The 41,318-nt window shown below is 66.1% G+C and carries 33 protein-coding genes (1 of these 33 cut by a window edge); 15 read left to right on the plus strand and 18 right to left on the minus strand.

Annotated features, from left to right (window positions below; all coding sequences use genetic code 11):
- The 4 genes from ON32_RS10385 to ON32_RS10400 all read left to right on the plus strand — a co-directional run.
- A protein-coding gene (locus tag ON32_RS10385) for a ribbon-helix-helix protein, CopG family (RefSeq protein ID WP_040790595.1) crosses the window boundary here: on the plus strand, positions 1-292 show its 3' portion. It extends 14 nt beyond the left edge of the window; 292 of the gene's 306 nt are visible here — the last part of the coding sequence; its start codon lies off the left edge, out of view; the stop codon is at positions 290-292.
- Between the two features lie 173 nt (positions 293-465).
- Positions 466-1,773, plus strand: a complete 1,308-nt coding sequence (locus ON32_RS10390) for an ABC transporter substrate-binding protein (protein WP_040790596.1) — start codon at positions 466-468, stop codon at positions 1,771-1,773.
- The gene (locus tag ON32_RS10395) at positions 1,770-2,723 is read left to right on the plus strand and encodes a carbohydrate ABC transporter permease (protein WP_040790597.1); all 954 of its coding nucleotides are present in this window, start codon (positions 1,770-1,772) and stop codon (positions 2,721-2,723) included. Before ON32_RS10390 ends, ON32_RS10395 begins: the two co-directional genes overlap by 4 nt.
- Positions 2,723-3,571, plus strand: coding sequence for a carbohydrate ABC transporter permease (locus ON32_RS10400; RefSeq protein ID WP_040790598.1), 849 nt, complete (start codon positions 2,723-2,725; stop codon positions 3,569-3,571). The genes ON32_RS10395 and ON32_RS10400 overlap by 1 nt, the downstream gene beginning before the upstream one ends.
- A gap of 57 nt (positions 3,572-3,628) precedes the next feature.
- On the opposite strand, the gene ON32_RS10405 is transcribed toward ON32_RS10400, so the two are convergent.
- Positions 3,629-5,008, minus strand: coding sequence for a cytochrome P450 (locus tag ON32_RS10405; protein WP_040790599.1), 1,380 nt, complete (start codon positions 5,006-5,008; stop codon positions 3,629-3,631).
- Between the two features lie 100 nt (positions 5,009-5,108).
- Between ON32_RS10405 and ON32_RS10410 the strand changes: the two genes are divergently transcribed.
- From ON32_RS10410 to ON32_RS10420, 3 genes are all read left to right on the plus strand, one after another.
- Positions 5,109-5,720, plus strand: coding sequence for a TetR/AcrR family transcriptional regulator (locus tag ON32_RS10410; RefSeq protein WP_040790600.1), 612 nt, complete (start codon positions 5,109-5,111; stop codon positions 5,718-5,720).
- Positions 5,721-5,876: 156 nt separating this feature from the next.
- A complete protein-coding gene (locus ON32_RS10415) occupies positions 5,877-6,203 on the plus strand; it encodes a histone-like nucleoid-structuring protein Lsr2 (protein WP_040790601.1) in 327 nt (108 codons plus the stop codon).
- Between the two features lie 88 nt (positions 6,204-6,291).
- Complete coding sequence (locus ON32_RS10420) at positions 6,292-6,708, plus strand: nuclear transport factor 2 family protein (RefSeq protein ID WP_040790602.1); 417 nt, start codon at positions 6,292-6,294, stop codon at positions 6,706-6,708.
- 103 nt (positions 6,709-6,811) lie between these two features.
- Here the strand turns inward: ON32_RS10420 and ON32_RS10425 are convergent, their stop codons facing one another.
- From ON32_RS10425 to ON32_RS10435, 3 genes are all read right to left on the minus strand, one after another.
- The gene (locus ON32_RS10425) at positions 6,812-7,288 is read right to left on the minus strand and encodes a hypothetical protein (RefSeq protein ID WP_157224151.1); all 477 of its coding nucleotides are present in this window, start codon (positions 7,286-7,288) and stop codon (positions 6,812-6,814) included.
- Between the two features lie 110 nt (positions 7,289-7,398).
- Positions 7,399-8,025, minus strand: a complete 627-nt coding sequence (locus ON32_RS10430) for a DUF305 domain-containing protein (protein WP_040790678.1) — start codon at positions 8,023-8,025, stop codon at positions 7,399-7,401.
- 281 nt (positions 8,026-8,306) lie between these two features.
- Positions 8,307-9,875 carry an MFS transporter gene (locus ON32_RS10435; protein ID WP_083874284.1) on the minus strand — a complete coding sequence of 523 codons (1,569 nt, stop codon included), beginning with the start codon at positions 9,873-9,875 and terminating at the stop codon, positions 8,307-8,309.
- Between the two features lie 340 nt (positions 9,876-10,215).
- Between ON32_RS10435 and ON32_RS28800 the strand changes: the two genes are divergently transcribed.
- A complete protein-coding gene (locus tag ON32_RS28800; RefSeq protein WP_157224152.1) occupies positions 10,216-10,452 on the plus strand; it encodes a hypothetical protein in 237 nt (78 codons plus the stop codon).
- Positions 10,453-10,501: 49 nt separating this feature from the next.
- On the opposite strand, the gene ON32_RS10440 is transcribed toward ON32_RS28800, so the two are convergent.
- Both ON32_RS10440 and gnd read right to left on the minus strand, forming a co-directional pair.
- Positions 10,502-12,253 carry an N-acyl-D-amino-acid deacylase family protein gene (locus ON32_RS10440; RefSeq protein ID WP_040790603.1) on the minus strand — a complete coding sequence of 584 codons (1,752 nt, stop codon included), beginning with the start codon at positions 12,251-12,253 and terminating at the stop codon, positions 10,502-10,504.
- A 153-nt stretch (positions 12,254-12,406) separates the two neighbouring features.
- Entirely contained in the window at positions 12,407-13,852 is a 1,446-nt protein-coding gene (gene gnd / locus ON32_RS10445) for an NADP-dependent phosphogluconate dehydrogenase (protein ID WP_174361616.1), read from the minus strand.
- Between the two features lie 446 nt (positions 13,853-14,298).
- Here gnd and ON32_RS10450 point away from each other — a divergent pair, with 446 nt between their 5' ends.
- Positions 14,299-15,108, plus strand: a complete 810-nt coding sequence (locus ON32_RS10450; RefSeq protein ID WP_085995160.1) for an alpha/beta hydrolase — start codon at positions 14,299-14,301, stop codon at positions 15,106-15,108.
- A gap of 286 nt (positions 15,109-15,394) precedes the next feature.
- Here ON32_RS10450 and ON32_RS10455 read toward each other — a convergent pair whose 3' ends face one another.
- A complete protein-coding gene (locus tag ON32_RS10455; RefSeq protein ID WP_040790606.1) occupies positions 15,395-16,534 on the minus strand; it encodes an acyl-CoA dehydrogenase family protein in 1,140 nt (379 codons plus the stop codon).
- A 290-nt stretch (positions 16,535-16,824) separates the two neighbouring features.
- On the opposite strand from ON32_RS10455, the gene hpnE reads away from it, so the two are divergent.
- Both hpnE and ON32_RS10465 read left to right on the plus strand, forming a co-directional pair.
- Positions 16,825-18,252 (plus strand): hydroxysqualene dehydroxylase HpnE, encoded by a 1,428-nt coding sequence (hpnE, locus tag ON32_RS10460; protein WP_157224153.1) that lies wholly within the window; start codon positions 16,825-16,827, stop codon positions 18,250-18,252.
- Positions 18,253-18,450: 198 nt separating this feature from the next.
- A complete protein-coding gene (locus tag ON32_RS10465; RefSeq protein WP_040790608.1) occupies positions 18,451-20,946 on the plus strand; it encodes an ABC transporter permease in 2,496 nt (831 codons plus the stop codon).
- Positions 20,947-21,156: 210 nt separating this feature from the next.
- Here the strand turns inward: ON32_RS10465 and ON32_RS10470 are convergent, their stop codons facing one another.
- From ON32_RS10470 to ON32_RS10480, 3 genes are read right to left on the minus strand one after another with little or no spacing between them, the layout of a single operon-like run.
- Positions 21,157-22,548 carry a condensation domain-containing protein gene (locus ON32_RS10470; RefSeq protein ID WP_040790609.1) on the minus strand — a complete coding sequence of 464 codons (1,392 nt, stop codon included), beginning with the start codon at positions 22,546-22,548 and terminating at the stop codon, positions 21,157-21,159.
- A 15-nt stretch (positions 22,549-22,563) separates the two neighbouring features.
- Complete coding sequence (locus tag ON32_RS10475) at positions 22,564-24,012, minus strand: MFS transporter (RefSeq protein WP_040790610.1); 1,449 nt, start codon at positions 24,010-24,012, stop codon at positions 22,564-22,566.
- Positions 24,009-30,737, minus strand: coding sequence for a type I polyketide synthase (locus ON32_RS10480; RefSeq protein ID WP_085995154.1), 6,729 nt, complete (start codon positions 30,735-30,737; stop codon positions 24,009-24,011). The genes ON32_RS10475 and ON32_RS10480 overlap by 4 nt, the downstream gene beginning before the upstream one ends.
- A gap of 737 nt (positions 30,738-31,474) precedes the next feature.
- Here ON32_RS10480 and ON32_RS10490 point away from each other — a divergent pair.
- Together ON32_RS10490 and ON32_RS10495 are read left to right on the plus strand one after the other, a co-directional pair.
- Positions 31,475-32,578, plus strand: coding sequence for a terpene synthase family protein (locus ON32_RS10490; protein ID WP_245550931.1), 1,104 nt, complete (start codon positions 31,475-31,477; stop codon positions 32,576-32,578).
- A 184-nt stretch (positions 32,579-32,762) separates the two neighbouring features.
- A complete protein-coding gene (locus tag ON32_RS10495; RefSeq protein ID WP_245550932.1) occupies positions 32,763-34,073 on the plus strand; it encodes a sensor domain-containing diguanylate cyclase in 1,311 nt (436 codons plus the stop codon).
- Positions 34,074-34,101: 28 nt separating this feature from the next.
- Here the strand turns inward: ON32_RS10495 and ON32_RS10500 are convergent, their stop codons facing one another.
- Together ON32_RS10500 and ON32_RS10505 are read right to left on the minus strand one after the other, a co-directional pair.
- Positions 34,102-34,392: a hypothetical protein gene (locus ON32_RS10500; RefSeq protein WP_157224154.1), complete on the minus strand. Its 291-nt coding sequence runs from the start codon at positions 34,390-34,392 to the stop codon at positions 34,102-34,104.
- Positions 34,393-34,777: 385 nt separating this feature from the next.
- The gene (locus ON32_RS10505; RefSeq protein WP_040790613.1) at positions 34,778-35,827 is read right to left on the minus strand and encodes a hypothetical protein; all 1,050 of its coding nucleotides are present in this window, start codon (positions 35,825-35,827) and stop codon (positions 34,778-34,780) included.
- A 155-nt stretch (positions 35,828-35,982) separates the two neighbouring features.
- Between ON32_RS10505 and ON32_RS10510 the strand changes: the two genes are divergently transcribed.
- The gene (locus ON32_RS10510; RefSeq protein WP_051133090.1) at positions 35,983-37,182 is read left to right on the plus strand and encodes a lipase family protein; all 1,200 of its coding nucleotides are present in this window, start codon (positions 35,983-35,985) and stop codon (positions 37,180-37,182) included.
- Between the two features lie 96 nt (positions 37,183-37,278).
- Here ON32_RS10510 and ON32_RS10515 read toward each other — a convergent pair whose 3' ends face one another.
- The 5 genes from ON32_RS10515 to ON32_RS29985 form a co-directional block, all read right to left on the minus strand.
- Positions 37,279-38,853: a DHA2 family efflux MFS transporter permease subunit gene (locus tag ON32_RS10515; protein WP_040790615.1), complete on the minus strand. Its 1,575-nt coding sequence runs from the start codon at positions 38,851-38,853 to the stop codon at positions 37,279-37,281.
- Positions 38,850-39,332 carry a MarR family winged helix-turn-helix transcriptional regulator gene (locus ON32_RS27015; protein ID WP_157224155.1) on the minus strand — a complete coding sequence of 161 codons (483 nt, stop codon included), beginning with the start codon at positions 39,330-39,332 and terminating at the stop codon, positions 38,850-38,852. Before ON32_RS27015 ends, ON32_RS10515 begins: the two co-directional genes overlap by 4 nt.
- A gap of 124 nt (positions 39,333-39,456) precedes the next feature.
- Positions 39,457-39,870, minus strand: coding sequence for an alpha/beta fold hydrolase (locus ON32_RS29975; RefSeq protein WP_245550933.1), 414 nt, complete (start codon positions 39,868-39,870; stop codon positions 39,457-39,459).
- Positions 39,843-40,199, minus strand: a complete 357-nt coding sequence (locus ON32_RS29980; RefSeq protein ID WP_245550934.1) for a hypothetical protein — start codon at positions 40,197-40,199, stop codon at positions 39,843-39,845. Before ON32_RS29980 ends, ON32_RS29975 begins: the two co-directional genes overlap by 28 nt.
- Positions 40,196-40,339, minus strand: a complete 144-nt coding sequence (locus tag ON32_RS29985) for a hypothetical protein (RefSeq protein WP_245550935.1) — start codon at positions 40,337-40,339, stop codon at positions 40,196-40,198. The genes ON32_RS29980 and ON32_RS29985 overlap by 4 nt, the downstream gene beginning before the upstream one ends.
- Positions 40,340-40,669: 330 nt before the next feature.
- Between ON32_RS29985 and ON32_RS10530 the strand changes: the two genes are divergently transcribed.
- On the plus strand, positions 40,670-40,996 hold the full coding sequence (locus tag ON32_RS10530; RefSeq protein WP_040790616.1) for a histone-like nucleoid-structuring protein Lsr2: 327 nt from the start codon (positions 40,670-40,672) through the stop codon (positions 40,994-40,996).
- Between the two features lie 28 nt (positions 40,997-41,024).
- On the opposite strand, the gene ON32_RS10535 is transcribed toward ON32_RS10530, so the two are convergent.
- Positions 41,025-41,318, minus strand: a 294-nt coding sequence (locus tag ON32_RS10535) for an SAM-dependent methyltransferase (protein ID WP_174361617.1), incomplete at its 5' end; no start/stop codon positions are given.

Below are 41,318 nucleotides of genomic sequence, written 5' to 3' on the forward strand. Positions count from 1 at the left end.
GCCCGAGACCCCGGAGGACATGGCGGCCTTCGCCGCGCGTCTGGAATACACGGACGACCAGGTCGAGCTACCGCCGACACCCGGACCCACCGGCGTGATGGTGTCCCGGTCGGTGAAGATGCCGGCCGAGTTGGACAAGCGGCTCGAGACCGCCGCCGCCGATCGTGGTATCACGAAGTCGATGCTGATCCGCCAGCTGCTCGAGACCGGCCTGGTGACCTTGGAGCACGACCATCCGATATCCCTGACCGACGCCATCCGGGCACTGGCCGGTTTGCGAAGAACCGCCTGACACCGGATACCGCGGTGGCCGCATCGGTCGGTGTCGAGGGCCGGTGGCCGCTCGCATCCGCGGCGCGCTCGAATTCGCGGCGACCCGAGGCATGGCGAGGCCGAAATGGCGTGACAACTCGGTAGAGTGACCCCGTCTGCCAACGCCGTCACACACACGGAATTCGGATCACCATGAAATTCGGGCGACGTACATTCTTGTGCGGTGCGGGTATTGCCGGTGCCGCCCTCCTGGCGTCGACCCCGAGCGGGTGCGGTAACAGCGACGACGCGTTGACCTTCTTTTTCCAGGCCAATCCGGACGAGGCCGAGGGGCGGGCGCGGGTCATCGACGAGTTCACTCGCAGATATCCGGATATCGAGGTCCGGGCGGTGTTGTCGGGACCGGATCCGATGCAGCAGATGCTGACCTTCTGCGCGGGAGGAAAATGCCCGGACGTACTGATGGCCTGGGAGCAGACCTATGCATCACTGGCCGATCGTGGGGCGCTGCTCGATTTGCGCACGATGCTCGACCGGGACCGGGGTTTCGCCGAGGAGCTGGAAACCGAGAGTATCCCGGCGCTCTATGAAACATTCACCCTCGACGGGAAGCAGTACGCCCTCCCGGAACAGTGGTCGGGAAATTTTCTCTTCTACAACAGGGAAATATTCGCCGAAGCCGGGATCGCACCGCCTCGACGATGGGATGCGGCGTGGAGTTTCGCCGATTTCCTCGATATCACCAGGACTCTCACCGAACGTGACCGGACGGGTGCGGTGACCCGGTGGGGGTTCGTCGATACATGGGTTCCGTACTATTCGGCAGGATTGTTCGGTATGAACAACGGCGTCGAATGGGCGAGTCCGCGAGCCCGTCCGGATCACTGCAATTTCGCCGATCCTGCATTCGTCGAAGGTGTGCAATTCTACGCGGATCTGGCCAATGAACATCGGGTGGCACCGACCCCGACCGACCAGCAGTCCATCTCGACCATGGAGCTGTTCGCCCGGGGCGGGGCGGCGCTCGCCCTGGGCGGACACTGGCGGTACCGAACGTTCGCCGATACCGATGGCCTCGACTTCGACGTAACGGCTCTGCCGGCCGGACCGAAAAGCCATGGGGCACGGTCGAATATCGGCACCACCGGCCTTGCCATCGCGGCCGACAGCCCACGGCGGGAACAGGCCTGGGAATTCGTGAAGTTCGCCGCCGGACCGATCGGACAGGCCGTCATCGCCGAAACCGGTCTTTTCGTCCCGGTGCTGAAGTCGGCGGTGAACTCGCCCGGATTCGCCGCGGCGCATCCGGGAATGGAAAATCTCGCGATACTCACCGAGGGACCGGCGTATTCGGCTCCGCTGCCGGTCACACCCGTGTGGCCGCGAATCGATGCCCTGATGGACCGTAACTTCGGGCCGGTGCTCCGCGGCGCCGCCGCGGCGGCGTCGTTGCGGGACAGTCTTGCCCACGACACGGACGAGGTGTTGCGCAATCAATGATCGTCACCGGAGAACCACTCGTCGACGAACCCGCCGCACCGGAATCGTCCGGTCCCCGAAACCGTTCCGCGCTCACGCGTCGGCAGGCCCACGCCGCACGACTTTTCATCACCCCGAACCTTCTCGCGGTGGCGTTGTTCATGGTTTTCCCTCTGGGGTTTTCGCTGTATCTGAGCTTCCGGCAGTGGGATCTGTTCGGCCCGGCGCAATTCGTCGGAACGGACAACTTCCGCCGATTGTTCACCGGAGATCCGCTTTTCTATATCGCGTTGCGCAACACCGTCGTCTTCACGCTGGGAACCCTGATACCGACCGTGGTGATCGGACTCGTGGTCGCCGCGACGCTGAACCGGCGGATCCGGGGGATCGGTGTTTTCCGGACCGTGCTGTTCCTGCCGTTGGCGGTGTCGAGCGTGGTGATGGCCGTGGTCTGGCGGTTCGTATTCGACACCGACAACGGGCTGCTCAACATCATGTTGGGGTGGCTCGGTATCGGTCCCGTTCCCTGGCTGGTCGAGCCACGATGGGCCATGGTTTCGCTGTGTCTGGTCGGTATCTGGCGAAGCGTTCCGTTCGCCACCGTCGTCCTGCTCGCCGCCATGCAGGGGGTGCCGGAGAACCTGTACGAAGCGGCGAAGATCGATGGGGCCGGGGCGATACGGCGTTTCTTCTCGATCACCCTTCCCCTGATCCGAGGCGCCCTGTCGTTCGTCCTCGTGGTCTCCGTGGTCGGCTCGGTGCAGGCATTCGACCAGGTCTATGTCCTGACCGGCGGCCACGGTGGTCCCGAGACGGGAACATACGTCTTCGGCATCATGATCTTCCAGAACGCGTTCGCATTCGGTGATATCGGCTACGCGTCCGCCCTCGCCTGGGTGATCTTCGTGATTCTGTTGGCTCTGACCGTCGCGCAACTGCGGTTCGCGCGCGAGAACTCCTCGCAGGGATGATGTCGGCACCGGCCCGCCGACCCGGCCGTCGCGACCTCCTCCGCGCCGGTGCGCTCTATCTCGCGCTGACGGCCATGGCATGGTGTGCGTTGTTCCCGATTCTGTGGGCGCTGTCGGGTTCGCTGAAGAAGGAATCGGAGGTCACCGCACCGGTGCTGATTCCGTCGCATCCGCAATGGTCGAACTATGTCTCGGTATTCGAATCGATGCCGTTCGGGCGGATGTTCGTCAACACGCTCCTGTACGCCGGATGTATCACGGCCGGCCAGGTGTTCTTCTGCTCGCTGGCCGGATACGCGTTCGCCCGGCTTCCGTTCGCCGGGCGCGATGTGCTGTTCGTGGCCTACCTGGCCACGCTCATGGTGCCACTGACCGTGACCGTCATTCCCCGATTCATCCTCATGCGTGTTCTCGGCTGGACGGATACGCCGTGGGCGTTGCTCGTGCCCGGGCTGTTCGGTAGCGCTTTCGGCACCTATCTGATGCGACAGTTCTTCCGTACCCTTCCCGTCGAGCTCGAGGAGGCCGCCATACTCGACGGGTGTTCCCCGTGGCAGATCTATCGGCGAATACTGCTGCCCCATGCCAAACCGGCCGTCATGGTGCTGGCCGTACTCACCTGGGTCGAGGTGTGGAACGATTTCCTGTGGCCGCTGGTGATGATTCAACGGGATGACATCTCCACCGTCACCCTCGGCCTGGTCTGGATGCAAGGACAGTACGTCTCGAAGTGGCCGGTGTTGATGGCCGCGTCGATGCTGGTCGTGCTGCCGATGCTGATCATCTACGCCATTGCGCAGAAGGCGTTCGTCCGAGGTATCGCCATGTCCGGTTTCGGCGGGCGATGATCTCCGTCGAGCGGGCCCGCGGATGATTCGTTGCCCGCGGGCCGTGCTCTCGTCACCTCAATTCCCGACCAGGGTGATCGGCATCCCGTCCTTGGGGAACGGCAGGGAGTGATTGTCCATCGGCGGCACATACCCGGGATCGATGGTCCAGTGATACCGGCGCAGCAGCCGGTGCATGATCGCTTTGACCTCGAGACCGCCGAAATGCATTCCGATACATTTGTGCACGCCGCCGCCGAACGGCACCCAGGCGAATCGGTGCGACTTGTCCTCCCGACGTTCGGGACCGAACCGGTCGGGGTCGAAGGTCATCGGGTCGGTCCAGTAGTCCTCCATGAGGTGGGTGAACTGGACGGCCAGTGCGATATCGGTATCGGCGGGAATGCGAACACCTTGGACCACGGTATCGGTGACCGTGTACCGGACCAGCACCGGGACCGGGGCGCGCAACCGCAGCGCCTCGCGCATCACCAGGTCGAGCGAGACCAGACTCTCCAACTCGGCCGGTGACGGCTCGGGGCCGAGCGCGTACGCCTCGGCGCGGCAGCGCTCCTGCCACTGCGGGTGCTGTCCGAGATACTGCAGGATCGTGGAGGTGGTGATGGTCGATGTGTCGTGCGCCGCCATCATCAGGAAGATCATGTGGTTCACCACGTCCTCGTCGGAGAACCGTTCGCCGTCCTCGTTCTCGACATGGCAGAGCACCGAGAAGATATCGTCGGTCTGCCGGGCACGTTTGGTGGGCAGATAGTGGCGGAGGAAGTCCTCGAGCACCTTGCGGCCGCGGTAGGCCCGGCCCCACCGGGTGAACGGAATATCGGCGCGGATGATACCGGCGGCGGCCTGGACACAGTCGATGAACGCCTTGTTGACCCGGTCCATTTCGGCCCGATCGGTGTCCTGTGCTCCGCCCATGAACAGGTCTGCGGCGATATCGAGGGTGAGTTGCTTGAGCTTGCGGTACGCCGGGAACTCCGTGCCTTCCTCCCAGCTCGCCACGCCCTGCTCGATGGCGGGGTGCATCCGGCGGGTATAGGCCTCGAGCCGTGAGCGAGTGAACGCCTCTTGCATGATCCGCCGGTGCGCTTTGTGTTCCTCGAAGTCGAGGAGCATGAGACCGCGGTCGAAGAACGGGCCGACGAGCTGGGACCATGCCGGCCCGTTGGCGAATGCCTTGTCCTTGTTCTGCAGGGCCTCACCGCAGGCGTCGGGGCCGAGCAGCATCACCGCGTCTTTACCGAGTATGCGGAACGGAGCGACCGGACCGTAGCGCTCCCAGCGGCTGCGGCAGAGACCGACCGGGTTCCGGGCGTACTCCAGCATGTGCCCGACCACCGGGAGGCCCCGGTCGTCGCGGTGTCGGTTCGGGATCGGCCGCGAACTCGCGGCGGGCGCACCGGCCGCTTCCTCGCGTGGTTCCAGGGCTTTGGCCGTCATGGCTCACCTCTGTTCATGTGGTGTCGGTCACTCTTAGACTGATTCAGGAAGGGCGTCCTGTCAACCTTGGTTCGCGGGACTTCTGTGGCATGCTGGGGCCATGGCCGTGCAATCAGGGGTCTACCGGGGGGTCAGTGCCGCCGAGCGGGTGGCCGAACGTCGGGCCCGCCTGCTCGAGGCCGCCCTCACGGTATGGGCCTCCCCGGAAACGCGGACCACGATGACCGCCGTCTGTGCCGAGGCGGGTCTGAGCGAGCGGTATTTCTACGAAAGCTTCTCCGGGCTGGACGAATTGCTCGAGGCGGTGATGAACGGGATCGCGGTCGAGATCGAGGAGACCGGTCGGCGCGCCGCCGAGGACGCCGGCGCCGATCCGGAAGCGCGGATACACGCATCGATTCGCGCCTTCGTGCAGCTGTTGGTCGACGATCCTCGAAAAGGTCGGGTCGCCATCGTCGAGTCCGTCGCCATGCCGAAACTGCGGCAGCGCCGAACAGAACTTCTGCGTCACCTGGCCCACGAGGCGGCGCTCGAGGTGCGCAAGTCGCTCGGGCCCACCGATCGCAGCGAGCGCGAGGACGAGACCGCGGGCCTGCTGTTCGTCGGTGGTATGTCCGAACTCGTCACCGCATGGCTGGACGGCGCGGTGCAGGTATCCGCCGACGAGATCATCGATGCGGCGGTGCGCGCGCTGCTCGGTCTCTACCGATGACGGGCCACTATCGCCGCCGAATGTGTCCGTGTTACGCCCGCGGGCAACTTTCTCATCCGTTTCTCAGCGTTTCCTGAGAATTCGGAAGCATTGGGCCCATTATGGTTCCGGCGGTGCCGGGATGGCCGGTGGGTGTGGTGAGTGAAGGGATCAGGCGTGGCGCGCAAAGTTGTTGTGACCATGGTGGACGACCTCGATGCGGAAACCGTTGCCGCTGAGACGGTGTCGTTCGGTATTGATGGGGTGATGTTCGAGATCGACCTGTCCGAGGCCAATGCGGCCGAGTTGCGGGCCGTGCTCGGCAAATGGACGCCCTTCGCGCGCAAGGTAGGTGGCGCGCGTCGCGCTCGGCGGGAGCGGTCCGGCCGCTCGGCGTCGGCGCGAACCATTCGGGAATGGGCTCGACGCAATGGGCACGAGGTGCCGCAACGCGGTCGTATTCCCGCCCGGGTGGTGAACGCATACCAGCACGCGATGGGATGACGGTCGCGAAGACGCGGTGATGGAAGCCGCCGTGTTCTTCGGATACGGTTGGTCGGACGGTGGATCGACCGAGTGCAGGAGGCGGGGTATGCATCCCTTCCGGGCGGCCGTGGAGGCCCGCAACGAGGCCGCGATGGAAGCATTGCTGGCCGACAATGTGGTCTTCACCAGTCCGGTGGCGTTCACGCCATACCCGGGCAAGGCGATCACCGCCGCCATCCTGCGCGCGGTGACCCGGGTGTTCGAGGATTTCCGCTACGTGCGCGAGATCGCCGACGCCGGGGGACGCGATCATGCCCTCGTCTTCGAGGCCACCGTGGATGGTAAGCAGTTGACCGGCTGCGATTTCCTGCATGTCGACGAGCACGGCAAGATCGACGACTTCATGGTCATGGTCCGGCCGCTGTCGGCGGCGCGGGCGCTGGCCGATCGTATGGGTGAGCAATTCGAGCGGATCAAGACCGAGGCCGCCGCGCAGCTCGAACGGAAAACCACCGGAACGTGAGCAAGGGATCTCGGCCGTGACGCGCGTCGGCGGCCGCGCTGTTCGTTCCCCGGCGAGCGCGGCCGCGCCATGTTCTCGTATCGGTGCCGTTCGGCGGGCGCGGTTACGGCAGGGCGAGCCAACCCTTGTTCTCGTGCACCGTGACCACGGCGATGAGATCGGCGTAAGGGGCGGATCCCAGTATCAGCCGGTGGCCCAGCCGAGCCAGGGAAAGTCGCATGCCGTATTTGACCCGCATGCCTTCCTGCACGGTGTCGAACAGCGGTCCGCCGGAGACGAGTTCGACGAGGCCCTGGTGTTGCCGTGAGCCGAGCGCCGGCCTTCCGAGCCGGTCACCGGCCTGCACGATGACCCGTCGATCGGTCCGCATCCGCTGGGCCTCCGGTGACCAGGAGGACAGGCGAAACGCCGCTCGTCCTTGTCCGATCGGAACCACCAGCCGGGTCAACGTTTCCCATCGATTCGGTGCGGCCTCGCGCGTCACCAAGATCGTCTCGGCATCCCACCACAGCGAACCCGGATACCAGTCGGTCGAGCGTGCGGGGCTGCGCTGCGGTAGGTTCTCCTTTGGCTGAGGCAAAAAATCTGTATTAGTGGCCATAGATTCTATGTAGCACCGGACTTGGGTTCGAACAAGCGTGACGCTGGTGACAGCGTGATCGCCTCTGTCCGCCGTCGCTCGGGAGCGGGTCAGCCCTGGAGCAGGGACTGCATCCGGGTGATCTCGTCCTGCTGGGTTTCGATGATCTGCCGGGCCAGGTCCTCGGCCTCGGGATTGCTGCCCTCGGTGAGTTCGGTACGCGCCATATCGACCGCGCCTCGGTGATGGGCGATCATTCCGGTCAACCACAGCCGATCGAACTCGGCCCCGGTGGCCGCTTCGAGGCGATCCATCTGTTCGTCGGTCATCATTCCCGGCATCATCGGGGTGTCACCGTGATCCATCCCGTCGTGTTCGTCGGTGGGCGGGGCGGCGACGCCCCAGCTCCGCAGCCAGGTGGTCATGGTCGTGATTTCCGGCTCTTGGGCGGCCCGGATACGGTTCGCCAGATCCAGGATCCGCGGATCGGTCGATCGCGACGGCACCAATGCCGCCATCTCGATCGCTTGCCGATGGTGCGGAATCATCTCCTGGGCGAAGGCGATATCGGCGTCGTTGTGCTTCTCGGTTCGCGCGGCACTCGTGTCCGGGGTGGCCGATGTGGCCGTGACGGGGTGTCGGTCGTGACCGGTGGAACCGTCGTCGCCGCAGCCGGTCAGTACTGCGACGCAGGCCAGGGCTGCCGGAACGACCGAGATCAGGATCTTGCGGGACATGAGCAACTCCTGTGGGTGTGCGGGCGAGCGGGATATGCCGCAACCCGGCGAACGCGCCGGATACGACAGGCGTCGATCGCTGCCACGATACGCATCGGAGATCGATATCGACGGAACCCGGGCAACCCCGTCCGTCCGCGCTGTGTGCTCGTCCGTGCTTGTGCGATGGCGAGAGCGTTCGGGCCGGTCGCCGGCGACGAACACTGGGGCATCTCCGGCCGGAGCACTACGAATCCACCGGTCCGGTCGTCCTGGTGCACCGGTGGACTCCGTGGTGTTTTTCAGGGATGCGCGGGTTTCTGCCGGACGAACATCAGGACCGGGAGGGCGGTCACGAGCAGCACCACGCCGGCAGCGGCGAGCGCGAGATGGTCGGCACTCGTGAACGCCTCGCGCACCGCGTGCGCGACCTGATCGGCCTGCGCTGCCGGTAGTGCGGTGGTCGAGGCGTTGCCCTCGGTGGCGGCATCGACGATCTTGTCGACGGCGGCGTCGGGCAGGTTCTTCCGGTGTAGTTCATCGGCGAGATCGATGGCGAACCGTGTGGTCAGGATGGTGCCGAGAATGCCGGCGCCCAGGACGTTGCCGACCTGGCGAAACATATTGACCGCGGCCCCGGCCATTCCGGCTCGCTCCGGGGAAACGCTGATGACGGCGGCGGCGGTGGAAGGTGCCACGAGCATGCCGCTGCCGATGCCGACCAGCAGTAGACCGGGCCAGACCCGCAGAAAGTCGGGTTCGGGTGGACTGATCAGCAAGGTGAAGACGCCGACGGCCATGACGAGCAGACCCACGGCGAGCATGGTCTTGAACCCGACACGATGGACGAGGCGACCGGCCGCGGCGCTGACGACGATGAACGGCACGAACATCACCAGCAGGCGGACTCCCGCGCCGAGCGGAGTCGTTTCCTGAACGTGCTGCAGGTAGAGCACGGTCACCAGCGCGGTCCCGGTGAACCCGAACAGGGCGATGGTGGCGACGGCCATTACGGCACCGAAGGATGCCGAACGGAACAGTTCGACGTCGAGCATCGGGTCGGGATGGCGGGCTTCGTATCGGATGAAGAGCACGAGGGCGAGTACCAGCACGCCATAGGCGGGGAGGATACGGCCTGCGATGTAACCCGAGGCTCCTCCCTCGATCACCACATAGGTCAGCGCGGCGATCGTGAGCGTGCCCAATGCGATACCGACCGGGTCGAGTGCACGATCGGCCTGCCGACTTTCGGTCACCACGGTCACGGCGCCGATCAACGCCAGAACTCCCAGGACCACATTGATCAGGTAGATGGAATGCCAGGAGAAGACGTTGAGCAGCGCGCCCGCGACGAGCGGACCGACGGCGAGGCCGAGGCCGGAACTACCTGCCCAGACACTTATCGCCTCGGTGCGTTCCCGTGGGTCGGTGAAGGCATGGCCGACGATGGCCAGACCGGCGGGCAGGACCATGGCGCCGCCCACCCCCATGACGATCTGCGCGCCGATCAATGTGGGGGTGCTGTGCGCGGTGAACGCCGCTGCGCTCCCCGCGCCGAAGAGCGTCGCGCCCGCGGCGAAGACGAGTCGACGGCCGATGAGATCGCCGAGGGTGCCGGCGCCGAGTATCAGACTCGCCACGACCAGGATGTAGGCACTGCTGATCCACACGGATGCGGCGGAATCGGAGTGCAGATCGGCCTGGATCTCGGCCAGACCGCCGATGGTCGACGAAACATTGACGAAGGTCATCATCGTGCCGACGCAGACCACGGCCAGGGCCAACCGCCGCCGGCGTGGGCCGGTGTCGGCCTCGGGTAGGTCGTCGGTGGTCTCGGAAGGCTCGTGAACGGCCGATTCGGGTTGGCTCATGAGGAACTGTGTCTTTCTGAGAAGTGGCGCGGATATCCGGGGTGGTCGGGTCCCGGACCACCGGACTCGTCGGCTTCGGCGGGCGGGTGGCCCACGGTTCGCCGACGAACGCGCGGTTTCGGCGTCCTCGAGGGCTCATCCACTCGCCGAGATGTTTCGGTGGTGAAGGCGCATGTGGTTCGCACGGAAGGAAACGGACTCGGAAGCCGCGGCCGCGACGAAGTTACCGTACCGATCGGTCTGTAATATCCCCGCTTATGGGAAGGTGGGGTAGGTTGTCGACTCGACGGTCGACGAGGTGCCCGGGTATTACGCGCGATGGCCGCCCGACTGTGGGAATATGAGCGGCGCCAAGTGGCGGCGGGTGACCGGAAGGAAGATGCCCTCACCGCCGCTGTGGCGCGCGCTGACCCCGCTGTGGCCGGTGGTTCACCCTCTACGTGTGGTTGCTGCAGGCCGCGTGGCGACTGTTGCCGGATTGGTTGTCGTTACAGTTACCCGATTGCAGTACGAGAAGCTCGTCCGCCTGCGGCGCGAATACCGCCTCGAATCCTTCGCCGTGCCGAAGGGACAGTGACGGTGTCCGGCCCGCAGCCCTCGCCGTCGGTCGAAGGACCGGTCCCCGTTCATCCCTGTCGTTGTCCGGCCCGAAGGAAACGCCCGGTGCGGGTGTTGCCCAGCACCGGATCGGCGATACCGTCGCCGAAAACGTAGCGACCGCCGATGAACACCGCCGACACCGCCGCATCATTGCGGTTGACCATGCGCTCCAGATTCCCGTACTGGGCGACAGGGCTTTCGGCGTACTCGTCGAGGGATGAGTCCAGGCCCTCCGGGTCGATCACCACCACATCGGCACGGTCGCCCTCCCTCAGGTGTCCGGCATCGATGTCGTACCAATCGGCCAACTCTCCGGTGATCCGATGCACGGCCCGTTCCAGGGGAATAACCGGACGACCCGCCTGTTCGGCCCGATACATGCGGCGCAGGAAACGGAGGCCGAAATTGTAGAAGGCCATATTCCGCAGATGCGCGCCCGCATCGGAGAAACCCAGCTGAATACCCGGGTGGGCGGCGAATCGGTCCAGGACCTTCGGCCGGTGATTGGAAATGGTGGTGCGCCAACGCAGTTTGGTGCCGTGTGCCACGACCAGATCCAGGAAGGCATCCACGGGGTGCAGGCCGCCGCGATCGAGACCGACCTGGCCGAAGCTCTTGCCGACAACGGTGTCATCCGGGCAGGCGACGATCTCCGCGTCGAAGAAATCGCGATGCCAGACCCGCAACCCGAACCTGTTGTCGTAGTCCTTGCGGAACCAGCGACGATAGCTCTCGTCCTGCAGCAACGCATTGCGTTCCACCTGGTCGGCCAGATGCAGTGCGGCCGCGCCGGAGCCGAACTCCTCGAAGATCACCAGATCGATCCCGTCGGCATACACCTCGAACGGCACCGGCAGATGCTGCCAGCGGAAGTCCCCGCCGAGCGCGTTCACCATCCGGGCCAGCGGCCCCATGATGGTGGCGGCGAAAGGATTCGACTTGATATCGGCGGCGGACAACAGGGTGGTCTTGAGATTTTTCCGGACGATACCGAGGCTGCTGAAGATCATCGCCCCGAGACTGCGCGGTGAGGTGATATCCGGCCCGCCCTGCAGGACTCGTCCGCGTTCCCGCAGAATGGCGTTGAGCCTGCGGCGTTCGGAGGCCTTCGCATAGGTGGAGGGCAGAGTGCGTGAGCGGCACTGCTCCCCGTCCACCTTGTCGAACAGCAGTTGCTGTGCCGACATCCCGATGAATCCCGCGTCCAGTGCCTCGCGCAGCGCCGCCTCCATCGCCGCCATCTCGGCCTCGGTGGGCCGAACCTCTTTGCGTGTCGCCCGGTCCAGGCCCATCTGCGCGGTGCGGATATCCGAATGACCCAGCATGGCGGCGATATTCGGGCCCAGAGGCAGCCGTTCCAGGGCGGAGATGTACTCGTGCGCGGAGTTCCAGGTCTTGACCTCGTCGAGGGTGTCGATCACATACTGTCGGGGGATCGCCTCGACCCGGCCGAAGATGTCCCCGGCGCCCACGGGGTCGATATGCACCGTCGACAGCGAACAGGAACCCAGCAGCACCGTGGTGATCCCGTGTCGCACGGATTCGGACAGCGACGGGGTTTTCAACACCTCGATGTCGTAGTGGGTGTGGATATCGATCATTCCCGGCAGCACCCATTTGCCCGTGGCATCCACCACATTCGGGCAATCGGTCTCGTCGAGCGGCTGTTCGGACACCGTGGCGACGCGATCTCCGCGCAACCCCAGATGCCGAATGGCGGCCGCGGCCCCGGTGCCGTCGAACCAGAGGCCGCCTTTGATGATCGTGTCGTAGCTCACTCGGCCATTGCAGCCGATCGGTCTATACAGCGTCAAGACCCAGCGGGGAGCCGACAGCGGCCACCAACGATCCATGCGCCGAACGTCGACCGCTCATGCGCCGGCGACGGTCGGGTGCGGCCCACCGCTCGACCGCACCCGACCGGGTTGTGCTCAGTCGGCCGCGACCTCGCTGCGATCACCGCTCCACAGCGTGTGGTACTTACCCGGGGCGTCGATGCGCTCATAGGTGTGGGCGCCGAAGAAATCGCGCTGTGCCTGGGTCAGCGCGGCGGGGAGACGTTCGGCGCGCAGCGCGTCGTAGTACGACAGCGAGGAGGCGAACGCCGGCACCGGAATACCGAGCAGGGTGGCGGTGGAGACCACGCGCCGCCAGCTGTCGATGGCCGTTTCGATCGCCTCGCGGAAGTAGGGCGCGAGAATCAGGCTGGGCAGTTCGGGTTCGGCCTCGTAGGCCTCCTTGATGCGGTTCAGGAAGCGGGCGCGGATGATGCAACCACCACGCCAGATGGTGGCCAGATCGCCGGGCCGCAGGTTCCAACCGTACTCCGCGCTACCCGCTGCGATCTGATCGAAGCCCTGAGCGTAGGCCACCACCTTCGAGGCGTACAGGGCCTGCCGGATGTCCTCGGTGAACTGGGCGACATCGGTGGGTTTGGCGGCCAGGGTGCCGGAGGCGAGTCCGCCGGCGACCCGACGCTGCGCCCGGGAGCCGGACAGGGCGCGGGCGAAGACCGCTTCGGCGATCCCGGTGACCGGGATGCCGAGATCCAGTGCGGACTTGACGGTCCAGCGGCCGGTGCCCTTCTGCTCGGCGGAGTCGACGATGACATCGACCAGCGGTTTACCGGTCTTCGCGTCGACCTGGTTCAACACCTCGGCGGTGATCTCCACCAGGTAGCTCTCCAGGTCGCCGGTGTTCCACTGGGCGAATACGTCGGCGATCTGCTTGGCATCGAAATCCAACGCCGCCCGGAACAGATGGTAGGCCTCGCCGATGAGCTGCATATCGGCGTACTCGATACCGTTGTGCACCATCTTCACGAAGTGACCGGAACCGTCGGGGCCGATATGGGTGCAGCACGGGGTGCCGTCGACCTGCGCCGCAATCGACTCCAGTAGCGGGCCCAATGATTCGTAGGACTCCTTCGGGCCGCCCGGCATGATCGAGGGGCCGTTCAGCGCGCCCTCCTCGCCGCCGGAGATACCGGCGCCGACGAAGTTCAGCCCGCGCTCACGCAGCGCGGCCTCCCGGCGGATGGTATCGGTGTAGAGGGCGTTACCGCCGTCGATGATGATATCGCCGGGTTCCAGGGCGGCGGCGAGCTCTTCGATGACCGCGTCGGTGGCGGCCCCCGCCTTGACCATGATGAGCACCCGGCGCGGCTTCTCGAGCGCCGCGACGAACTCGGCGATGCTCTCGGTGCGGATGAAATCGCCTTCGTCGCCGTGCGCCTCGAGCAGCGCATCGGTCTTGGCGACGCTACGGTTGTGCAGCGCCACGGTGTAGCCGTGTCTGGCAAAGTTGCGGGCGATATTACTACCCATCACCGCCAGCCCGGTGACCCCGATCTGTGCACGCGCTGTGGAGGACGCCATGAACCTGCTCTCTTCGGTCGACATCTACAGGGGGTGGCCGCGATCGGCCGCTCGGTGGCATATCGACTGCCTCGATCTTTCTACCCCGTGGGCGAACCGTGACCACAGCCGGTCCGGGTCCGTGTCCCGGATCCGGCCGACGAACCGTCGGTGATTCGACGTGTCACCCGGTCGGGGGAGGAGTCGTGTGACGCCGGCCGAGGGAGTGTCCGGACCCTGTCGATGCTGCCGGGCGGTTATGTGATCGTTGCGCCTTCGTTCGACAGGACGCGGTGGACGCCGGTGAAACGGGTACAACGGATTGTGTGCGGACTATCACGTATTACGTTGTGCTGCTGAGTGTTCTGGCTTTCTGCGGTGGTCTGTCGGTTGCCTCGGAGCCGGTCGCGCAGGCTGCTCCACCGGGTGCGTACTCGGTTCGCGAAGAGCCACTCGACGATCGTGCGATGACCATCGACGTGTACTCGCCGGCGATGGACCGGGTGGTGACCCAGCGGGTGATTCGGGCCGCGAGCGGGAAGCCGGCGCCCACCCTGTACCTGCTCACCGGGATCGGTGGCGGACTGGACGGGATCTCCTGGTGGGACGACACCGATGTTCGTCGATTCTTCGCGGACAAGAACGTGAACGTGGTGATGCCGTTGGGTGGTGCCTTCAGTATGTATACAGACTGGCAGGCCGACGACCCGGCGATCGGACGGCACCGGTGGCAGACCTACCTCACCCGGGAACTGCCCGCCGTCATCGACGCCAGACTGGGTGCCACCGGCAGGAACGCGATCGCCGGGGTTTCCATGAGCGGGGGTTCCGCCGTGGATCTGGCCGTCCAGGCGCCCGAACGCTATCAGGCGGTGGCCTCCTATAGCGGATGCCCCTGGGCGGCGGACGCGGCCGGGGTGGCCATGGTCAGTGCCCAGGTGGTGCGTGGCGGCGCGAATCCCGGCAATATGTGGGGCGCGCCGGGAAGTATCGGTTGGCAGGCCCATGACGCGTTTGCGCGGGGTGATCGGCTCGCGGGGAAGACCATCTATCTGTCGGCGGCATCCGGGATGCCCGGGGAATACGACCGCGGTTGGGGCTTTCCGCCGGTAGAGGCCATTGCGAGCGCCTGCACCTCGGCATTCGCCGCTCGGCTGAGTCAACTCGGGATACCGGCCATCCATATCGATCGCCCCACGGGCGCGCATACCTGGGGACAGTTCGAAACCGATCTGCACGATTCCTGGCCCCACCTGGCCCGGGCCATCGGGGCCTGAACCGTATCCGGGGCCGGGCCGGCCGGCATACCGTGGACGGCAGCGGTCGATTGCGCCACCGGGTCGTCCCGGGGCTTCTGTTCTCGGGAAAACGCCGTAGCGGATCGTATCGCTCCCGAAAATCGGTTGCCGCTCGGCGGGTCGGCGACGATTGTTCGCGAGGACCGAGCATGGTCGTATCGGTGAGCTCGTGGGAGCGGAACGGTCTCCAAAACCGATTCCCGAGGGTTCGACTCCTTCCACCGGTGCCGAATCGGGAGTCCGGTTCCCCGAAGGGCAGGGGTGGTCAGCGGACGAGTGAACGACCGATCACCACACGCTGGATCTGATTGGTGCCCTCGAAGATCTGGGTGATCTTGGCCTCTCGCATGAATCGCTCGACCCGGAAGTCCCGGGTGTAACCGTAACCGCCGAGCACCTGCACCGCGTCGGTGGTGACCTTCATGGCGGTATCGGTGGCCACCAGTTTGGCGATACTGGCCTGCTGGGAATAGGGGAGCCCGGCGTCGCGGCGGCGGGCGGCGTCGAGGTAGGTGGCGCGGGCGGACTGCACCGCCGCGGCCATATCGGCGAGCAGGAAGCTCAGGCCCTGGTGTTCGATGATCGCCTTACCGAAGGCAGTGCGCTCCTTGGCGTAGGCGACGGCCTCGTCGAGTGCGGCCTGGGCCAACCCCACCGCGACGGCCGCGATACCGAGCCGCCCGGAGTCCAGGGCGCTGAATGCTATCTGCAGGCCCTGACCCTCGGCGCCGATTCGGCGTTCGACGGGGATGAAGGCGTTGTCATAGTGGGCGGATGTGGTGGGTACCGCGTGTAGGCCCATTTTCTCCTCGGGCCGGCCGAAGCCCAGCCCCTCGGTGTCCTTCGGTACCAGGAAGCAGGAGATCCCGCGGGAGCCCTCGCCGGTCCGAGCGAACAAGGTGTAGAAGTCGGCGATGCCGCCGTGGGTGATCCAGGCCTTGGTGCCGGTGATGGTGTATCCACCGTCGGTCGCGGTAGCCCTACAGGCGAGTGCGGCGGCATCGGAGCCGGCCTGCGGTTCGGACAGGCTGTACGCACCGACGGTGCCGCCGCCGAGCATCTCCGGCAGCCAGCGCCGCCGCTGTTCGTCGGTGCCGAACTCCATCAGCGGATAGCAGGCCAGACCGTGCACGCTCACCGCAACGGCGATCGCGGCCCACCTGCTCGCCAATTCCTCGAGCACCTGCAGATACACCTCGTAGGGTTGACCGCCGCCGCCCCATTCCGTCGGATACGGCAGGCTCAACAGTCCCGCCTCGCCCAGGGTGGCGAAAACACCCTCCGGGTAGGTTTCGGCCTTTTCGTGTTCGTCCACGATCGGCGCGAGCACCTTGTCCGCGATATCCCGGGTGAGTTGGATCAGCTCACGGGCCTCATCTGTGGGTAGCAATCGTTCGACGGCCACGGTGCTCCTCGGAATACGGCGGGACAGTACTCGACGTCCCTTACAGTACTGAGCCCGCCCGGCGCGCCCTGTGCCACCCGTTGTGGCCGGTCGGCGGCGCGGGCGCGGCGGGGGTTTGTCCCATCGGCGTTCATCGGGTCGACCGCATGCGGTGGGCCCGCTTGCATTCGCGGGCCTCCCTCCCGGCCACGATCATTCGGTTCTCGAGCTCGATCGCCCGTGCGGAACGAGGCGGGTGCGTAGGATGAGAACTTGAATAACAAGTTCCCTCAACCTCTTGGAGGCGCATCGTGGCGGCTCGGGAAAACGTGCGGACGACCCCGCATGTCGTGGTGGCGGGGGCCGGGCTCGCGGGTCTGTGCTCCGCGGTGTGGTTGTCCGAACAAGGCTACCGGGCGACCCTGCTGGAACGGCGCGGCAGACTCGGTGGACGCACCGTCTCGTTCGCCGTCGCGGGGGTGGAGGGCCTGGTCGACAACGGGCAACATCTGTTCGCCGGCTGCTACGACGCCCTACTGCGCTATGTGGACACCATCGGCACCCGGCACCTGTTGCACTGGGATGAGCCGCCGTTCGCCATCCGCACCGGCCCGGAGGAATTGCTGACCGTCCGGGGACCGAACTGGATGCCCGAAATACTGCGTCGCACCGTCGGCCTGTCCTGGATGATGTGGCCGCCGATCCCGGTGACGGACCGCTTCGCCGCGGCCCGGGCCTGGCTGAGCATCATCCGAGCCGTGCGTAAACCTGCCGCGGATCTCGACACCATGACCGTGGACGACTGGTTCCACCGGATCGGTGCGCCCCGGTCGTTGCGCGAACTCGTCCTGGACCAGCTCGTCATCGGTTTGCTGAACGAGAAACCGGAGCGTGTGTCGGCCTACATGTTCGCTCGAACACTGCATTTCATCGGCGCACGCGCGCTCGCCGGCAATGCGCGCGCCGGTGACGCGGCATGGCCCACGGCGAGTCTGCACGAGCTGTTCGTCGAGCCCGCCGAACGATTCCTGCTCACCCACGGCGGCCGGATCCACACCAGGACGGGCCTGGACAATGTGCGGATCCGGAACGGGAAACTCACCGGGATCGGCTGCACCGACGGCCGCGTCATCGACTGTGACGCGGCCGTACTGGCATTGCCACCGTGGGCGCTGAGCGCCGTGCTGGATCGCTCCGAACTCGGTCGGTACGAATTCTTCGACTCCGTACACGAAATCGAAGCGGCCCCCATCTCGAGCGTCTACGTCTGGCTGGATAGGCCGTTGCGAATGCGGCGGCCGGCCGAGAATCTGCGCGACACCACCATCGAATGGGTGTTCCACACCAGCGGTATGCGCCAGGGCGATATCCGGTCCGGTCACTGCTATTCACTGGCGGTGAGCGCCTCCTGGGATGTCGTGCACCGACCCAATGCCGAATTCGTCGCCGCGGCACTGGAATCGTTGCACAAGCACTACCCGGAGTCGCGCAACGCCGAGGTCCTGCGCACGCACGTCATCCACCAACCGCAGGCCACCTTCTCCGCCCGTCCGGGTTTCGAATCGCTGCGGTTGGACCAGACGACCCCGATCGCGGGACTCTTCCTCGCCGGCGACTGGACCCGCACCGAGCTCCCGTCCACCATGGAGGCCGCCGCGGAAAGCGCGGTTCGCGCCACCACCGCAGTCACCGGATATCTCGACCGTGTCGGCACGGGAGCCGGTTCGACCGCGGCATGAGCCGCCGGCGGCTCGCCCCGGGTCGACGACCGACCGGTGAACGCATGGCGGGACGGCGATCGATGCGCGAAGATCGGCGGAGCGCCGGTGACGGGGCGGGAACCGTGATGGGGTGATGCAGGTGATACGACACAGGGATACGGTCCGCGCCCATGGCCGCGGACCCGCCGGCAATCGAACGGCCCGGGCGGTCGGTGCATGATCGCGGCGGCATGGGACCGCCTCCGGCTGTTCAATATCGGCGACCTGTTCGTGCATCGCGGTCGCACCTTGATGTCCCTGACGGTGATGGCGGTATCGGGTTCGCTGTTGGTGGCAGTGCTCGCCATCGCCGGATCGGTGACCGGATCGGTCGACAAACTCGTCGACGGTCTCGGCGGTAGGGCCGTCCTCGAGGTCAGTGGTATCACCGACGCCGGTTTCGGCGCGGAACTGCTGGAACCGATCGAGCGGACCCCCGGTGTCGCGACAGCGGTACCGATGCTGCGGGTGCAGGTCGGCGCCGGGGACGAACGGGCCCTGGTGATCGGTGCGGATTCCCGGATCACGGCGCTCGAGGGCGATCTCACCGGATCGCTCACCGGCGACCCCATGCGCAAACTGGCGACCGTGCCCAACGGGGTGCTGGTCGGCCCGGCATTCGATTACCGGGAAGGCGACACCTTCCCGCTCGGCTCCGGAACCGCCACGGTGGCCGGTTTCCTCGAGGGCGCCGCGGCCGAGCTCAACGGTGGTCATATCATCGCCGGGCCGCTACCGTTGGTTCAGCATCTGACCGGCCGGGAGGGTCGGCTCGATTCGGTGCAGATCATCCCGGGCCTGCGCGCCGATGTCGAAGAACTGCGCGCCGCGCTGACCGATGCGGTCGATGGCCGGGCCGTGGTCGCCGACCCCGCCGGCCGCACCGCCCGGGCCGCCGGCGCCGTGATGATCGTGCGGTACTCCTCGCTCATGGCCGCGGCCGCGGCGCTGATCGTCTCGGCGTTCCTCATCTACAACGCGATGGCGATGGCGATCGCGCAACGCCGCCCGACCCTGTCCATGCTCCGCGCCATCGGTGGTGAACGGGGACCGATGGTCCGCGACCTACTCGTCGAGGCGGCACTACTGGGTTTGTTGGGCGGCGGACTGGGCGCACTGATCGGAATCGCCATGGGGCGGATCGCGATCGAGCGGCTACCGGCCGCGATCATGCAGTCGGTGGAGGCGCGGATCGAATACCTGGTGCCCTGGTATGCCGTACCCGCGGCGATCGTGGCCTGCGTGATGGCCACGGTGACGGCTGCCGCGCTGGCGGCGCGGGCGGTGTACCGGGTGGAACCTGTCGAGGCCCTCGCCCCGGTCGGTACGGCCGACACCGATACCGCGAGCACGGCCTTGTGGTGGGCGTCCCTGATCGGCGGCGGAGCCCTGGCCGTTTTCTCCGTGTTCGTCGCCCGGACCGATCTGGGGCCCTGGTCGCTCATCTCGATCTCCACCTCGTTCGCCGCGGCGATCGTGCTCTGTTTCGCCGCGACCGGGCCGATCGTTCGAGTGACCGGAGCTATCGCCCGCCTGTTCGGCGCCCCCGGGGCGCTCGGCGCAACCACCTTGGAGCGCGCCCCGCGACGGGTGTGGGCCACCGTGATGACCGTGCTGATCGGGGTCGCCGCGGTGGTTGCGGTGGGCAATGCCTCCCGCAATATGGTCGATTCGACCACCGCGGGCTTCCGGAATCTCGGCAATACCGCCTTCTGGGTAACCCCCGGTTCGATGGCGCAGTTCCCGACCGGCCCGCTACTACCCGCCGATCTGCGGCAGAAGGTGGCCGCGGTTCCCGGGGTGGCCGCCGCCCACCCGGCGCAGATGGCGTTCGCCACCCTCGGCGCGGGACGGGTGATGTTGCAGGGCTATCCGATCGGCAGCGACAGCCGTCGCCTCGGTACCGATATCGACGACGAGGTCATCCCCCGTATGGTCGCCGGCGAAGGGGTGGTGATCTCCCGCGATATCGCTCGCGCCTTGCGGGTGGAGGCGGGCGCCGACCTGACCCTGCCCACCCCGACCGGCGAACACATCGTGCGGGTTCTCCAGGTGATCCCGTATTTCACCGTGGTTGCGGGGGTGGTCATGATGGGGCTGGACCAACTGCGCGAATGGTATGGCCGTCCCGGCGAAACGGTGCTCGCCGTCGATCTCGAGCCCGGCGCCGATCCCGAGACGGTGCGCGCGGCCATACGGCAGGTCGTGCCCCCGGAATTCCATATCGACTCCGGGGCCGAGGCCGTCGCCGCGGTCTCCGGTAGCGTGCGGCAGGGTGCGGAGCTCAGCACGTCCATTCTGTGGATCGTGGTGGTGGTGTCCACCGTGGCGCTGTTGAACACCCTGATGCTGTCGGTGCTGGAACGTCGTCGGGAAATCGGGGTGCTGCGCGCCATGGGCACCGGTCGCGGATTCCTGCTGCGATCGGTGTCGGCCGAGGCCGCGGGAATCGGACTCGTCGGCACCGTCATGGGCATCGCCCTGGGCGCCGGTGTGCACTACCTGAGTACCGTGGCCATCGGACACGCGACGAGCATCGATATCGGTTACGAACCGAGCGCGCTGGTGCTCGGCTACGGGATGATCGCAATGGTTTTGGCCCTCATCGGCTCCGTGCCCCCCGCTGTGCGGGCCGCGCGACTGCCGATTGTGCAGGCACTCGCGGTCGACTGACCGGTCGGAAGCGGGGCCGGGTCACGACCCGGCGGAGCGGCGAACTACCGGCCGAAGGTGTATCGGATACCCACCTCGCTGATCGGATTGCGTTTGGCGCTCTGCTCGGTGCCGCCGTAACAGCCCAACGGTTGATCGAGCGTTCGGGCCGGGAAGCTCTGCCGAACGGGCGTGTCCGGATCGATGAGACCGAGTTCGATTTCCGCGGTATCAGGCCTCCCGGGCCGCCGAGACGAAGATGTCCCGCAGGGTGGTGAGATACCGCTCCACCGAATCGTGTGCCACCGGGGTGTCGGGGTAGATCACGCTCAGAGTGGTCTCGTCCGGCAGCCGGTTGATCCAGATGAGTACTTCCTCGCTGGCGGCGCGGTTGCCGTAGAGCCCACCGCGGGCGAAGTCGAACAGCTCACTGCCCTCGAAATCGCGGGCGTCGACATAGGAGATCATCGGGTTCGACCACCCCGGTTCGACCGAGATTCCGCTACCGGGGGGCACCAGTTCGAAAACCCGGTGAATCGACACCGATTTCAGGCTCATCCCCTTCTCGTAGGCACGTTGGGCACGCGCCACGGTCTTGGCGAAGGTGGCCCGCAGACCGATCGGAAACGCGACCGGGACCAACGCCACATACCAGCCGACCGAGGTCATCTCACGGATCGAGGAGCGGGTGTTGATCGGGGTGATGCCGAAGTAGTAGTCGCTGTCGACGAGTTGCCGCTCGGCCAGCGCCGCCGCGGCGAAAACGCCACCGGTGAACTCACCGCCGTTGTCCCGACACAGTTGCTCGAACCGGGTCGCGTCGTCTTCACCGAAGATCGAGATCGTCCGATGGGCGCTGCGGGTGTAGCCGTCGGCGCGGATACCGAGTTCCAGTGGGAAGGAAGGCAGTTCCCCGCCGTTGCCCCGCAACAGCTGTATCCAGGTCTGCACACCGGGCGAGGCGAGGGTCAGCTGCGCCGATTCGGCCCGCTCCCGGGCGCAGTAGTCGAGATAGCTCGCCGGTGCCGGCATGAACGGGGTGTCGTCCCAGGCCTGTTTCGCATACAGGTAGGACAGTTCGTAACAGGAGATGTGCTGGGCGACGGCGTCGGTGTGCAGATGGTCGACGGCAATGTAGATGGTGGTGGAGCCGTCGTGCTCGATCGTGCCGAAGGTGAAACAGTCCCATTGCGAGGGCGGGGGCGTCTGTTTCTGGACGAGCTCGCGGATGGCTTCCACATTGTCGATATGACCGTGCTCCACCGGAACGAAATCCACCACGTCCGGGTCGACCATACGGCGCAGTACCGCTCCGGTTTCGTCGATGGAGAACCAGCTGAGGAACGTGTCGTGGCGGAGCAGGAACTCGTTGACGGCACGGGTCATCGCATCCCGGTCGAGAGCGGTGGGGACCTCCGCGGTCACCAGACACAGCCCGGAGAACCGGAAGTCGGCGCCCGCGTGACGATGCGCGGCCCGCAGATAGTTCTCCTGTTGATGGGAGGGCGGAACGGGATGTACCGGAGCCTCGGCCGCTCGGGCCACCGATTCGGCGGAGGCGACCCAGCTGACGACCCGGCCGGGGGTGGGGTTCCATTCGTCGATCAGACCGAAATCGACCATATCGTCTTTCCTCCACTACGGTGCCGCGGCGGTCGCATCGGCGATATCCGGCCGGGTGACCGGATCGGGCAGCGCCAATGTCAGCGCCGCCATGCCCACGGCGACGACCGCGATCGCCGAAAACATGACCGTACTGCCGCCGAGCGTATGCGCTCGAAAGAACGTGGCACTCAACAGGGCCAGACCGACCCCGTTGCCGATCTGTTCGATTGTCGGCACCACGCCGGAGGCCTCCGCCATCTGCTGCTCGTTCAGCCCCGACAACATCAACGGTTGCAGTGGCACGCCGAAGAGTCCGACCCCGAAACCGGCCGAGAACACCGGCCCGGACACCAGCCACAGATTCACCTCGCCGTCGGTGATCCACAGGTAGACCACACCGACGGCCACGCACCCGCCGTACAGTGCCAGGCCCGCCGCCAGCACCCGAACCCCCCACCGTCGCACCGCCGGCGGGGACAGTAACGCGCCCGCACCCGCGCCCAACGCGAACGGTGTCATCGCCAGGCCCGTGCGCAGGGGCGAGAAATGCAACACATCCTGCAGGGTGATGGAGATGGCGAACACGAAAGCGGTGAACACACCGAAGAAGCAGGTCACCAGTACCGAGCCGAGGGCGAAGCCACGGTCGGCGAACAGGTACGGCCGGATCAACGGCCCGGCCGCGCGTCGGTCCAGATAGCGTTCGTACCACAGGAAAACCGCGCCGACCACGATCGCGCCCGCGATCACCAGACACGGGATCGGTCGCCATCCGGTGTGGTGGATCTCGGCGAGCGCGTACAGCAGACCGAACAGCCCCACGGTCGACAGCACCACACCGCCGAGATCCAACCGCGGTCGCTCCGGCGACCGTGGTGACCGCAGGTATCGCCACGCCAGGACGAAGGCGACCGTTCCCAGTGGCAGGTTCATCAGGAAAATCGAATTCCAGCCCAGCCCGGCGATATCCGCGGTTACCAGCACCCCGGCGAACAACGGCCCGCACATACCGGCGAATCCCGCGGTCGCGCCGTAGATCGCGAACACCACCGGGTGCAGCCGCTTCGGGAAACCGGCGGTGATGATGGCGATGGTCTGGGCCGCCATTCCCGCGCCCGCCATGCCTTGCGCCACCCGGGCGATCACCAGTTCGGTGGCGCTGCCGGACATCCCGCACCACACCGACGCCGCGGTGAAGACGACCACCGAGACCAGGAACATGGTGCGTCGTCCCATCAGCGCCCCGATCCGGGCCGCGATCAGCAGGGCGCAGGCGAAGGCCAGCGAATACCCCGACACCATCAGCAGCTGCTGAGCGGACGAGGCCTGCAGGTCGGAGGTGATACTCGGCAGCGCGGTGTTCACGATGGTCACATCGATCATCTGCATGAACACCGAGATGAGGCAGGCGGTGAAGGACAACCAGGCCGCGAGTTCGTCCCCCGCCCGTGTCTCGGCGGGCGGGGGATCGGTCCGGGTCATAATGGTGATCCTTCGGCCTCGATCACCGACGCGGTATCGGCCGGGGATGTTTCACCGGTGGGGCTGTCGGATGTTTCGTTCCCGCTCGTCGCGGCCGGGTCGCCGTTCGAGTGGTTCGTCTCGATAGTGCCACCGTCGGATCCGGCCACGGCGTTGGACGTGGGGGCGTCGACATCGGCCGTGTCGGGGGTATCGGCGGCTTTCGCGGCCACCCGGGCCTTGACCAGGCTCACCGTGGGCGCGGTGGTCTCCGAATTCTTCGCCTGTTCGTTTGCCGCAGCCATCTCCGCCGCTCCGCTCGCCGCGGCGAGCGCGTTTTGCATGGTGGGCATGCCGGGCACACCGCCCTGCGCCGCCCCGAACTTGTTCGAATCCGAAGCCAGGATCAACTCGGCCACCTTCGGGCCCGCCTCTTCCAGACTGGCCGTGCGCGGGATCTGCAATGTCATCAATTCGATGCCGAGCTGTTTGCTCACCCGTGTGCCGTATTCGACGGCCATGAGCGAGTCGAGACCGAGTTCGGTCACCGGCACGGTCAGATCGATACTCTCCGGTTGGACGCCCATGACGGACGCCAATTCCTCGGCGAGCCTGCGCGCGACATAATGTCCACGTTTGCTTTCCTCCATGGCCGCCAGTTCGGCTTTCATCTTCGCCATCTGGCTCGCATCCTCGTTGGAGGATTCGACCAGTTCGGCCAGCCGCCCGGTACGAGCCAGCGGCGGAACCGCCGCGGTGAGCCGCCCCCAGTCGGTGGGGATGATCGCCGCGCGGGCGAGCCCCAGCCGCAGGGTCTGCTCGAGGTAGAGGGTGCCGTCGACCATATCGATCGGTCCGAACCCGGCCACCTCGAGATATTTGGCGACCTTTTCATCGGCGGCCATCCCCCCGGTCGCACCGGACATGTGCCCCCATCCGACGGCCAGCACCTTCTCGCCCGCTCGGGACCATTCCTCGGCCAGCGCCTCCACCGCGAGATTGGCGGCGGTGTAGTTGTACTGGCCGAAGATGCCGAACATGGAACCGCCGGAGGAATACAGCACGAACATGTCCGGTTCGATTCCGGCGGCGGTGATCGCATCGTGCAGCACCCGCGCGCCGTATGTCTTCGACCGGTACACCCTGGTGAGTTCATCCATGGTCATGAGCTCGACCCGGTTGTCGGCGACTGCCCCCGCGGCGTGGAAAACCCCGCGCAGGGGGTGTTCCGGCGAATGGGATCGGGCCACCAGCGCGGTGACGGCCTCGGCGTCGGCGATATCGGCGCGTTCCTCCACGACCGTCACACCGGCGGCATTCCAGGCCCGCAGCTGCTGTCGGGCCATATCGGAACTCGCACCGCTGCGGCCGACGAGCACCAGTCGCCGCGCTCCCTTGGCGACGAGCCAGCCGGCGGTGGCCAAACCGAACCCGCCGAACCCGCCGGTGATCAGATAGGTTGCCGTGGAGTCGATTTCCAGTTCCGGCAGCAGTGGCCGCACCGGCGGAACCTCGTCCGCCAGCCCGATTGCAACCCGACCCGTCCTGGATCCGCGGATGACATCGTCGAACGCCTTGGACAGCTCATGGGTGGGGTAGATGTGGTACGGCAGCGGATGGTAGGTCTGCTCGGCGAACTTCTCCAATACCCGGCGGAACAGATCGGCCAGCTGCTGTGGTCGGATGGCGGCCATCCGGTCCAGATCCATCGAGAAGTACGACAGGTTCTTGTCGAAGTAGCCCATCTCGAGCACGCCGCCGGTGTAGATATCGGCCTTGCCGACCTCGACGATGCGGCCGAACTCTCGGATCGCCTTGAAGTTCTGGCGCAGGATCTCGCCGGGCGCGCTGCTCAGGATCACATCCACGCCCTGACCGTCGGTGAGAGCGAGAACATCGTCGGCGAAGTTGAGCGACCGCGAGTTCAGCGCGTGGTCGGCACCGAGTTCGAGAATGTGCGCGCGACGTTCGTCGGTGCTCGCGGTGCCGATGATCCGGGCCCCGACCGCCTTGGCGACCTGGATGGCCGCCATACCCACGCCACCGGCCGCCCCGTGGATGAGCACGGTTTCCCCGGGTTGCAGCCGGGCCAGGTCGAGCAGCGAGTACTCGGCGGTGCCGAACGCGGTGGTGCTGGTGCACAGTCCGGGGTCGGTGTCCGGGGGTAGGGGGATGACCAGATTCCGGTCGAGTACGTGGTATCGGCGCATCATGCCCTTGGCGGCGAGGGCGACCATATCGCCGACCTGGATATCGGTGACGTCCGCGCCGAGCCGCACCACCTCACCGACACCCTCCATACCGGGCACGGTGCCGAAATATGTTTCACCCAGTTCACGTTCCCCGAGCAGACCCATCACCTTCAGCGGGTCCTTGTAGTTGAGTCCGACGACCTTCATCCGGACCTCGATCTGTCCCGGCCCGGGATCGCGGCGCGGCACCTGACGCCACGCCAACCCCGACAGCAATCGGGTGGGAGGAATCTCCAGCGCGAAATCGGCCTCCGGATCCGTCAACGGCTCGGACTTCTCCAGGGCCTCGATCCGTTCCGGTAGCGGTGTGGTGACCACCGGTAGCCAGCGGTCACCGCCGCGCAACAGCACCTCGTCGGAGTTGTCGTAGCAGAACGCGCCGGGGATGGTGAGTTCGGTGCGCAGTTCGTCGACGGTGGTGTCGGGTTCGACGTCGATCAACCGCCACCGCAGATACGGCTGCTCGTTCATCAGGACCCGGCGGGCCCCGGCCAGCGCGGTCTGGTGTGAATTCGGTGGGGTCGGGCTGTCGGGGAGGGTGAAGGCGCGCTCGGTGACGAGTGTGACATGGCACAGGAATTCACCGGCCGGGTTCTGCGGTCCGGTTTCCTGCGTGCCCTCGTTCTGGTCGGCCCGTTCCGTGACGACCTCTTCGGTGAATCGGGCGATGGTCACCGCGAGCTGTTTCAACGTCCACAGCTCGGCCAGGTCGTCGGTGATATCGCCGGCGACCACACAGACGTGTACGCGCTGGATTTCGGGCGTGGCTGCCGACCGCAACAGTTCGGTGAGTCGCGCTTCCGTTTCCGCGTCGTCCCGTTCGGTGATCAGATAGCGGCCCTCGGCCACCTCCGCCGCCAAGGCCTCGGCCCGAGAACCCGCGCCGAGCGCGACGACCACCGTGGCGGCCGGTCCCGAATCGGGGAGCGCGGAGGTATCGATCGGCTCGGCCTTCTTCATGGTGTCGGTGTAGAAGAAGTCGGCCATCTGGTGCATCGGACTACGGCCCGGATTCAGGGTGCCCAACTGGACGCCCTCCAGATGCAGAACCAGCATGCCCTCGGCATCGAGCAGTTGGACATCGGCGAGGTGGGAGAGGGTGCGGTCGCGGCGGGCCACCACGGTGACCTCTTCGGGCAGTTCGGCATACATACGCACCGCAGACACCCCCACCGGCACCATGGCACCCTCACCGAGAGCGTCCTCGGCGAACAGCAGCGCCACGGTCTGCATGGCGGCGTCCACCACCGCAGGATGGGCCAGATGTCCGGAGCCGGCGGCGATTCCGGCGTCGACGGTGGCCACCACGGTGTCCCGACCGGCGCGCACCGAGGTCACCCGGCGGAACGATTCCCCGTACTGTAGGCCGCGGGCGGCCAGGGCGGTGTAGAACATCTCCGGAGCGAACTCGACCGCGGATTCGAGTTCGGGCACACTACCCCGGACGGGTTCGTAGGTGCCGGTCTGCAGGCGGCCGAAGGCGTTGACGGTCCATACCGAACCGGTGGCGCTGCGCGACCGGATCACGAACCGGTTGCTCGCCTCTTCGACATTGAATTCCACGAACGGAACATCGGGGCCGGACATCACCAGTGGGGCGACGAAGCGCAAACCCTCCGCCCCCACCCGTTTGTTCGAGGCCCGGGTGGCCGCGGCGCTGAGCGCGGCATCGATATAGGCCGCGCCCGGCATGATCCGCACTCCGCCCACCACGTGATCGGGCAACCAGGGCAACAGTTCGGTGCCCACCAGTAGCAGCCAGCTCGCGTTCGCGCGGCTCTCCAGATCCGGATCCCCGAGCATCGTGTAGGTTTCGCGACTGCCCAACCGCATCTGCTCGAACAGTGGCAGCGGATTGTGCAGTCGGGTGTTCTGCCACGGATACCGCGGCAACCGGATATGCGGTGTGGCCGGAGCATTCGTCGGGAACAGGGTGTCCAGGTCGAGAACGCCCGCGCCGTAGAGACCGATGATGGTGTTGCGGATGCTGGTGTCGTCGTCCTGTTTGCGGTTCAGCGTGGCGACCGTGGCCCCCTCGACATCGGCGCCGAGCAGGACCTCCCGGACGTTACCCGACAGCACCGGGTGCGGGCCCACCTCGAGGAATACCTTGTGCCCGGCCGCGACCAGCCCGCCGACGGCATCGGCGAACCGCACCGGCTGCCGAACGTTGGCGCACCAGTACTCGGCGTCCCAACCGCCGTCCTCGGTAACGGCGGCGCCGGTAACCGTCGAGTACAGGGGAATGGTGGGTCGCTGTGGTTTCAGATCCGCGAGCGCACTGCGCAGCTCGTCCAGGATCGGGTTCATCAACCGGCTGTGATAGGGCACCTCGACCTTCAGGGCTCGCGCGAAAACCCCTTGCTCGCTCAGTTTTTCTGCGAGTTCGTCGAGACGGTCCACATCACCGGAGAGGGTGAGCGAACTCGGGCTGTTCACCGCGGCGATATCGATGGATTCGTCGTCGTCGCCGATATGTTCGCGCACCTGCTCGAGTGACAGTCCCACCGCGAGCATCCCGCCGGACCCGGCGGTGGTGGCCTGCAATCGCGCCCGGTGGTACGCCACCGTCACCGCGTCCTCGAGTGACAGCATGCCGCTGATATAGGCCGCGGACACCTCGCCGACACTGTGGCCGACGATCGTTGTCGGAGTGATGCCGTATTTCGCCAGTTCGGCCACCAGCGCCACCTGGACCAGGAAATTGGCGGGCTGGGCAACCTCGGTGGTGGTGACCCGGGATTCGGCCTCCGGTCGCAGCAACTCCTCGATGATCGACCATCCGGACACCGCGCGGAACGCGTCGTCGACCTTGCGGGCCTCCGCGGCGAACACACCGTCGGCGGTGAGTAGATCGCGGGCCATACCCCACCACTGCGGGCCCATACCGGAGAATACGAAGACCGGTTCGGGGACGCGCCGGCTCACCGTACGCACGGCGTCGCGGCCTTCGCCGCCCGCATACTCGCGCAGTGCGCGAATCATATCGGCGCGTTCACGCACCGGCACACCGGTGCGGAACGGATGATGGGCGAGCCGGGTCCAGGCCGCTTCGGCCAGATGGTCCGGGTCGGCGCCCTCGGCGAGCAGGTCCGCGAATCGACCCGCCATGGCGCGTACTGCCGGCGCGCTGCGCGCGGAAACCGGCAGCACACCGAGGTGACGCCGCGGGCCCGGCCGATACGCCGGCTCGGCGGAATCGGGACGGAATTCCTGCAGGATGGTGTGCGCGTTGGTGCCCCCGTAGCCGAAACCGTTGACCGCGATCGTCATCGGTGCGGCGTCCGCCGGTAGCGGCTGCGCCTCCACCTGGATGTGCATATTGAGGTCGTCGAAGGGGATGTCGGGATTGGGCTTGTCCAACCAGCCCTGTGGGGGAATGGTGCGGTGGTGGATGGCCAGCGCGGATTTGATCACACTGGCGATACCGGCCGCGGCCTCGGTATGCCCGATGGTGGCCTTGACCGATCCCACCCCGAGACTCGCCACGCGTTTCTCGGCCGCCCCGTACACCGCACCCAGGGCGCGCAGTTCCACCGGGTCGCCCACCAGGGTTCCCGTGCCGTGCGCCTCCACATAGGTGATCTCCTCCGGGGCCAGACCGGCTCGGGCGCAGACCGTGCGGGCCAGGTCCTCCTGGGACTTGTCGTTGGGTACCGTGATTGCCGTGGTGCGTCCGTCCTGGTTGGCACCGGTCGCCTTCACCACGGCGTAGATCCGGTCGCCGTCGCGCAGGGCATGGTCGAGTTTCTTCAGCACCACCATGCCGCCGCCCTCGCCGCGTCCGTAGCCGTCGCCGGAGGCGTCGAAGGATTTACACCGACCGTCCGCGGCGAGGAACCCGCCTTTGCACATCATCACGAAGGTTTCAGGCTGCAGCATCACGCTCACCCCGCCGGCCATGGCGACCGTGCAGTCACCGTTCTCCAGTGCCTGGCAGGCCAGATGGAACGCCACCAGCGACGACGAGCATGCGGTATCGACGGTGAGCGCGGGTCCGACGAAGTTGAGCGCGTAGGCGATTCGGTTCGACAACATGGTGTACGACGCGCTCGCCGCCGTGTGCATATCGACGTGGGCCAGCGCGGGGCCAACCACCCCGACAACCGACTGGTCCACCACGAAACCACCCACGTAGACACCCACCGACGCGCCGGCGGCCTTCCCGGCGAACCCGGCATCGTCCAGCGCTTCCCAGGACACCTCCAACAGCAGTCGTTGCTGGGGGTCCATCTGAACCGCCTCACGCGGCGAGATGCCGAAGAAGTCGGGATCGAACTCCCAGGGGTCGCCGGTCATGAAGGCGCCGTGCTTGGTGTAGCTGCGACCCGGAACCCGCCGATCCGGGTCGTAGTAGCGCCGGTAGTCCCAACGGTCCGCGGGGATCTCGACGACGGCATCACGTTTATCGATCACGAATTCCCAAAACGATTCCGGTGAGTCGATTCCTCCGCCGAAGCGGCAACCGATACCGACGATGGCAATGTCCGACATTCCTTGTCCTCCCGAATTGGGGTGATCGAGGCCGCTGTTCCCGTTCGGGAAATGCTCGAATGATCATGTGGGGCAGAGGATCTCGATGATAAGGGCGCGCTGTCGCCACCGGGGGGCCGAAAATGACCGGCGCGGACACCGGAAGTGCGCAACAGACCCGGAGTCGCTCTGACATCGGCCCCGATGCTATCGAGGTCCGTGGGGATCGGAGTATGGCTCGCGGCAAGGTTCCCGCACCGCACAAGTGTCGAAAACGGTGATTGTGAACCGGAACAACCTCGTTGCCGCCGCCGGTGTCGAGGCCCATAATGTCCGCCCCGTCCTGTCGGCCCGACCCGAGACTGTGCTCATAACCGCGACGTCCTGGCCCATTCGGGGATTCCGGTCGCGGAAGGTGCGCCGTGCGGGGGTGGTGACCATGGCCGGACGCTATCGATCGGTGTCCCCACCCGTCGACATTCCGGTGTGATCGTGTGAGTCATGTCAGTCGGCAAGTGTTCTCGTTCTCACCGATCCCGAACACGTGAACGGGGCCACGTGGACGTTTCGCCGTCCCGGATGCCATCCGGGCGGGAGCACGGTGACGCGACCGAAGGGAAGCGTGGTCTCGGAGGCAGGTCCACCCGTGAACGGGCAACGCGCCGAACGTGTTCCGTGGCCTCGTCGAACGGCGTGCGCTGGTGTACTCCGACCACCTGAACGACAATCAGAGGGTTGTTCGTTTGAAGGGAGTCGTTGTGGTCGGACAATACACATCGGCGCTCGAGCGTGAAATCGTGGATATGCGTGCGCAGCACGAATCCTTCGTGCGCACGGGCGCCCAGTGGTCGTTACGGGCCCTGTTCAGCACACCGGAATGCGATATCGCCGAGTACTGTCGTGGTTTCGCCCCGAGCCCGTTCGGAACGGAGGCATGTGCCGAGGTCGAGAGAATCTGTCGCGCCCAGAGTATATGGCTCGAGCCGGGTGGCCCGCACTACAACAGCATGACACCGTATCTGCACCCGGGGGCCGTCACCGCCGAACGATTGACGATCATCGGGTTGTTCAATGCGATCCTCTTCTGGCTCAACGATACGGTCGGACGGGAGAAGTTCGGACATCTGGACTCGGCCGAACAGGAACGGGCCCGGCTCGCCGCCGACCGGATGTGTCGGCTCCTGGAATCCGGTACGCTACCCGGCGCCCCGAGTTCGTTGGAGACGGCGACCCAGGATTTCCTGGCCCGCCTGTCCGGTCTGGCCGAGCCCCGCTGGCTCGAGGAATTCCTGAAGTCCACGGTGGAGCACCTGCGGACCGCCATCCGCGATCAGAATGCCCGCTCCCGCGGTGACATCCTCAGCGTGGCCGAATACATCGATCTGCGTGCCGAGGTCTCCGGTATGTACCCGGCGATCGCGCTGTGCGAATTCGGCCGGGACGCCTATCTGCCCTGGGAGCGCCTCACCGAGGCCGGTATCGCGGATGATCTGCGTCGACTGCGTGTGCTGACGGCCGAAATAGGGGCACTGATGAACGATATGTTCTCCTTCGAGAAGGAGTGCATAGTCGATCGATCGGATTTCAACCTGATCCCGATCTGCCTGCTCAATCGACCGGGGGCCGGTTTGGCCGAGGCCGTGCACGAAGCCGCCGAAATCGTCCGCGACCGCCTCGACGAATTCCGAAGCCTGCACGACCGGGTCGTCGAGCGGTATGCGGGTGTCGACGGCGATATCGGGGCTGCGCTGCGCGTGCATCTGGCCGATCTTGTCGCCTGCGTCCAGGCCACCTGGGTATGGCAGCTCACCACCAGTCGCTACAAGGGGGCGAGTGTCTTCGAGGAGAACACACCGAGCTGACCTGCGGGGGCGGCCGCCGGCCCCGGCCTCCCGCGCCGGCGGCCGCCCCCGGTGAAACTTTTCGAAGTGGTCACGGCCTGTCCCGCTCGTAGCCTTTGGGTACGCTAAGTTCTTACGGGCCGCGGAGTATGTGATGGTCGCGGTTCGGTAGGGCGATACGGGGTACGAACGACGGAAGGTTGTGGTGGAGGAGGCCGAGCGCCGTGAGGTGGCGCGGTCCTGGTCGCAGGCTCTGGCAACCGTCTGCGGATTCTCCGGACCCGCGCGGGAGGCCGGTCCGCTGTTGGAACGCGCTGTCGATCAGCTCGACGCGGCGTTGGCGGCCGAGCCCTTCCGCGCCGAGGTGGGGGCGCAGGTGGGTGCCACGCTGGTGACGGCGGGCCTGACCGCCGATTCCGTGCTCACGGTATCGGCGTTGACCTTGAGCAGACTGGCCGATCCGGATGATCCGGAATCCGGCCGGCGATTGGGGGCATTGCTGGCGTCCGTCGGCTCCGGTTTCGAGGCGCAGCGGCAGGCGCTGCGCAACCCGGACACCTCTTCGGCCCATTCCGCCCAACCCGATATCGACCACTCCGCCAACGAGCGGTTCCGCGTGGTATTCGAGAACGCGGCCGTGGCCATCGCCATCGGCGACACCGACGGCAGGCTGTTGGACGCCAACCGGGGGCTCGCCGACATGATCGGGGTGCCCGTCGAAGCGCTGCGCGGCATCTCGGTGTACGACTTCGCGCATCCGCAGGATCGGGAGCGGATCCGGCAGATGCTGTACAACAACCTCGTCCCCTCCGGTGAGGGCACGGTGAAATTGGAGCAGCGGATCGGTCGCGCCGACGGCAGCTACGGTTGGGCCTCGTTCTCCATCACCTTCGTCAAGGGTGAGTCGGGGCAGTCCGACTATCTGCTCGCGGTGGGGGAGGACGTCACCGAACAGCACCGTATGCGAGAAGAACTACGTCTCCAGGCCCGTCGCGATCCACTCACCGGACTACCCAACCGACGCCATCTTCTCGAACTCCTCGACGCCACGATCGAGGCGGCGGGCAGTGAGGATCATATCGGCCTGTGCTTCGTCGACCTCGACCGATTCAAGGAGGTCAACGATCACTACGGTCACGGGGTGGGTGATCGGGTCCTGACGGCCGTCGCGCAGCGATTGCACGAGAGCGTGCAGGGCTCGGGATGTGTGGTCTCCCGCATCGGTGGCGACGAGTTCGTCGCGCTGATCCCACCACCCGTCGACGATGTGTCCGTGGCCGAAGTGGCGAATCGGTTGTTGAATGCCCTGGCCGATCCCGTCGATATCGGCGCCCACCGGCTATCGATTTCCGCCAGTATCGGTGCGGTCGTGACAACCGTTGCCGGCGGTACCGCCGAAACGCTTTTCGACGCCGCCGACACCGGCCTCTATCACGCCAAGAACAACGGTAAGGGTCAGTGGGTGCTGCACACCCTCGAGACGCAGGATCGCCCGGCGCGACCCGATATCCGATAGCGGAATCGGGTCGCGGGGCACGGTCCTGCTACATGAGAAGCGAACCCACCAGCCAGGCCAACAGGACGAGCACCACACCGAGCGCCGCCCCGGGATACATCGGCCGGCCGTTACGCGCGGCGATCGCGGATACCGAGGCGCCCAGCAGGAAGCCGACGACTCCGCCTGCCACGATCACCCAACCGCCCACCGTGGGATCGGCGGTGCAGGACGGTTTCACCTCACATACTCCGCCCGCCAGGAGGAACCACGGTGCCATCACCGCCGAGACCATGGCCAGGAATGCCGGTAGCAACCACAGCAACGCGCTGACGGCCATATCGATCGATCGCGGGGGCGGAACCGGTTCGGAAGGTTGCTCCGCGACCGGGTAGGGCGCGGGCCGGTGAGCGGAGGGAACCTGGTCGGGGTAGCCGTACATATGCCTCGCGATCGTTGGAACGTGATAGGGGGTCGCTGGATGGTATACACCGGGTAGGTGTTGCGTCGCATACGTTTCGGTATGGCCGCGGTTCGCGTGTCGCGCAGGTATCGGTATCGGGATCGCTGCTCGGTCCCGAGATTACGACAGCCCCCGTCGAACGCGTCTTCGTACCGGTGGGGTCCCACTGTACGTGGGTATCGTGCCCACCGACCAACGCCCCGGGCAGAGCGGTTTTCGGCTACGACCGGGGCAACCGGCTTCGATTCGGCCGATTCGGGTGCTATCGGGGTTTCGATTCGTCGGACGAGCCAGGGGCCGTACCGGGTTCGTCCGGCCCTTCGGCGGCGGCCGAGGCAGATCCCTCCGGCGGAGTCGCCGGAGTCCCCGCTGCCGCCGGAGGTTTCGGGGGTGCCGGTGTTGATGTCTCGGTCACCGTTTCGGTCCGCTCGGTGGTCGACTCCTCCGCGTTCTGCGCCGCGCTCACCTGGGTGGAGGAGGTTCGAGTGATATTGATCCGCCACGGTATATTGATCCGCCGTATCCCCCCGGCAGCCGTCCGTGGTGTCGAGCGCAGTAATTGGGCGAGGGCCACAACCGCCGAACCGACGGAAACCACGACTGCGGCCATGGCCGAGGCGGTGAGCGTACCGGTGGCCACATATTGGGTCTGGTGCATGCCCGGTAGAACCAGGCTGCCATCGGAGAAGGCCCAGTTCATCAGGGAACCGAGCTGACCGCCCAGATCCCAGCGACGCATGGTCATGTCCTTGAGGTGTTTCTGTCTGACCGTCAGATACAGCACCGTGGAGATCACGAGCACGGCGCCGAGCACCGCGGCGCCCGCCGCTGTGCGGGCCATGGTCTCGGACTCGGTGATGATGTAGAGGACCACCGCGAAGACGGTGACCGCGAGGGCGGCGCTGGCGGCGACCGCCCAGAAGCCGGTGAGGTTCGCGGTGTGATTTGGTCCGTATTTGGACCAGACCGTGAGGTATTTGGTGTTGGCGTCGATCCGGCCGAACGCGTTGGCGGCCGCAGAACCGTCCGGGCCCTTCGCAACCATCCAGTCCCGGAACATCAGCGCGAAGGTGATGATCGAGCCGAGGGCCGTGACCACATAGCTCCATTTACCGACCAGCCGCGGTGATCTCCGGATCTCGTCGACCCGGCTCGCCAGCTCGGCCGCCCCGGCGCGCACCGCGGCCCGATGGCGTTCGGCGCGTTCGGCGACCGGGTCGCCGGTCGTCTCGGGTATGGAGGTCTTCTCGGGCCCGGACCCGCCGCCACCCTGATCGGCCGTGGCCGGTCCCCACGGTGTGGGTTTCGCCATCAATTCAGTGTAAAAGTCCCACCAGCAGTGGGAATCGTTCCCTGAGTGGGCGCTTCCCATAGCAAAGCGCATGGCCGACGGGCGCACACCGTTCGGTAGCGTGGGCGCCCGAGGGCCCGAATCGCGGGATCATGTCGCGGAAAGGAACGAGACCGATGCGCAGGGCGCTGTCGGCGGTACTGGCGGTGATCGGCGTGCTGGCGTTGGTGAGCGGGTCGAGCGTGCACCGCCCCGCGGCGCCCCTGGATATCTCCCGAGGAGAAATCGTCTCGGTGGCGCCGGTGCTACGACTGACGGCGGAACAGACCGTTGGGTACCTGTCGGAACATGGGGTCACCACACCGGTGGTGGGCGGTGTCTCCGCGTACCGGGTCGTGTACACCACCATTGACCCCCGGGGCGCCGAGACCACCGCGAGCGGGTTGGTGGTGTTGCCGCATACCGAGACCCATCGACTACGCGTGGTCGGCTACGAGCACGGCACCATCGTGCGCCGGGACGAGGCACCATCGGCCGCCGGGGAAACCGAACGTGCCCGGGCGGTGATGTTCGCCGCCGCCGGTTACGCGGTTGCGGCCCCCGACTATCTGGGGCTGGGTATCGGCCCCGGTCGGCACCCGTACGCGCACGCGCCCACCGAGGCGACCGCGTCGGTGGACCTGTTGCGGGCCACTCGCGCACTGACGTCCCGGGAGGGCCGCGAACTCGACGGAAATGTGCTGGTGACAGGTTTCTCGCAAGGCGGACAGGCGGCGGTGGCCCTGGGACGGGAGCTACAGGAAGGAAAGGCACCCGGTTTCGCACCGGCGGCGATCGCGGCGGTGAGCGGCCCCTACGATCTGCGGCATGCACAGGCGCCCGCGGCGGTGGACGGGCGGGTCACCCCCCGTGCGGCGGTGATCTACCTCGCCTACTGGATCACCGCGATGAACGATATCTACCACTTCTACGACGATCCGGCCGAGGCCTTCCTACCGCCGTACGCGGCTCGGGTGGAGCGGCTGTTCGACGGTTCGCACGACCTGGTGAACATCGTCTTGAATCTGCCGGCCACACCCGAGCAACTGCTCACCCCGCGCTATTTCGACTGGGCTCGAAACCCCGATGGGGCGGCTGCGCGAGCGGTGGACGACAGCGATATCGGCTGTGACTGGGTGAGCCCGGTCCCGGTTCGACTCTATGCCGCCACGGGCGACCGCAGTGTGCCGTTCGAGAACGCCCGGCAATGTATGCGGGCGCCACTGGGTGGTCGCGCCGAGCTCGTCGACCTGGGGGAGATCGATCACGGCGATACCGCGCGAGTGGCGTTACCGCAGATTCTGGACTGGTTCCTGCAGTTGGCCCCTCCCCGCTGAAACCCCGGGGTCGATTCGTCCGCGCCCCTCGGTTCGAAAACACCACCGCTGCCCGCGACCGATGGTCGCGAGCAGCGGTGGTAGTGGTATTTCGGCTCAGTGCATGAGTATCGGCGTCGGCGAGTCGGACTGGGACTCGGCGGTCTTGTCGGCTTTACGCGGCAGCAGCCACGAGGCGCCGAAGGTGATGACGCAGAGCGTGAACGCCACCCAGAAGCTGGTGGTATAGGCGTTGGTCATCTCGTCGAGTACCACCGTTTCGAACTTGTCCCCGAGGCCGACCATGTACTGCAACACCGAGGGATCCGGCGGGGTACCGGCCTTCTCCGCCTCCATCAGCGCCTGGGCCGCCGTTACCGCCTCGGAGCCCTTCATCGTGTTGGTCAACACCACCGAGATCACCGCGACACCGACGGAGCTGGCGATCTGCTGGATGATGTTCAGTAGGGTGGAGCCGCGCGCCACGGCGCTCTCGGTGAGGGTGCGCAGTGCGGCGGTCATCAGCGGCATCATCGTCAGACCCATGCCGAGGCCCATGACGAACAGCACCCCGAGCACATAGACGTAGGAGCTGTCGGCCTCGATCCGGGTGAGTCCGAACATGGTGAGGGTGATGAGCCCGAGCCCGATCGGTACGACCCGGCCCACCGGGATCTTGTCCACCAGCGCACCCGCCAGCGGCATCGTGAGCAGCGAACCCAGGCCCTGTGGCGCCACCAGCAGACCTGCCATCAGAGCGCTTTCGGCCCGTACCTGCTGGAAGTAGGTGGGGATGAGCAGCAACCCGCCGAAGAACGAGGCGGAGAACAGGAACATGGTGATGGTGGCGATGGTCAGATCGCGGTTTTTGAACAGCCGCAGGTCCAGCAGCGGATGTTGCGGTTTGAACGAGTAGAACACGAACGCGATCACCAGTACGCTGCCGATGAGCATGGTCGCCCATACCTTGGGAGTGGCGACCGTCCCTTCCTCCGGAATCGACGAGACGCCGAACAGGAGCAGGGCCAGGCCGGGCGACAGCATCAGCATGCCGAGGAAGTCGAACGACTCACTGGGTTCGGTTTCGTCCTTGGGCATGACGATCGTGGCGTAGACAATGGCAATGGCACCGATCGGCAGGTTGATCAGGAAGATCCACTGCCACGAGGCGTCTTCGATGAGCCAGCCGCCGAGGATGGGGCCGAGGATGGGGCCCAGCAGCATCGGCACACCCATGATCGCCATCAGGCGACCCATCCGCTCCGGGCCGGCGGCGCGGGTCAGGATCGTCATACCCAGGGGCATGAGCATGCCACCGCCGAAGCCTTGGATGACTCGGAACGCGATGAGGGCCTGGATGCTCCAGGCCGCCGCGCACAGCACCGACCCGCTCGTGAACAGCGCGAGCGCGATGATGTAGAGGCGTTTGGTGCCGAACCGGTCGGCGGCCCAACCGGTCAGCGGGATGACGGTGGCCAGGGCGAGAGTGTAGGCGGTGACCGTCCAGGCCACCGTGGAGTAGTTGGCGACATCGAACTCGGTCTGGAATGTCGGCATCGCGACATTCACGACCGTGATGTCCAGGACCGACATGATGGCGCCGAGGACGACGACACCGGCCAATTTCAGGACGGAGCCGTCGATTCTGTCGGGCGCTTCGGACTCGGTCGCGGCAGGACTGGGTTGATTCACGGAGTGTCTCCTGACGGTGTGAAGGGGGCATGCCACGACGTTGTGAGGACCCCGGAGTCGAGCACGGCGGAGAGAACGGCCCTCAGGTCGTCTCGTAGCGTGTCGGGGAGCTTGTGGACGAAGGTGTCGATAGTCGCCCGATGCACGGCCATCTGGCCACGGACGACCTTATGGCCATCCTCGGTGAAACCGATCAGCTTGACGCGCCGGTCCGTGGGGCATTCCTCTCGAGTCAGCAGTCCCAGGCCCACCAGCCGATCGACATTACGCCCCGCCGCGGTCATCGACAGGGCGAGTTCCTCGGCGATGGCGTGAATCGGTAGCGGGTGATCATACCGGCTGAGCAGGAAAAGGATCCGTGCCTGTGAGAACGGCAGATCCAGCTCCGCCAGGCGACCGGCCGCCGCGCTTTCGGCCGCTCCGCAGATACCCAGGACGAAACGCTCGACGACCGCGCCTACGTCCGCCTCATTTGCCACGGAGGCGATCATATGAGCATCGCAATAGTTGCGGAAGCGCGATAATCGCGCTTGTGATGGGAATCATATATGGATGTGGCCTCGAATTATCGTCCGGCGATCGTTCGACCTACCGGCCGGTAACTCAATTGGCCTGCTCCGAAGCGAGGAACGAAGCGACGAGGGCGGCAGTGGTATCGGGCTGTTCCGGATGGAGGAAATGAGCCGCGTTCTCGATGACCTCGGCCCGACTTCCGGGAGGCAACACATCGGCGACCGGGTCGGCGAATGTCGGGTGCAGCGTTCGGTCCCGACGCCCGTGTAGATACAGCATGGGTACCATCGGCGGCCGAGCCCAGGAGCGGTGCAGCCGCGCGTACGGCTCTGCCGGACACCGACCCACCCGCACGAAGGCCCGATAGTAGGAGAGCGCTGCGGTCCGATGCTCGGGAATGGGCAGAGCCATGAAGGAATGGTCGATGTCCTCCTGGGCCGGATGCCCGGGCGACCGGTCCCGCCGCAGCCGCGGAATCAATCGCTCCAGACGGCGTTCGGCCACCCCGGGAGTTGGACGAAGGCGATGTACCAACTGAACCGGGCCTGCCGTAGATACACCCCGACCTGTTTCGGTCCGGTCGTTCGCCTCGGCCGCAGGGCGGGAATCGGGGGCACCGCCATCGAGACCACTCGGACGAACGGGCAGTCCGGATGTGCTGCCAGCGCATTGGCGGTCAGCGCCCCCCAATCGTGCCCGATCAATACGGCATCGTGGGGAGCACCGAGCAGGCGGTGTATCGCCGGCGTATCGAACATCAAGGCGCCGATGTGGAAATCCCCGTCCGCGGGGATGGCGGTGGGGGCACAGCCCCGGGTGGGCGGTGCGATCACCGGAATCCACGTGCGGCCAGAGTCGGCCCCGGGAAACGCCACGTCCATGCGCTGTCCGGAAATCCGTGCAGACACAAGGCCGGTCGGGCGTCGGGGTCACCCCAGGCCAGTGCGGTCATCCGCAGCCCGCTCCCGGCCATCGTGTTGTTCCCTCCACCGTCACGGTATCGAAAGCTGATGCATCGATAACCGTATTCGTGCCGTTCCACGGTAGCTGCGCCTCGGTCCGTCCGGTCGAACGAGCGATCTCCCGGGCGGGTTGCGGACATGAGAAACCGCGGCCCGCTGGGACGTTGGGTTCTGCGGCGGATGCCTGCCCGGGGGACGAGGTGCCGTGCGCTACCTGTATGCTCACTTGTCCCCAGACGTCGTCGCTGTACCGGTGCTGCGGGCAGGCCCGGTCCTCACAGCCGTCGGGGTGGTTGGTGTCAGGTATGGCAAGTCATTTGGGGATCGGAGGGAGTACACCCATGGCGCGCAAGGTCGTCATCAGTTTGATCGATGACCTCGACGGTGAGTCGCCGGCTGTCGAGACCGTGTTGTTCGCACTCGAAGGCATTACCTACGAAATCGACCTATCCGAGGCCAATGCGCGAGAAATACGCGCCGTCTTCGGAAAATGGACGCCGTTCGCCCGCAAGGTCGGTCGTCCGCGGCGAAACCGACAGGACAAATCCGGCAATTCGCCCTCGGCCATGGTGATTCGGGAATGGGCGCGACGCAGTGGGCACGAGGTGTCACAGCGTGGTCGCATCCCCGCGGATGTCGTCGCCGCCTATCACCGTGTGAACGGATAGCCCGGAGCGGTTCCACGCGGTGGTTCCATCATGACGCGGTGGCCGGCCGTTTGTATCCGACTCCGCCGAGGACCAGTCGTTCTTCGGGGTAGTGGGTGCGGGTCGGGGGGCCGGCGGGCCACCAGTCGTCGAGTTCGACGAGGCCGGGTTCGAGAATCTCCAGGTTTGCGAAGTATTCGGCGATCTGTTCGGTGGTGCGGTACCAGCCCGACCCCAGACCGTGTTCGGTGAACCGGCGCTGCATTTCGAGTGCCAGATCGTGCAACTGATCTCCTGTACCGGGGTCCCAGAAGTGACTGATCGCCAGATATGAGCCCGCCGG

This window comes from Nocardia paucivorans NBRC 100373 (assembly GCF_000308675.1).
In the GTDB taxonomy this organism is placed as follows: Bacteria; Actinomycetota; Actinomycetes; order Mycobacteriales; family Mycobacteriaceae; genus Nocardia; species Nocardia paucivorans.

What these genes read in the sequence shown, in the direction of transcription:
- ON32_RS10500 (WP_157224154.1), bottom strand. Translation starts at nt 34,392, where the DNA reads ATGGCCGTCAGCGCGTTGCTGTGGTTGCTACCGGCATTCCTGGCCATG.
- ON32_RS10420 (WP_040790602.1), top strand. Translation starts at nt 6,292, where the DNA reads ATGCATCCCTTCCGGGCGGCCGTGGAGGCCCGCAACGAGGCCGCGATG.
- ON32_RS10450 (WP_085995160.1), top strand. Translation starts at nt 14,299, where the DNA reads ATGACCATCGACGTGTACTCGCCGGCGATGGACCGGGTGGTGACCCAG.
- ON32_RS10395 (WP_040790597.1), top strand. Translation starts at nt 1,770, where the DNA reads ATGATCGTCACCGGAGAACCACTCGTCGACGAACCCGCCGCACCGGAA.
- ON32_RS10435 (WP_083874284.1), bottom strand. Translation starts at nt 9,875, where the DNA reads ATGAGCCAACCCGAATCGGCCGTTCACGAGCCTTCCGAGACCACCGAC.
- ON32_RS28800 (WP_157224152.1), top strand. Translation starts at nt 10,216, where the DNA reads ATGAGCGGCGCCAAGTGGCGGCGGGTGACCGGAAGGAAGATGCCCTCA.
- ON32_RS10400 (WP_040790598.1), top strand. Translation starts at nt 2,723, where the DNA reads ATGTCGGCACCGGCCCGCCGACCCGGCCGTCGCGACCTCCTCCGCGCC.
- ON32_RS10510 (WP_051133090.1), top strand. Translation starts at nt 35,983, where the DNA reads ATGCGCAGGGCGCTGTCGGCGGTACTGGCGGTGATCGGCGTGCTGGCG.
- ON32_RS10505 (WP_040790613.1), bottom strand. Translation starts at nt 35,827, where the DNA reads ATGGCGAAACCCACACCGTGGGGACCGGCCACGGCCGATCAGGGTGGC.
- ON32_RS10430 (WP_040790678.1), bottom strand. Translation starts at nt 8,025, where the DNA reads ATGTCCCGCAAGATCCTGATCTCGGTCGTTCCGGCAGCCCTGGCCTGC.
- ON32_RS10470 (WP_040790609.1), bottom strand. Translation starts at nt 22,548, where the DNA reads ATGGTCGATTTCGGTCTGATCGACGAATGGAACCCCACCCCCGGCCGG.
- ON32_RS10530 (WP_040790616.1), top strand. Translation starts at nt 40,670, where the DNA reads ATGGCGCGCAAGGTCGTCATCAGTTTGATCGATGACCTCGACGGTGAG.
- ON32_RS10405 (WP_040790599.1), bottom strand. Translation starts at nt 5,008, where the DNA reads ATGACGGCCAAAGCCCTGGAACCACGCGAGGAAGCGGCCGGTGCGCCC.
- ON32_RS10410 (WP_040790600.1), top strand. Translation starts at nt 5,109, where the DNA reads ATGGCCGTGCAATCAGGGGTCTACCGGGGGGTCAGTGCCGCCGAGCGG.
- ON32_RS10465 (WP_040790608.1), top strand. Translation starts at nt 18,451, where the DNA reads ATGATCGCGGCGGCATGGGACCGCCTCCGGCTGTTCAATATCGGCGAC.
- ON32_RS29985 (WP_245550935.1), bottom strand. Translation starts at nt 40,339, where the DNA reads ATGGCCGGGAGCGGGCTGCGGATGACCGCACTGGCCTGGGGTGACCCC.
- ON32_RS10475 (WP_040790610.1), bottom strand. Translation starts at nt 24,012, where the DNA reads ATGACCCGGACCGATCCCCCGCCCGCCGAGACACGGGCGGGGGACGAA.
- ON32_RS10480 (WP_085995154.1), bottom strand. Translation starts at nt 30,737, where the DNA reads ATGTCGGACATTGCCATCGTCGGTATCGGTTGCCGCTTCGGCGGAGGA.
- gnd (WP_174361616.1), bottom strand. Translation starts at nt 13,852, where the DNA reads ATGGCGTCCTCCACAGCGCGTGCACAGATCGGGGTCACCGGGCTGGCG.
- ON32_RS10390 (WP_040790596.1), top strand. Translation starts at nt 466, where the DNA reads ATGAAATTCGGGCGACGTACATTCTTGTGCGGTGCGGGTATTGCCGGT.